This window comes from Acinetobacter sp. YH1901134 (assembly GCF_013416965.1).
Lineage (GTDB): Bacteria > Pseudomonadota > Gammaproteobacteria > Pseudomonadales > Moraxellaceae > Acinetobacter > Acinetobacter amyesii.
Genome location: NZ_VPEW01000009.1, coordinates 115344 through 173014, shown reverse-complemented (window position 1 = coordinate 173014; position 57671 = coordinate 115344). Strand labels below are relative to the sequence as shown.

55 protein-coding genes (1 of these 55 only partly in view) are annotated in these 57671 nt (G+C 41.3%); 22 read left to right on the top strand and 33 right to left on the bottom strand.

Translation table 11 applies throughout. The features are described from left to right. The first annotated feature begins 24 nt into the window (after nucleotides 1–24). Nucleotides 25–1113 carry a glycerate kinase gene (locus FTV50_RS11285; protein WP_180024455.1) on the top strand — a complete coding sequence of 363 codons (1089 nt, stop codon included), beginning with the start codon at nucleotides 25–27 and terminating at the stop codon, nucleotides 1111–1113. Between the two features lie 65 nt (nucleotides 1114–1178). Here FTV50_RS11285 and FTV50_RS11280 read toward each other — a convergent pair whose 3' ends face one another. Then, nucleotides 1179–1562, bottom strand: a complete 384-nt coding sequence (locus tag FTV50_RS11280) for a hypothetical protein (protein WP_111884070.1) — start codon at nucleotides 1560–1562, stop codon at nucleotides 1179–1181. A gap of 97 nt (nucleotides 1563–1659) precedes the next feature. Here FTV50_RS11280 and FTV50_RS11275 point away from each other — a divergent pair, with 97 nt between their 5' ends. From FTV50_RS11275 to FTV50_RS11255, 5 genes are all read left to right on the top strand, one after another. After that, nucleotides 1660–3648: an ATP-dependent helicase gene (locus tag FTV50_RS11275; protein WP_168377891.1), complete on the top strand. Its 1989-nt coding sequence runs from the start codon at nucleotides 1660–1662 to the stop codon at nucleotides 3646–3648. Between the two features lie 86 nt (nucleotides 3649–3734). Beyond that, nucleotides 3735–3986 (top strand): RNA-binding protein, encoded by a 252-nt coding sequence (locus FTV50_RS11270; protein ID WP_078189697.1) that lies wholly within the window; start codon nucleotides 3735–3737, stop codon nucleotides 3984–3986. Between the two features lie 42 nt (nucleotides 3987–4028). Continuing rightward, on the top strand, nucleotides 4029–4391 hold the full coding sequence (locus FTV50_RS11265) for an ASCH domain-containing protein (protein ID WP_180024454.1): 363 nt from the start codon (nucleotides 4029–4031) through the stop codon (nucleotides 4389–4391). Nucleotides 4392–4466: 75 nt separating this feature from the next. Further along, on the top strand, nucleotides 4467–4970 hold the full coding sequence (locus FTV50_RS11260; protein ID WP_180024453.1) for a DUF6586 family protein: 504 nt from the start codon (nucleotides 4467–4469) through the stop codon (nucleotides 4968–4970). Between the two features lie 105 nt (nucleotides 4971–5075). Then, entirely contained in the window at nucleotides 5076–5354 is a 279-nt protein-coding gene (locus FTV50_RS11255; RefSeq protein ID WP_078192732.1) for a hypothetical protein, read from the top strand. Nucleotides 5355–5432: 78 nt separating this feature from the next. Here the strand turns inward: FTV50_RS11255 and FTV50_RS11250 are convergent, their stop codons facing one another. The 5 genes from FTV50_RS11250 to FTV50_RS11230 form a co-directional block, all read right to left on the bottom strand. After that, nucleotides 5433–5675, bottom strand: coding sequence for a hypothetical protein (locus tag FTV50_RS11250; RefSeq protein WP_180024452.1), 243 nt, complete (start codon nucleotides 5673–5675; stop codon nucleotides 5433–5435). Nucleotides 5676–5853: 178 nt separating this feature from the next. Beyond that, nucleotides 5854–7572 carry a cation:proton antiporter gene (locus tag FTV50_RS11245; protein WP_180024451.1) on the bottom strand — a complete coding sequence of 573 codons (1719 nt, stop codon included), beginning with the start codon at nucleotides 7570–7572 and terminating at the stop codon, nucleotides 5854–5856. A 141-nt stretch (nucleotides 7573–7713) separates the two neighbouring features. Continuing rightward, nucleotides 7714–7869, bottom strand: a complete 156-nt coding sequence (rpmG, locus tag FTV50_RS11240) for a 50S ribosomal protein L33 (RefSeq protein ID WP_001205031.1) — start codon at nucleotides 7867–7869, stop codon at nucleotides 7714–7716. A 12-nt stretch (nucleotides 7870–7881) separates the two neighbouring features. Continuing rightward, nucleotides 7882–8118, bottom strand: a complete 237-nt coding sequence (rpmB, locus tag FTV50_RS11235; protein ID WP_000048256.1) for a 50S ribosomal protein L28 — start codon at nucleotides 8116–8118, stop codon at nucleotides 7882–7884. A 162-nt stretch (nucleotides 8119–8280) separates the two neighbouring features. Further along, nucleotides 8281–9729: a coniferyl aldehyde dehydrogenase gene (locus FTV50_RS11230; RefSeq protein ID WP_180024450.1), complete on the bottom strand. Its 1449-nt coding sequence runs from the start codon at nucleotides 9727–9729 to the stop codon at nucleotides 8281–8283. A gap of 117 nt (nucleotides 9730–9846) precedes the next feature. Here FTV50_RS11230 and FTV50_RS11225 point away from each other — a divergent pair, with 117 nt between their 5' ends. The 5 genes from FTV50_RS11225 to FTV50_RS11205 all read left to right on the top strand — a co-directional run bounded on the left by FTV50_RS11225 (nucleotide 9847) and on the right by FTV50_RS11205 (nucleotide 13527). Further along, complete coding sequence (locus FTV50_RS11225; protein WP_078192728.1) at nucleotides 9847–10548, top strand: TetR/AcrR family transcriptional regulator; 702 nt, start codon at nucleotides 9847–9849, stop codon at nucleotides 10546–10548. A gap of 79 nt (nucleotides 10549–10627) precedes the next feature. Then, nucleotides 10628–11494, top strand: coding sequence for a formyltetrahydrofolate deformylase (gene purU, locus FTV50_RS11220; RefSeq protein ID WP_078189689.1), 867 nt, complete (start codon nucleotides 10628–10630; stop codon nucleotides 11492–11494). A gap of 210 nt (nucleotides 11495–11704) precedes the next feature. Beyond that, nucleotides 11705–12469, top strand: a complete 765-nt coding sequence (locus FTV50_RS11215) for a TonB family protein (protein WP_111884065.1) — start codon at nucleotides 11705–11707, stop codon at nucleotides 12467–12469. Nucleotides 12470–12499: 30 nt separating this feature from the next. Further along, nucleotides 12500–13123 carry a MotA/TolQ/ExbB proton channel family protein gene (locus FTV50_RS11210; protein WP_078192725.1) on the top strand — a complete coding sequence of 208 codons (624 nt, stop codon included), beginning with the start codon at nucleotides 12500–12502 and terminating at the stop codon, nucleotides 13121–13123. Next, on the top strand, nucleotides 13123–13527 hold the full coding sequence (locus FTV50_RS11205) for a biopolymer transporter ExbD (protein WP_078192724.1): 405 nt from the start codon (nucleotides 13123–13125) through the stop codon (nucleotides 13525–13527). Before FTV50_RS11210 ends, FTV50_RS11205 begins: the two co-directional genes overlap by 1 nt. A gap of 86 nt (nucleotides 13528–13613) precedes the next feature. Here FTV50_RS11205 and msrA read toward each other — a convergent pair whose 3' ends face one another. From msrA to thyA, 5 genes are all read right to left on the bottom strand, one after another. Further along, nucleotides 13614–14138, bottom strand: a complete 525-nt coding sequence (gene msrA, locus FTV50_RS11200; RefSeq protein ID WP_180024449.1) for a peptide-methionine (S)-S-oxide reductase MsrA — start codon at nucleotides 14136–14138, stop codon at nucleotides 13614–13616. A gap of 159 nt (nucleotides 14139–14297) precedes the next feature. Beyond that, entirely contained in the window at nucleotides 14298–14756 is a 459-nt protein-coding gene (locus FTV50_RS11195) for an META domain-containing protein (protein WP_180024448.1), read from the bottom strand. 84 nt (nucleotides 14757–14840) lie between these two features. Beyond that, entirely contained in the window at nucleotides 14841–15911 is a 1071-nt protein-coding gene (locus tag FTV50_RS11190; protein WP_180024447.1) for a DUF4105 domain-containing protein, read from the bottom strand. 27 nt (nucleotides 15912–15938) lie between these two features. Beyond that, nucleotides 15939–16451 (bottom strand): dihydrofolate reductase, encoded by a 513-nt coding sequence (locus tag FTV50_RS11185; protein WP_168377882.1) that lies wholly within the window; start codon nucleotides 16449–16451, stop codon nucleotides 15939–15941. 100 nt (nucleotides 16452–16551) lie between these two features. Continuing rightward, nucleotides 16552–17394, bottom strand: a complete 843-nt coding sequence (gene thyA, locus FTV50_RS11180; protein WP_078189681.1) for a thymidylate synthase — start codon at nucleotides 17392–17394, stop codon at nucleotides 16552–16554. A gap of 561 nt (nucleotides 17395–17955) precedes the next feature. On the opposite strand from thyA, the gene FTV50_RS11175 reads away from it, so the two are divergent. Beyond that, complete coding sequence (locus FTV50_RS11175) at nucleotides 17956–18468, top strand: peptidoglycan amidohydrolase family protein (RefSeq protein ID WP_078189680.1); 513 nt, start codon at nucleotides 17956–17958, stop codon at nucleotides 18466–18468. Nucleotides 18469–18489: 21 nt separating this feature from the next. Here FTV50_RS11175 and FTV50_RS11170 read toward each other — a convergent pair whose 3' ends face one another. The 3 genes from FTV50_RS11170 to lgt all read right to left on the bottom strand — a co-directional run bounded on the left by FTV50_RS11170 (nucleotide 18490) and on the right by lgt (nucleotide 20220). Then, on the bottom strand, nucleotides 18490–18858 hold the full coding sequence (locus FTV50_RS11170) for a hypothetical protein (RefSeq protein WP_180024446.1): 369 nt from the start codon (nucleotides 18856–18858) through the stop codon (nucleotides 18490–18492). Further along, nucleotides 18859–19251: a hypothetical protein gene (locus tag FTV50_RS11165; protein WP_180024445.1), complete on the bottom strand. Its 393-nt coding sequence runs from the start codon at nucleotides 19249–19251 to the stop codon at nucleotides 18859–18861. It abuts the gene before it with no gap. A gap of 156 nt (nucleotides 19252–19407) precedes the next feature. Beyond that, on the bottom strand, nucleotides 19408–20220 hold the full coding sequence (lgt, locus tag FTV50_RS11160) for a prolipoprotein diacylglyceryl transferase (RefSeq protein WP_180007176.1): 813 nt from the start codon (nucleotides 20218–20220) through the stop codon (nucleotides 19408–19410). 93 nt (nucleotides 20221–20313) lie between these two features. Here lgt and FTV50_RS11155 point away from each other — a divergent pair, with 93 nt between their 5' ends. Beyond that, on the top strand, nucleotides 20314–21093 hold the full coding sequence (locus FTV50_RS11155) for an NRDE family protein (protein ID WP_180024444.1): 780 nt from the start codon (nucleotides 20314–20316) through the stop codon (nucleotides 21091–21093). 41 nt (nucleotides 21094–21134) lie between these two features. Here the strand turns inward: FTV50_RS11155 and FTV50_RS11150 are convergent, their stop codons facing one another. The 4 genes from FTV50_RS11150 to tatA form a co-directional block, all read right to left on the bottom strand. Next, the gene (locus FTV50_RS11150; protein WP_180024443.1) at nucleotides 21135–23351 is read right to left on the bottom strand and encodes a PhoX family phosphatase; all 2217 of its coding nucleotides are present in this window, start codon (nucleotides 23349–23351) and stop codon (nucleotides 21135–21137) included. Nucleotides 23352–23571: 220 nt separating this feature from the next. Then, a complete protein-coding gene (gene tatC / locus FTV50_RS11145) occupies nucleotides 23572–24342 on the bottom strand; it encodes a twin-arginine translocase subunit TatC (protein ID WP_180024442.1) in 771 nt (256 codons plus the stop codon). After that, nucleotides 24339–24815, bottom strand: a complete 477-nt coding sequence (tatB, locus tag FTV50_RS16810; protein WP_180024441.1) for a Sec-independent protein translocase protein TatB — start codon at nucleotides 24813–24815, stop codon at nucleotides 24339–24341. The genes tatC and tatB overlap by 4 nt, the downstream gene beginning before the upstream one ends. 12 nt (nucleotides 24816–24827) lie before the next feature. After that, the gene (gene tatA / locus FTV50_RS11135; protein ID WP_078189673.1) at nucleotides 24828–25049 is read right to left on the bottom strand and encodes a Sec-independent protein translocase subunit TatA; all 222 of its coding nucleotides are present in this window, start codon (nucleotides 25047–25049) and stop codon (nucleotides 24828–24830) included. Nucleotides 25050–25190: 141 nt separating this feature from the next. Between tatA and FTV50_RS11130 the strand changes: the two genes are divergently transcribed. Further along, complete coding sequence (locus FTV50_RS11130) at nucleotides 25191–26072, top strand: permease (RefSeq protein WP_180024466.1); 882 nt, start codon at nucleotides 25191–25193, stop codon at nucleotides 26070–26072. A gap of 395 nt (nucleotides 26073–26467) precedes the next feature. Here the strand turns inward: FTV50_RS11130 and rdgB are convergent, their stop codons facing one another. From rdgB to FTV50_RS11085, 9 genes are all read right to left on the bottom strand, one after another. Continuing rightward, nucleotides 26468–27091, bottom strand: coding sequence for an RdgB/HAM1 family non-canonical purine NTP pyrophosphatase (gene rdgB, locus FTV50_RS11125; RefSeq protein ID WP_078192870.1), 624 nt, complete (start codon nucleotides 27089–27091; stop codon nucleotides 26468–26470). A 103-nt stretch (nucleotides 27092–27194) separates the two neighbouring features. Beyond that, nucleotides 27195–27785, bottom strand: a complete 591-nt coding sequence (locus tag FTV50_RS11120; protein WP_078189669.1) for a tetratricopeptide repeat protein — start codon at nucleotides 27783–27785, stop codon at nucleotides 27195–27197. Then, a complete protein-coding gene (metW, locus tag FTV50_RS11115; protein WP_067763682.1) occupies nucleotides 27782–28375 on the bottom strand; it encodes a methionine biosynthesis protein MetW in 594 nt (197 codons plus the stop codon). The genes FTV50_RS11120 and metW overlap by 4 nt, the downstream gene beginning before the upstream one ends. Further along, nucleotides 28375–29535, bottom strand: coding sequence for a homoserine O-acetyltransferase (locus tag FTV50_RS11110; protein WP_078192713.1), 1161 nt, complete (start codon nucleotides 29533–29535; stop codon nucleotides 28375–28377). The genes metW and FTV50_RS11110 overlap by 1 nt, the downstream gene beginning before the upstream one ends. 104 nt (nucleotides 29536–29639) lie before the next feature. Then, on the bottom strand, nucleotides 29640–31337 hold the full coding sequence (gene leuA / locus FTV50_RS11105; RefSeq protein WP_078192712.1) for a 2-isopropylmalate synthase: 1698 nt from the start codon (nucleotides 31335–31337) through the stop codon (nucleotides 29640–29642). 263 nt (nucleotides 31338–31600) lie between these two features. Then, the gene (locus FTV50_RS11100) at nucleotides 31601–32707 is read right to left on the bottom strand and encodes an alpha-hydroxy acid oxidase (RefSeq protein WP_180024465.1); all 1107 of its coding nucleotides are present in this window, start codon (nucleotides 32705–32707) and stop codon (nucleotides 31601–31603) included. 33 nt (nucleotides 32708–32740) lie between these two features. Then, on the bottom strand, nucleotides 32741–33424 hold the full coding sequence (locus tag FTV50_RS11095) for a Fe2+-dependent dioxygenase (RefSeq protein WP_078192711.1): 684 nt from the start codon (nucleotides 33422–33424) through the stop codon (nucleotides 32741–32743). 111 nt (nucleotides 33425–33535) lie between these two features. Then, entirely contained in the window at nucleotides 33536–35860 is a 2325-nt protein-coding gene (locus FTV50_RS11090) for a TonB-dependent siderophore receptor (RefSeq protein WP_180024440.1), read from the bottom strand. A 313-nt stretch (nucleotides 35861–36173) separates the two neighbouring features. Further along, nucleotides 36174–38348: a TonB-dependent receptor domain-containing protein gene (locus tag FTV50_RS11085; RefSeq protein ID WP_180024439.1), complete on the bottom strand. Its 2175-nt coding sequence runs from the start codon at nucleotides 38346–38348 to the stop codon at nucleotides 36174–36176. 273 nt (nucleotides 38349–38621) lie between these two features. On the opposite strand from FTV50_RS11085, the gene tig reads away from it, so the two are divergent. From tig to FTV50_RS11065, 4 genes are all read left to right on the top strand, one after another. Further along, nucleotides 38622–39953, top strand: coding sequence for a trigger factor (gene tig / locus FTV50_RS11080; protein WP_078192708.1), 1332 nt, complete (start codon nucleotides 38622–38624; stop codon nucleotides 39951–39953). Nucleotides 39954–40147: 194 nt separating this feature from the next. After that, entirely contained in the window at nucleotides 40148–40753 is a 606-nt protein-coding gene (gene clpP, locus FTV50_RS11075) for an ATP-dependent Clp endopeptidase proteolytic subunit ClpP (RefSeq protein ID WP_078192707.1), read from the top strand. A gap of 29 nt (nucleotides 40754–40782) precedes the next feature. Continuing rightward, nucleotides 40783–42093 (top strand): ATP-dependent protease ATP-binding subunit ClpX, encoded by a 1311-nt coding sequence (gene clpX / locus FTV50_RS11070; RefSeq protein ID WP_180024438.1) that lies wholly within the window; start codon nucleotides 40783–40785, stop codon nucleotides 42091–42093. 163 nt (nucleotides 42094–42256) lie between these two features. Beyond that, nucleotides 42257–42970, top strand: coding sequence for a DUF2846 domain-containing protein (locus tag FTV50_RS11065; protein WP_180007185.1), 714 nt, complete (start codon nucleotides 42257–42259; stop codon nucleotides 42968–42970). Nucleotides 42971–43099: 129 nt separating this feature from the next. Here the strand turns inward: FTV50_RS11065 and FTV50_RS11060 are convergent, their stop codons facing one another. Beyond that, nucleotides 43100–44626, bottom strand: a complete 1527-nt coding sequence (locus FTV50_RS11060; RefSeq protein ID WP_078189659.1) for a fumarate hydratase — start codon at nucleotides 44624–44626, stop codon at nucleotides 43100–43102. Nucleotides 44627–45345: 719 nt separating this feature from the next. Between FTV50_RS11060 and FTV50_RS11055 the strand changes: the two genes are divergently transcribed. The 3 genes from FTV50_RS11055 (at nucleotide 45346) to FTV50_RS11045 (ending at nucleotide 48952) form a co-directional block, all read left to right on the top strand. After that, nucleotides 45346–45717 carry a GNAT family N-acetyltransferase gene (locus tag FTV50_RS11055; protein WP_257223909.1) on the top strand — a complete coding sequence of 124 codons (372 nt, stop codon included), beginning with the start codon at nucleotides 45346–45348 and terminating at the stop codon, nucleotides 45715–45717. 342 nt (nucleotides 45718–46059) lie between these two features. Then, on the top strand, nucleotides 46060–47280 hold the full coding sequence (locus FTV50_RS11050) for an OprD family outer membrane porin (protein ID WP_180024437.1): 1221 nt from the start codon (nucleotides 46060–46062) through the stop codon (nucleotides 47278–47280). A 49-nt stretch (nucleotides 47281–47329) separates the two neighbouring features. Next, nucleotides 47330–48952 (top strand): alkaline phosphatase, encoded by a 1623-nt coding sequence (locus FTV50_RS11045; protein WP_180024436.1) that lies wholly within the window; start codon nucleotides 47330–47332, stop codon nucleotides 48950–48952. A gap of 152 nt (nucleotides 48953–49104) precedes the next feature. Here the strand turns inward: FTV50_RS11045 and FTV50_RS11040 are convergent, their stop codons facing one another. The 4 genes from FTV50_RS11040 to FTV50_RS11025 all read right to left on the bottom strand — a co-directional run bounded on the left by FTV50_RS11040 (nucleotide 49105) and on the right by FTV50_RS11025 (nucleotide 55217). Continuing rightward, a complete protein-coding gene (locus tag FTV50_RS11040; RefSeq protein WP_180024435.1) occupies nucleotides 49105–49779 on the bottom strand; it encodes a phosphatase PAP2 family protein in 675 nt (224 codons plus the stop codon). A gap of 260 nt (nucleotides 49780–50039) precedes the next feature. Further along, entirely contained in the window at nucleotides 50040–52181 is a 2142-nt protein-coding gene (gene pta / locus FTV50_RS11035; RefSeq protein WP_180024434.1) for a phosphate acetyltransferase, read from the bottom strand. Between the two features lie 59 nt (nucleotides 52182–52240). Then, nucleotides 52241–53458 carry an acetate kinase gene (locus FTV50_RS11030; protein ID WP_180024433.1) on the bottom strand — a complete coding sequence of 406 codons (1218 nt, stop codon included), beginning with the start codon at nucleotides 53456–53458 and terminating at the stop codon, nucleotides 52241–52243. A gap of 493 nt (nucleotides 53459–53951) precedes the next feature. Further along, on the bottom strand, nucleotides 53952–55217 hold the full coding sequence (locus FTV50_RS11025) for a glutamate-5-semialdehyde dehydrogenase (protein ID WP_111884042.1): 1266 nt from the start codon (nucleotides 55215–55217) through the stop codon (nucleotides 53952–53954). A 303-nt stretch (nucleotides 55218–55520) separates the two neighbouring features. On the opposite strand from FTV50_RS11025, the gene FTV50_RS11020 reads away from it, so the two are divergent. After that, nucleotides 55521–56849 carry an alpha/beta fold hydrolase gene (locus tag FTV50_RS11020; RefSeq protein ID WP_180024432.1) on the top strand — a complete coding sequence of 443 codons (1329 nt, stop codon included), beginning with the start codon at nucleotides 55521–55523 and terminating at the stop codon, nucleotides 56847–56849. A gap of 28 nt (nucleotides 56850–56877) precedes the next feature. On the opposite strand, the gene FTV50_RS11015 is transcribed toward FTV50_RS11020, so the two are convergent. Continuing rightward, on the bottom strand, nucleotides 56878–57671 hold the 3' portion of the coding sequence (locus FTV50_RS11015) for a class I SAM-dependent methyltransferase (RefSeq protein WP_180024431.1). Its footprint extends 76 nt past the window's final position; only the last 794 of its 870 coding nucleotides appear in the window; its start codon lies beyond the right edge, outside the window; its stop codon occupies nucleotides 56878–56880.

Here is a 57671-nt window from a genome sequence, read left to right as displayed (position 1 = left end):
GAGTGCTCATCATTTAAAGAAAGTATGAGTGCTCAACAAGCCTGTGACGCGATGCAGCGTGCAATTTTAAAGCTCATACCAGATGCAAATGTCATCGCTGTGCCAATGGCAGATGGCGGTGAGGGAACTGTAGATGCGTTACTCAGTGCTTGCGACGGCCAAAAAGTGACGATAGCGCTTACAGGTCCTTTGCCCAATCAACGTGTGACGACGTATTTCGGTTTGATTGACGGTGGAAAAACTGCGGTGATTGAAATGGCAAAAGCCAATGGTATTCATCTTGTCGATATTGTTCAGCGAAATCCTTTATTGACGTCAACTTATGGTACGGGCGAAATGATCAAGGCTGCTCTAGACTTCGGAGTAAGTAAAATTATCATTGGCTTGGGTGGGAGTGTGACCAATGATGGCGGTGCAGGTATGGCGCAGGCCTTGGGGGCGCAATTTTTAGATGAAAATGGCTTCGAAATAGCAGTTTGTGGTGGTTATCTGGATCAAATTAACAGTCTTGATTTGACGCAGCTCGACTCACGTTTAACGTACACAGAGATCATCATTGCCAGCGATGTCATTAATCCACTATGTGGTGATAATGGCGCATCCCATATCTTTGGCCCGCAAAAAGGCGCAACGCAGGAGATGGTGCGTCAGTTAGATCAGAACCTCAGTCATTATGCTAATGTCGTTGAAGCGACACTGGGTTGTACTTTACGTGATGTAGTAGGTGCAGGCGCTGCTGGTGGATTAGGTTTTGGGTTGATGGCTTTTGCAGGTGCATCGATGCAATCAGGTGTGGAATTGGTCATTGAACAATGTCAGTTGAATGAAAAAATAGCACAGGCAGATTATGTGCTGACAGGTGAAGGGAAAATTGATCATCAAACTAAGTTCGGTAAAACGCCATTTGGTGTGGCGCAAGTTGCAAAAAAGTTTAATAAACCTGTGATCGCCTTTACTGGTCTAGTGGGTGAGGGGATAGCAGAACTCTATGATTTAGGTTTCACACAGATTGTTGGGATTAATCCACCAGATTGTAAGTTGGAAGATGCATTAAAAAATGCGGAACTAAATTTGGAACATTGCTGTCGAAATGTGATGAGATGTTTGAAATAAAAATCAAGGTAAAATTTATGAATGCATCTAGCGAGTTTTAGGATAATCATAGTTAGAAAATATGATTAATTTGGTTGAGAATCTTTGCAATATTTTTCCATTGGTTTTTGATTTTTTGGAATTATATTTTCAATGTTTTTTATATTTTCTATTGCATTTTCTTTTGCCCGTTTCGCTTTTAATAATTCAGAATTCTCTGAAGCAATTTCATATTGTGCTTTACTCATTTTATAAGTTGCACATAAATTATCGGATATAAGCTTATGATTGCCAGAAATTAGAGCTACAGCTAGATCATCATGGAGTTGAATTCCTTTCTGATTATTTTTACTTATCAAGTGATCAAATTCAGTTTGAGTCAATTTTTTTGCGTAAGATGGATGATTTGTAAATATTAAAAGTAATAAAACTGGCTGAAGGAAATGGCTAATTAGCTTAAAATTTTTCATAAACTTATCTTTTTCTAGTTGTAATTTTGATCCTACATTAACATGTATTTTTTTTCAATCTGCTAAACTATACCTATCCATGAAATGATGAGAAACCATGAGTTTAGCCAACCTGATTGATGAATTAAATCCTCAACAAAAACAAGCCGCAACAACAGAAGCACAGCATAGCTTGGTTTTGGCAGGAGCAGGTTGTGGTAAAACCAAAACCATCGTGGCGCGTGCTGCCTATTTAATTGATCAAGGCGTGCCTGCCAATCAAATTCAAATTTTGACTTTTACTCGCCGTGCTGCCAGTGAAATTGTCGCTCGTGTGGAGTTGGCTCTAGGTGAGCAAGCCAAAGGGTTACGTGCATCAACCTTTCATACCTTTTGTATGTACCTCTTGCGCCGTATTCCAAAAGCCTTTGGTCTAGAACAGTTTTCGATTATTGATCGTGATGATCAACTCATGATGTTCCGCCTGATTCGTGGCCGTGATGATAAGAAAAACCCCAATCACTTACCCAAGCCAAAAGAACTCTGTGACCTATATTCTTTTGCGCGGAATACGCGTCAAAAACTCAGCATTGCCATGGAAAAGCAAATGCCTGAGTACTTTGCGTTAAAAGATCAAATCGCGGATATCATGAAAGAATACGAAGCTCGTAAACGTGCGCGTAGTTTTTTAGATTATGACGATATCTTGGCGATTGTGGCGAAAGCCTTGGCGGAATCAGATGGACTGGTCGATTATGTCGCTTCAATTTGTCGCCACATGTTGGTTGATGAAATGCAGGATACCAATCCGCTGCAATGGGCGTTACTTGAGCCACTAAAAGAACGTGTCAGCTTGTTCTGTGTCGGCGATGATGCACAGTCCATTTACGGCTTCCGTGGTGCAGACTTTGAAAATATTCATCATTTCAAAGAGCGTGTACCCGACGCACAGATTTTCAAACTCGAAAAAAATTATCGTTCAACCCAAGAAATTTTAGATCTGTCGAATTGGTTGTTGGATGAAAGTGAAATTAAATATGACAAACGCCTAGATGCCTATCGTGGTGAAGGGATTAAGCCGAAAATGCATATTTTCCCGAATGAGTTTGATGAAGCCAAATGGATTGCCATTGATATTAAAGAGCGCCATTACCTCGAAGGCAGCAAATGGTCGGATCATATGGTGCTTGTGCGTTCAAGCTTTGCTGCTCGTCATATTGAAGCGGCCTGTATTGCCGCAAACGTGCCGTATCGCTTTATTGGCGGCATGAAATTACTTGAAACAGCCCATGTAAAAGACTTACTCAGTGTATTGCGTGTAGTGGCCAATCCTTTAGATGATATTGCATGGATGCGCTTTTTAACCTTGTGGAATGGTGTGGGTGATGTAGGTGCGAGTAAGTTATCGCAGCAGATTTTACTCGAGCCAGAAATGCAAGCCATTGCAACCAAGTTGGAAAAGTTTGGCAAAGTACCTGATCAAGCGATTCTGATGATGAAGCAAATGTCGGTGTTGAAAGATCAAGTCAAAGAATGTGTAAGCTTGGCTGTTCAAGCGATTTCTGAGCAGCTGGAAGAAAACTATAAAAAAGATTGGAACCGCCGTGTCGGGGATTTTGATTTGGTGAAACAACTGGCATCAAAGCATACACAGCTCAGTGAATTTCTTGAAGAGTATGTGCTCGATCCTGTGTCTATTTCTGAAATTGAACGGCAATCAGATAGTGATGTCGTGACTTTAATTACCATTCATTCGGCAAAAGGAACGGAGCAAAAAGTCTGTTATGTGGCGAATGTCACACCAGGGCAATATCCGCATGCACGTGCCCAAGGTAATTTCGATGAAGTGGAAGAAGAACGTCGGGTGTTATATGTGGCGCTGACACGTGCGCAAAATGAATTGATTTTGACTAAGCAAAACTTGAACCACTGGGCGCGTGAAACTGTCGATGAGCAAGGGCGTAAAGTAGAAAGTTACTTTATGAATGATTTAACTCGAAACCTATGTAGTTTGGAAACACATTATAAAACCCGTCAGCAAACCGTAAAAAGTGCGTTAATCGAAAGAAAATCGATTAATTTAGATTTTGGTATCGATCTCGATTAAAATAGATTTTTGACGTGATTTACACGCAAGTTAAAAAGCAAAATAGACAAATGCTTTTTGATGATGCTGTCTATTTGGAAGATTGAATGAAAATTTTAGTACGTAACTTAGAGCGTTCAGTTACTGAAGCAGAATTGGTTGAACTGTTTAAACCATTTGGCGCAGTAGAGTCTGCTGTTGTTGTTATGGATGCAAGCACAGGTAAATCGAAAGGGTTTGGTTTTGTCGAAATGCCAAATGGTCGTGAAGCTGTAAAAGCGATTAAAGGCCTGAATACTTTGAAAGTCAAAGGTGCGGGTATTCGCGTAAAAGCGGCTGAAGATAAGCCTAAAGCATAAATTTAAAAAGGAGCGTTACGCTCCTTTTTTTATCAGTGATCTATGAAAAAATGCTACTCGGCTTTGTCGATTGTTGCGCCATCTGGTTCGAACATTGCTTGTGGGCTTAAAACGCTTGAAGTCCGCTCATGGCAGCCCGAACATTTGCCTTTAAAAGATTTAGTGATCGTGGAAAATCAACGCTACTTACATGAAAGCGGAGATGAAGATATTGGACGTGCAGTGGCGATGGTCGATGTATATGACGTTCATGCATGGACTGAAACAGAGGTAGACCAAGCGCAGGCGACATATTGGGCAGCAGGGTACTGGGCTTGGCGTCTGGAAAATATCAGGATGATTGATTGGGATATGCCTGTTCCTGCCAAGCGTGACATTTATTTAATTGAAATCGATCATCCATAATATTTATTGTGAATTTCCTAAAAATCCGTTTAAGCTTATTCATGTAGAAAAACGCCAAAATTTAGGGAATTGTTCATGTCTCGTGTTGCTCGCTTTCATGCTGATCGTACCAATCAAAAGTTATATTTTACCCGTCTTGCATGTCAGCAAGCCGAGCAGACTGATCATGTTCAACAAGCTCAGGCTTATCGCGAAGCAGCAGTTTTTCATTTGCATGGTGCAGTACTTGCGTTTTTACAAGAGTTGGTGCGTTACTATCGTTTAAATGATCCTGCGCCCACGTTAAAGTCGATTGAAACGCTGATGGCTGAAAAAGGTCAGATATCACCTGAAGTGACTGTTATGCAGCAATTGGCAAAGCAGGGTTTTATTGCAGAGCTGAAACGTGCACATCGTATGTGTCAGTATGCACCTGAACCGTCTGCACCAGAGCCAGAAGATGAAACATCTTCAAATTTAATTATTAAAGTTACCCAAACACCGCAAGCATGGTTACCAGATACCGCTATTTTGCGTGAATGGCATCGTGATCTAACTCAATTAATTGATGGATTTCGTAACGAGATGGTGGAGTTCTAATCGGACTATTGCTACTTGAAATAAATTTATTTAACCCGATATAAGATTATCTAAGTAATACAAAGTGCAGATGCCTTTATCACCATGTTGCGCATGGAGGGATATATGTCTATAGAACAGTTGAAAGAACTCTTTGGGAACCAGGAAGCAATTTTAGAGCTGGTTCAATTGGAAGGTGGTGAGTTGGCATTGCGTAATGCAGGCTCAGAAAAAGAGCCTTTGGTGACTATCCAATTCAATGAAGAATTACGCAATATTTTGGGCGATCAAATGAGTGTGATCGCTCAGCAAATGATTCAGGCTGCATTGTTTGGTCTGTTAGAAAAACAAGTGGATGAATGGCATGCCGAAGTGGTTGATGAAAAGCCAAAATATATGAGCTAATCATATAGCTGCTGATTTTGTGGATCATGTTGATGAAAACGCACCTTTTGGTGCGTTTTTTTATACTCAAAATGGCACTTAGACTTTGCTCAGTTCAGCAGGTGAGATCAGCATCGAACCTAAAAATACAATGAAGACCCCGATGAGCTGTAAGAAAAATGGATTTTTGGCATCTTGCCAATACAAAATCAGAAAGACGATGGAAATGGGATAAAACAATAGACAGCCTAGACCCCATAAAATACTGGTTTTAAATGCAGCGATGAGAAAGCCCAGACCGCCAATTAAAATAATGGCAAAGCCTAAATAGAGAATGAACATGTTTATCTTGGTTTGAAGTTTTTAAAATGATACTTTGTTTGGTGCTCATTTTATCAATATGTTTTTTAAATTCAATTATTTGTGATTTTAATATTACTGAATTATATCAGTTTAAAAAAAGGCGATGCTTTAATGCATCGCCTTTTGGGTATTGCCCCTAAGCGTTTTATTTAGGCATTTAGTGTGTCGGTGTTTGGTGATGGGCAATTTGGATTTGATTTAAAATATGATTGCTCATATTTTTCGCCATTTCCTCTTTGGCATAATAAACCTCACCGATATTGTCACGACGAATGACTTCAGCTTCTTCTTTACTTTCAGCACAAACCAATACTTGGATAGACGGATTCAGCATTTTGGCAATATCGACAATTTTATGAATATCTAAAATATCCATAGGTGAAATGACCAAAAGGCGTGCGTGTTGAATATGGGCTTGAATTAAAACACCCGGTTCTGTTGCTACACCAGATACCGCAGCGATGCCTTTTTCCCGCAAGTTTTCCACGATTTCACGGTTTTCTTCAGCAATAACCACTTTAATGTTTTCATTCATTAATTCGCGAGTAATACGACGACCGACTTCACCATGACCAATCAGCACCACCTGATCACGCAGATAATCCTGTGAGACCTCATCCGGCAACATGGCCAATGGGTCACTACTACGTTCCAGTAAACGGGCCAAATTCGAGCGCTCACGGATGAGTCGCTGCATAGGCTCGATTGCAGAAAATATAAATGAATTCAGCGTAATCGAGATTAAAGCGCCTGCCAGTATCAGATTTTGACCTTCCATTGAAAGGAGATTTAGAGATACACCTAAGGTCGCCAAAATAAATGAGAACTCACCAATCTGCGCCAAACTCGCCCCAACGGTTAATGCGGTATTGATGGGGTAACGGAAGAACAACACCAACGCCATTGCAGCGATGGTCTTACCAATCATGATAATGCCGACTACTGCTAAGACGTGAAGCGGTTGTTCAATCAAGATCCGTGGATCAAACAGCATGCCGACGGAGACGAAAAACAAAATCGAAAAAATTTCACGAAGCGGAAGGGTTTCTTCTTCTGCACGGTGACTAAAGTCAGACTCTTTGACCACCATACCGGCAAAAAATGCGCCCAGTGCCATGGATACACCAAATACCTTGTAGGCACCAAAGGCAATAGACACAGCTGCTGCAACCACGGTAAGCGTGAATAATTCACGTGAGCCTAAGCGTGCAACCACTTGCATAATCATTGGCACTAAGCGTTTACCAATGATCAGCATGAAGGCAATAAAGCCTGCCACTTTGAGTAAGGTAATACCAAGGGTGAGCCAGATATTTTCATCTGCACTACTTTCTGTGAGTGGCTGTCCACCAAGCAATACTGCTGTGGCAGGGAGTAAGACCAGAACCAAGACCATGACCAGATCTTCAACCAAGAGCCAGCCTACAGCAATTTTACCATTCACGGAGTTAAGTAAGCCTCGGTCACCGAGAGCCTTGAGGAGAACCACCGTACTTGCACACGACAAACTTAAGCCAAACACTAAGGCTGAGCCCATGCTCCAGCCCCAAAGCATGGAAATTCCCATACCCAGTAAGGTCGCCACTGCAATTTGTAAAATGGCACCGGGCAAAGCAATACGACGGACTTGCATCAAATCATTGAGTGAAAAGTGCATACCCACGCCAAACATCAGGAACATGACACCGAGTTCGGCCAACTGGTTAGCGAGATGGATGTCACCAACTACTCCAGGCGTATTTGGGCTAATAATAATACCGGCAATCAGATAGCCGATGAGGGGAGGAAGTCGCAGGCGCGCAGCTATATAGCCAAAAATTAAGGCAAAACCAAAGCCAACAGCAAGTAATATTATAAGTTCTACATCATGAGGCACTAAAAACTCCTTAAGCCTAAGTTAAGGGTAAAAAAGACAAGCACAAAAAGTGCCAAAAGCATTTTGAAAGTTTAGCAATTCGAATAAAAAAAATGCAAAAAAAAACGACCTAAGCAGGTCGTTTTTTTCAAAAAACTAAAATTATTTGATTTTAGCTTCTTTGAAAATTACGTGTTGACGGATTTTTGGATCAAATTTTTTGATTTCCATTTTTTCCGGCATAGTACGTTTGTTCTTAGTGGTAGTGTAGAAATAACCTGTACCAGCAGAAGAAACTAGGCGAATTTTATCACGCATGTTCGTAGCTCCTTAGATCTTTTGACCTTGAGCACGTAGGTCAGCAACAACCTTTTCGATGCCCAATTTGTCGATAATACGCATACCTTTAGTAGTTAGACGAAGACGTACGAAACGTTTTTCGCTTTCTAACCAAAAACGGTGGTGATGCAGGTTCGGCTCGAACCGGCGTTTAGTTTTGTTGTTGGCGTGTGAGACGTTGTTACCAACGACTGGACGCTTGCCGGTAACTTGGCAAACCTTAGACATGGTGTAACTCCATTGATTTAGCCAACAGCAAATCTGTATGGCCAGTCAAAAAAAACATTGAATTCATTCAAGGGGCGTTTTATATCAAAAATGCGCTTAAAAGACAAGCGATTTTGCATAAAACGAACGATCACCTAGTGTGATCGTTCATGCCTTGATCGTTTATCGAAGAAGTGTCTTCGAAATCAGTTTGTGGATCGGCTTATTGAACGGTGGAAGAATGAATTTCAAACTATAGAGTTTTGGATTCGACATCACCGAGCGTTCATGCGACAAACTGAAGAAACCTTCTGGACCATGATATTTCCCCATACCCGAAGCCCCCACACCGCCAAACGGCAGGTCATCTTGAGCAACATGGGTTAATACCGTGTTTTGTCCGAAATGTCCTGAATGGGTACGTGTTGCGACATAGTCGGCACGTGCCTGATCAAAGTCGAAATAGTATAAAGCAAGTGGACGAGGACGGCTATTAATAAAAGCAATAACCTCGTCAATTTGATCATATTCCATGATCGGAAGGATCGGACCGAAGATTTCTTGCTGCATAATTTGCATGTCTGGAGTGACACCAGTTAAAACCGTAGGTGCAATTTTACGTACAGCATCCACATCTTCATTTTGTGGGTTAAAACTGATGATTTGTGCGCCTTGATCACGCGCATCTTCTAAATAACCTTGTAGGCGGTTGTACTGCTTGTCATTAATAATCGAGGTGTAGTCCTGATTATGGGCAATACTTGGGTACATGGCTTCAACGCACACTTTATAGTGATCTAAAAATTCAGCCGTTTTACCCCGAGGTAAGAACACATAGTCAGGTGCAACACAAGTTTGACCTGCATTCCAAAGTTTACCAACAGCAAGACGCTGTGCGACATCTGCTAGGTCAATAGACGGATGAACCAATACAGGTGACTTTCCGCCTAATTCTAAAATCACCGGAACTAAGTTTTCAGACGCTGCCGCCATGACGGATTTACCGACATTGGTCGAGCCAGTAAAAATCATTTTGTCGAAGGCAAGGTGACTAAACGCATCTGAAATTGGGCCACCACCGTTGACGACTGCGACCAATTCTTGAGGAAATGCTTCTGCGAGAGCTTTTTCTAGCACATCACCGAATGCCGCAGAGGCACTCGAAATTTTGATCATGGCATGGTTGCCCGCAGCTAAAGCACAAATCAGTGGGCCTATAGAAAGAAGCAGTGGGTAGTTCCATGGCGTAATAATGCCGACGACACCAAGTGGTTGATATTGCACCCATGCTTTTGCAGGTTGATGAATAATTCCGACATGGCGTTTGGATGGTTTCATCCAGTCTGTCAAATGCTTGCTATAATATTTGATGTGCTCAAGACAGGTAAGTAACTCACCAATCTTGGTTTCACCAATAGAACGGTTACCATAGTCTTGATTAATTGCATCAGCAAATTGATCTTGATACTTAACTAAGATACGCTTAAGCCGAGCCAAACGGTCTATACGTTCCTTCGCTGTAGGCAATGGGTAACGTAAATATGCTTGTTTCTGCTGTTCCAACATATTGTTGAGATGCTGGTGATCAAAAGAATGTGGTGTCATTGAAGTTGTTTTTGTTTGACTATTCATGTCGCACGACCATATCCAAATTAGCGATTAATTAATTTTTTAGAGCAAATACTCTAAATAGTCAAGTTACTTTATGTGTTAGTGTTCTAATGCTTTGAAATAAATGGTTGTTTTAGGATGTCTCACACCAAAACCTTAAAAACGAAAGAACGTATTTTGCAGCTGAGTTTGCAGTTGTTTAATGAGCGTGGCGAGCGTTCAGTGACAACCAATCATATTGCTGCTGAACTGGGAATGAGTCCTGGTAACTTGTATTACCATTTCCGAAATAAAAGTGAAATTATTAAGGAATTAATGGAGCAATATCAGCATGAAACGCTAGAAATGTTAGCGCTTCCTGATGATCGTCAGCTTGATGCCAATGATAAAATTCGCTATTTCCAAGTGTTAAGTAGCCAATTATGGGCTTATCGCTTTTTACATCGTGATGTTTATCACTTGGTCGAAAATAATGAAGATTTCCGCAAAATGTATCCACGTTTTGCCGGTCAAGTTATGCAACAAGGGCAGAAAATTTATCGTGCTTTTGTCGATGCAGGCTTAATGCAGATGACCGATTCTGAAATTGAGGCCTTAACCATTAACTTGTGGATCGTGCTGACCAACTGGACCAACTTCCTTTATATGTCGGGCCATATTACTGACTCCAACACTTTGGAAGAAAAGTGGGTGTGGCAAGCACTGCGACAAATGGTGTTCTTAGAAGGCGCATATCTACGTGGTGAAAGCCGTGAAACCTATGAGCGACTGCTCGAAACTTTAGGGCCGTCGGACTTATTTGCAAGTCTTTCAAACGTAAAGCATCAGGTTACTGAATAAGACTATTTAGTCTGGCTTTAAAAAGCGTTAGAATACTCGGCTCTTTTTTCAATTTAACTGATTAGTGATATAAACCAACATGAATATGTCGACCGCTAACACAGCACGCTTACTCATTACCTGTGAAGATAAACCAGGGATTGTGCAAGCTGTATCGAGCTTTTTGTATCATCAGGGAGCAAATATTACCGCACTTGATCAATACGCGACTGAAGCTCAAGGGGGGCGATACTTCATGCGTGTTGAGTTCGAATTGGACAATTTACAAAGCCGTAAAGAAAGTCTAACTCAAACATTTGCGAGCAATGTTGCTGAGCGTTACAACATGCACTGGCGTTTAGCTTTAGTCAGTGATGTGAAGAAAGTCGGTATCTTGGTGTCTAAAGTTGACCATGCATTGCTTGAACTGTTATGGCGTCATGCACGTGGTGGTTTGCCATGTGAAATCACCAAAGTCGTGTCTAATCACGAGGCTTTACGTGAATCTGTAGAAAATTTCGGTATTCCGTTTGAAGTTGTTCCTGTGAACAAAGAAAATAAACGCGAAGCTTATGAGCAAATTGATCAATTGATGCAAGGCAATGATTTATTGGTTCTTGCTCGTTATATGCAAATTTTAGACGAAGAATTTGTTCAAAAATGGGAAATGAAAGTGATCAATATTCACCATTCATTCCTCCCAGCCTTTGTTGGTGCGAACCCATATAAACAAGCGCATGAAAAAGGTGTGAAGTTGATTGGTGCGACAGCGCACTATGTGACTGCTGATCTTGACCAAGGGCCGATTATTGAGCAAGACGTAGAGCGTGTAAGTCACGACTTTACTGTTGAGCAATTGCGTGAGTTAGGTCAGGACGTAGAGCGTAATGTGCTCGCACGTGCAGTCAAATGGCATCTTGAAGATCGTATTATTGTCGATGGTAATAAAACTGTTGTATTTCAATAAAACGAGATGAATTTTTGAATAAAAGGGCATACTTTAGGTATGCCTTTTTTATATTATGATTAAAAAAAGTCATTAAAACTGACGAATTAATAGTTGCAAATGAAAACACTTCTCATTTATTATTACCGTACTTTAATTGTGCTAACCGATGAGCATGATTGTATTTTTGACAAAATAAATGCAATCGCTTCTTCAAGGTAACTGAGTTTAATGAGTCAATCTCCCGCTCCAATGATGCAATCACCTAACCCGATGAAAAAGAAAATCATTACTGCGCTTCTCGCTGTTGTGGTAGGGCATATGGGGGTATTGTGGGCGGTCAGCAATATGAAAGCACCAGAACTTAAACCGATCGAAAAAGATCCGATTAAAGTTCGCTTTGTGAAGATTGTTGAAGAGAAAAAACCAGAACCTCCGAAGCCAAAACCAGAACCGAAGAAAGAGCCACCAAAGCCAAAAGAAGTTAAAATTGTAGATAAGCCTTTACCACCTCCACCGAAGAAAGTGGAAAAAGTGGAACAGGTGAAAAAGAAAGATGCGCCGAAACCAACTGTTGAAGCGGTCAAAAACGTACCACCAACACCTGTTGTTTCAACTGTGGTTTCTGAAACGAAAGTCGTTCGTGTTGAACCAACACCTCCGGCACCTGTTGCACCACCACCTGCGCCTCCAGCACCACCTGCGCCACCGACACCTAAAACAGTCAGCATTGGTAATGGTGTCAGTTGGATTAAGAAACCGAATGTTCAATTTGAAGATGGTGAATTAAAAGCGTCGTGTACAGTTGAAGTTGCGATTGCAGCAAGTGCTGAAGGTAAAGTCGAATCAGCAACGATTAAAAACTCGACTTGTGGCGCTGCTGTAAACCGTAAAGTGACTGCTGCAGTGAAGCGTGCACGTTTATCCAAATATATTGATAATGGTGTGGCAACTCCGACGCGAGTTGATCAACCATTCAACTTTAAACTTAATTAAGATTCCGGCTAACCCATTAGGAGTTCGAATATGAACTTTTCAGTTTATTGGCAACATGCAGATGCAGTCAGCAAAACACTGTATTTCGTGTTACTTGCAATGTCGATTGCGACTTGGACGATCTTCGTTCTTCGTATTATGGGCACACGTCAGCTCAAGCAAGTGGCATATAACCACCTTGCAGATGCACTAAGCAAACTGAAAGCGAAATTTGCTCCTTTAGCTTTTGAACAACGTAAGGCTGTGGCAGAACAAGCATTACTACGTCAAATTTCGGTAGAAAAAGCTAATGCTGAAAAAGGCGTATCTGTATTGGGTACGATTGCTTCAATTGCACCGTTCGTAGGTTTGTTCGGTACTGTGTGGGGTATTTTTCATGCCCTTGTAGCAGTAGGAAAAAGCGGTCAAGCAGGTCTTGCACAAGTAGCAACACCAGTCGGTGAAGCCTTGATCATGACGGGTCTTGGTTTGGCTGTGGCGATTCCTGCGGTTTTGGCTTATAACATCTGTGTTCGTTTTAATCGTACACTTTCGAATGAATTGCAAGATCAAGCGCATGGTTTATTGATTGATACTATGTTGCAACAAGAATCTGCAGCGAAGAAAGAAGACGTGAAAACTGCACAGCAAAGTTTAGCTGGAGGTCAAGCTTAATGGCTTTTCAATTGGGTGAAGACAACGATGCTGGCATGAATGAGATGAACCTCATTCCGCTCATCGATATTATGTTGGTATTGATGATCATCTTCTTGGTGACTGCGACTGTTGCCAACCCATCAATTCCATTAACCTTGCCACAAACGACTGCAGAAGTGATTGATCTGCCAACTGAAAGCGTAACCATCAGCATTAACTCAGCGGGTGATATCGCTTGGAATGGTGATATTGTCACGCTCGAAGATTTAGAAAGTCGTCTAAATACAGCTGGTCAGCAAGAACGTAAGCCTGCATTGGTATTAAAAGCCGATAAAGAATCACGTTATGACACAGTTGCACAAGTGATGTCGCGTGCGAGTGGAGCCGGACTCAGCGATATCGCCTTTGCCAGTGATAACTAAGCACTGAGCAAAGATAACTAAAAAAAGCGACTGAAATGTCGCTTTTTTTATGTCTCTATTTTGAAAATAGATGCCGTTTAATTAGATCACTCAGATTTGAGTAGGTCTTGAAATTTGCTACGTAATTTCATGAGTTTAGGTGGTATTGAGAAATTACAATAACCTTGGTTTGGGTTACGTGCAAAGAAGTTTTGATGATATTCTTCGGCAGGGTAGAAGGTCGGCATTGGACTCAGTTCAGTCACGATATTGATGCCTTCAGCTTTTAATTCTTCAATACGTTGTTCAGCCAGCTGCTTTTGTGATTCGTCCTGATAGAAAATCACTGAGCGATACTGTGTACCGACATCATTGCCTTGACGGTTCAGCGTGGTTGGATCGTGAGTTGCGAAAAATACATCTAGCAATTGGCTAAAACTGATTTGGCTGTCATCAAAATTGATCTGAATGACTTCTGCATGTTGGGTGTTTCCCTCACAGATTTGCTCATAGCTCGGATGCTGAGTAACTCCCCCTGCATAACCACTGACGACTGTTTGCACGCCCTTTAGTTGTAGAAAAACTGCTTCTACACACCAAAAGCACCCACCACCAAATACCGCTTGTTGCATAGTGAAATCCTATCTTGTTCCCTGATGTTTAATATGGGGTTATAGCTAAAAACTGCAATGTACGTCTGTATACTAATCACAAGTTTATGTGCATTAAATGTCTCTGGCATGACTGAACAGTGAATAAAAAAGTCTGCCGAAGCAGACTTTTAAAATGATTTAACGCGGTTGAACAGCGCTTTCATATTGAATTAATAAATTGCCGTGACGGTCTAGCAATTTCAAGGTTTTTCCAAAAACTTGATAATGCGTTACCTTTTCGAGTGCTGCATGGTACTGTCGCTCTAGCCCATTGTTATTGAGACAAGCCATTTGTGTCGCAGCAATCGGGCCAAACGTTATGGTGTCTTTGCCAGCATTATAGCCACCCATTATACGATTACAGCCGTCTGCACCTGAGACACGTTTTGAAGCCGCATCGAATTGAATGCTTGGAATATTCTGCGCATTGGGTGCTGTTTTGATTGGAGTGTTGCCAATCTGAGTGGCAATCCAAGTACGATTGTGTAATAGGTTTAAATTTTCAGTTATGGTGTTGTCTTGTGCAGGCATGCTTTCACAGCCTGTCACCACTAAAGTTGAAACCAAAGTTGCAGCAACAAATATTTGTTTTAGCATCGGAATTTCCCCGTGGAAGCATTTCAACTATCTAAGCAAATATCGCACAGATAAGCTAGCCATATTTGTATCATTATTTAAGAATTACAATTGATTGGCGCTTGGATTTGAATGTGAATGCGGCAAACCTTGTCGAATTAATTTGGAATATTGTTCACTGCTCAGTTGCTTGATTTGAGAGACACGAGGGTTAACATGGGCTTTTTGATACCATGTTTTCATATCCCAATTTTGGTCTATGGCATGGAGGTCATACAAATAATTCGGCAAATAACCGGATGCAAATAAGCGGTAATCGGTTGGAAGTTGATGTTTGGAAACCGCTTGAATCATGTCAAACACCAGTGTTGTACAATTACTGGTGAGCGTGTTGTACCATTTAGGTTGAGTCCGCAGTTCATCAGCTTTATGGAGATATTCTACAAACAGCGCCTGCATTTCAGATTTTGGCATGTTTACGGGGAAGAAATAGACCTGTTCACCACGTGTATTGCTACGGGTATAGATGATATCTTTTTCATCAGATGCAATAAGGCTCAGTTCATATTTACGGAAAAAACCACCAATCGCAGAGAATTCTTCGTTTTTCTCTTTGCGAATTTCAATCGAAAACGTCAGCGGTGGTCGGTCAGCAAAATCAAAACTGACCAGTGTATGGGCAATTTGCGGCCCCATCCAATACGAGGTAATGATGTTGACGCCATTGATTTGACTCAGGTCATATTGGCGGGTTTCCCAGTGCGGAGTATAGCTGCCATCGGCATGCCAGTCGAAATTACGCACATTATGTAAGGTGACGAGATTGCCTTGCTTTTCATAATGTAGAATTTCAGCTACTTCAGGATTCCATTCACGATCTTGGCGTGCCTCCATGCCAAAATACCAAAATAGACCACAGATAAAGCCCGCAATATAAATCAAGACATCTTTACGACGGCTAAAAAAGTGTTGGGTAATATAGATGCCTAAAATGCTTAGAGCAAAAGCGATCCAGATTCCAATGATAATGCGGCTGCCTAACCAGCCTGCCGGTTGCTGTATCCACAGGGCGGCACAGAGCCAAATCGAAGAACAGAGGACAAACACACTAAATAGAGCATGAAGAATACTTCGCCCTATTTTTTTGAACATTGCTCGTTGGTCACTCTGTTGCATATTTTTCTTTTAGCTTAAGATTTTTCTTTATTTTCGGTAAGTTGCGAACTCAAAAGCAATCCCAGTTTTGTCGTCGATATGTTGTTCTGACGCCACTTTTTGAAAGTCCGCAGGAATTTCAGGATAATGCGCATCACCTTGAACATCGAGTTCAACATGCGTGAGTTCTAAACGGTCTGCGATGCCGATGGTTTGCTTAAAAATTTCACCACCACCAATAATAAACAAACTCGTTGGTTTTTCTGAACTCGCGACATCAGCAACAGCTTGCGTTAACGCCTCGTCGATACTATATGCGACTTTGGTGCCTTCAAATGACCAATTGCTATCTCGTGTAATGACCCAATTGACACGCTTCGGTAGGGTACGTCCCATAGACTCTAAGGTTTTGCGTCCCATAACCACCACACCACCTTGGGTGATGGCTTTAAAGTGTTGTAAATCTGCAGAAATATGCCACGGCAAATCATTCCCTTTACCAATGCAGCGCTGCTGATCCATAGCGACAACGTGCACGATTTCTAAATTTTGAAATGCCATAGTTTGAACTCAAATAGCCGAAATATTTGCCGTCTATTAGAATGCAAAATCCCGCTTGAGGTAAAGCGGGATTTTGCTTTTCACTTGGGATTTCTAAAAATTAAACAGCAACAGGGGCTTTAATCGCAGGATGTGATTCATAACCTACAATTTCAATATCTTCAAATTTAAAATCGAAAAGATCGGTGATTTCAGGATTGAGTTTTAATTGGCACAGACCCATTGGTTCACGTGTCAGTTGCAACTGCGCTTGTTCGAAATGGTTGGCATACAAATGTGTATCCCCACCGGTCCAAACGAAGTCGCCCACACCAAGACCACAAACTTGCGCAATCATGTGTGTTAACAGGGCATAGCTTGCAATGTTAAACGGCACACCCAAAAAAACGTCAGCACTACGTTGATATAATTGGCAGGATAATTTTCCGTTTTGAACAAAAAATTGAAACAAGGTATGGCATGGTGGCAATGCAACATTACCTGCCTCATTTGGGTTCCAACCCGACACGATTAGACGACGTGAGTTAGGATTGGTTTTGATTTCATTGACCAACCATTTAATTTGGTCAAAACCATCTTGTTCATATAGGCCATCGGCTTTTTTGGTTGCACCGAAATTACGCCATTGATGACCGTAAACAGGACCTAATTCGCCAGCAGGACGACCAAAACGCGCAGTTTGTTCTGCGGTAGACCATTCATCCCAAATGGAAACTTTATTGTCTTGCAAATATTGAACATTGGTATCGCCTTTAAGGAACCACAACAGTTCAATCACGATAGAGCGGAAATGAACTTTCTTGGTGGTGAGTAAAGGGAAACCTTGAGAAAGATCGAAGCGCATTTGATGACCAAATACAGAACGTGTTCCCGTACCCGTACGGTCGCCCTTGTCGCCGCCGTTGTCGAGAATGTGTTGTAAAAGGTCTAAATACTGGCGCATGTCTCTCTCATAATTTGCTAAATTTCTTGTGGCACATATTAGCTTGTTTTGCGTGTGGAAGGAACTGCGATGGGTACTTGAATATGATCGGGTTTAAAAAATCAAAAGCATACGGTGTTTATTGGGTGATGACCAAATTTTGCATTCAATAAGCGATGAGTTGTCTGAGCTGAAGAGGTCTATTAATAACAACTACATCAAGTGTTAACGAGACAATATGTCTGTTAAATTAAGCATGAGCTTAGAAGACTTAAGCTCTATTGTTTACATATTAAGCGATGTTACATTCGCAGCGTTGAAAAAAAATACAGATAAGTTTGATTAAAAAATAAACGTAATTTTTCTCATTATGAAGAGGTGATTTTGAATAACTATTTTTGATTAAGAGTTTGATATCAAAAATAAATCTATTTGAATTAAAAATAGACGGTCGTATTTAAATGTGAAGATTTGTTTAAGAAATCTTACATTTTTTACATGAAAAAACATGATTTACGCGGTACTATCACCCTCGTTAAAATTTTTGAATGCCTAAATATAGGCGGGAGTGTGGGTTAAAGAATGGCTTATGATCACAATGTAAACTTGAGTGAAGTGCATGCTCCAGTTCAGGCAAATATCATAATTCGTTCTCAGGCGAGTAAAAATACGGGCAAGTCCAATACCACTCAAAAAGCAGCGACTAAAAATGTGGTATCCCGCAATGGTCAGCGTATCGATATCGATCGTTTGACTGGATTTTTACAAGGCATTACCCGCCAAAGCAGTACTCAGAAATGTGCCCGCAGTGTTCGTTTAGCACTTGAGTCCGCAGGGGCACGTTTTAACGGTCACCCCGTTGCCGCAGCAGACTGGGGCAGCACATTACAAAAAATTGGTTATCAAAAAATTAATTTAGCGTTTGATCGTCCTAAGAAAGGCGATATTTATATTATCGACCGCAATCAAAGTAGTCGTTATGGTCATATCGCAGCATATTCAGGTAAGGATTGGGTGTCTGATTATCGTCAAGCGGGTTATGCGGTCTATCGAACTCCAAATGTGAAATATAGCTATTATCGCTTAGCGGATTGATAATCCTTCAGTGAAAAAAGGTTAGTCTTCAAACCTTTTTGCACGTTGACTGTAGATCGAGACGATAAATAATCCAATTGCAGCAAAGCCCACACATTGCAGCGCTAAAATCCAGCGTTGCTCATTGGGTAGAAAATAAATTAAGCACACTAAACATAAAATTGGCAAACTAGCCAAACCGCATTTTAATGACTGAGACAGTGTTTTTAGTTTGTCTTGTCTGAGCTTATAAAGCAGATCAATCATCAAACCAATCGCTAAACTTATGCACGCAAAGCGGGGATCTAGTTGTTTTTGTTCAGCGCATAGAAAAATAAGCACGCAGGTACTGATACAAATGATGAGCTTGATTTGTCGGTTACAGCGCTCAGAGTACCAAAACGTCAGCATTTAAACTTTACCTTGGGGTGAAGTTTTCTCGTTTTTATTCAGCAGTGAAATCGGGGAAAGCAGGCAGATAGCCAAAGCCATAAAGCCAATGCCTTGAGCACCTGGAATCAAAATTTCACCCTTATTCATGTTGATAAAAACCAATGCTAACAGCAGTGCAATCGGTATCCAGGTCAATAAACGATAGAGCAAACCTGTTGGGTTTTTTGCTGCAAAATGAATCTTGCAATAACGACAAATCAGGAAAATGACGCCTGTACCCATGAACATTAGAATGGTTTGAAGTGTTAGGGGTTCCATCCAATACAGAACACCGGTCAGTACGGCCATCGCAATAAAAAACAAGATTTTTTTAAGTACAGAAACGCTGGGGTTAAACCAAAATTCAAGCATGGATCGATAGTTTAAAAATAAGCTGAATAAACTTTAGCACAGATCAGTTGTCTAATTCAGTCACTTCATGTGGAGTAAATGCGTATGAAGGAATAAATTTCAGCGCATAAAAAAGCGAGGCTTGGACCTCGCTTGCTTAAAGATATTTAGAAAATATTAATGATTCTTTTGTGGACCCCAGTCATAGATTTTTTTCTGGTAGGCATACCACATCATCCATAGTCCAATCAGAATCATCGGAACTGTCAGGAACTGACCTTTACTCATCCATCCGATGAACAGTTGACCATTGTCCGGCTCACGGAAGAATTCAACGGTGAAGCGTGCGATACCATATCCGATGAGGAACAAGGCTGAAACGGCATAACGTGGACGAGGTTTTGAACTAAACCACCACAGCACAATAAACAGAATCAAACCTTCACAGAGTGCTTGATAAAGCTGCGACGGATGGCGCACCAACTGAAGTGGATCGGTTGGGAAGATCATACCGAAAGCAAAATTTGGGTCAGTCACTGCACGACCATATAGTTCGCCACCAATAAAGTTGCCAATACGACCAAACATTAAGCCTGTCGGAACGCAGGGTGCAATAAAGTCGAGGGTTTGAAACCAGGTCATTTTATATTTTTTGCACCACAGTAACATGGCAATCATGACCCCAAGGAAACCGCCATGGAAGCTCATGCCGCCTGTCCAAACTTGGAATAGCCACAATGGGTTGGCAAGGAACTGATCGAAACCATAAAAGAAGACATAGCCAAAGCGTCCACCAATCACGACACCTAATGCACCATAGAAAATCAGGTCAGAGACCATTTCTGCGTTCCAGCCGTCACGTTGTTTTGCGCGGTAGCTTGCCAAGCCCCATGCAAATAAAAAGGCCAATAAATACATCAGACCATACCAGTGAACTTGTAGTGGCCCCAGTGATATCGCCACAGGGTCGATATTTGGATATGTCAGCATTGCTGTTCCTTGTCATTATGTTTTGCACAGATTTTAGCTGAATGTGCTGAAAAATGTTGTACATTCAATGTGTAAAGATATTGAGAGTTGAATATGTGCATTGTGGCTTTTGCTTGGCAGGTCTTGGATGACATGCCACTCTGCCTGATTTCGAATCGTGATGAGTTTTATCATCGACCGACGGCAGGCCTAAAGCAATGGGTAGATAGTCCGATTATTGCAGGGCAGGACTTACAGTCTGGTGGAACATGGATGGGGATAACCGCTCAAGGGCGTTGGGCGATTGTGACCAATTTTCGTGATGGTCGTGATCAGACTGCATATCCCACTTCACGTGGCGCTTTGATTCAGCAATTTTTAGAATCTGAGCAAACGCCCATTCGGTTTGCGCAAGCACTGGAACAAATCCAATGTAATTATGCTGGCTTTAATTTATTCGTTGGCGATGCCACTCAAGCCGTTTATATGAGTAATCGCGGTGAAGCGCCACAAGTCTTAGCCAAAGGGGTGTATGTCACATCTAATGGTTTAATGACTGAACATTGGGAAAAGACCCGACATTTACGTAAACGTTTCACGCAAGAATTTTTGCCGATGCTACAAAGCCAGCAACCACAGGCGGATATAGACGCTGCTGCGTGGGATATTTTGGAAGATGAACGTAAAATCATTCCATCATTGTTACCCAATACTGGGATTCAGGCGGAAATGGAACATTTGCTGTCTTCAACCTTTATTCAAAGTCCGGTGTATGGCACCCGCTGTTCAAATTTATTGTGTATGCGGGATTCACAGTGGCATTGGCAGGAAAAACAGCAGCAGGGTGAGCAACAAGAACAGATCACCCAGATAGAAGTGCATTTAAAGCCATAAAAAAAAGCCGACGATTCGTCGGCTTATTTTTTAGAGGTGTCTTATGCGGTTTTTTGCGTTAGCTGAGCTTGTTCTACCGCTTCGCCAGCAATCACCCCACCATCTTTACGGGTGATGACTACGGTCGCTGAGCGAGGACGTGAAGTCGCTGCTGCATTGGTTTGTGATGCAGGCCAGTGGCTGGTCGGCTCAGCATAGGATGCTGAATCTTCACCGGGATGTTGCACATTGATAAAAATCGCTTTGTAGTCAGGTGTCATCGTCACACCTGTGATTTCACATTCTTTAGGTCCAGTCAGGAAGCGACGTAAGTTTTCATCATTCAGTTTTGCACCCACAATGGTTTCTTGACCCGATGATGTCGTGGCTTTTGTGCCATCACCGACTTGACCTGGAAGTGCAGCAAGCATCATACAGTTGGTGGTATCGGTATAAGCACCGTCATCGGTTTGAATCCATAACACACCACGTGGGTCGAACCACATCCCATCAGGTGATGACAAGTCATTATTGTCATTTAGACCAGATAAGTTAATGTTGCTCGCCATTTTTGCTTCAGCACCAAACAGGTAAATATCCCAAGTAAAGCTGAGCGCTGTGGTTGTATCACCGTCTTCACGGAAACGGATAATATGACCGTTGACGTTGCCTTTACCACCTTCAGGGTCGGTGTAGTTACGTGGGTTGGCAGCATCTAGTGCATGCGTCGTACCACGGTTCGAGTTATTGGTGAGGGTCACATAGACTTCACCATTGTCTGGATGCACAGCGACCCATTCAGGGCGGTCCATTTTGGTAGCACCGACAGCATCTGCGGCAAGACGTGCGAAGGTCAGAACATCTGCTTGTGAGCTAAACGGATACACGCTGTTGCTTTGGTTTAAACCATTGACGTTATAGCTCAATTCAATCCATTGACCTTTGCCGTCATTGTTAAATTTGGCGACGTATAACTTACCGTTGTTCATGTATTTGTCGCCCGCGGCATAGCCACCGTTGACATCTTTTTTATTCCATTTTTGGTCTGATACAAATTTATAGATGTATTCACCGCGCGAGTCATCGCCCATGTAAAACGCAAGGTTGTCATCTTCACGTAAGCGACTTGCACGGCAGTCTTCATGTGCAAAGCGACCCAGTGCTGTACGTTTTACGGGGTTTTCACGACGGTCAAATGGGTCGATTTCGACAATCCAACCAAAGGTGTTTGGACCATTACGATAATCTTCTGCTGCCTGAGTACCGGTAACATTCGCTGACCAACGGTCATATAAATCTTGTGACTCATTACTTCCAATCGCCGTTTCCCAACCATAGCGTGAGTTTGCACCCGCTTTTAGGCCATAACGGTTGAGTGCCACAATTTCAGCAGGACTACGTTTGGCATCATCTGCTTTCGCACGAGCGAAGTAACCAATGAAGTTTTCTTCTGTCGTCAGGTAAGTGCCCCAAGGGGTATAACCATTACCACAGTTGTTGTGTGTACCACGGGTTTGTTGACCATTGGCTGAAAACTTCGTACTGACTAAGCTTGAGCCTGCAACAGGGCCTTTAAAGTCCATTACGGTCGATGCGGTAATACGACGGTTAAATGGAGAGTTTTGTACCAGTTTAACGGCTTGAGTCTTGCTGTCTTTTTCAATTTGAATCACAGAAACACCGTGTGCATTGACTTCACGGATAACTTCATCTTCAGGGCGACGGCCATCTACTTTGGTTGGGCCTTGTGGGTGTAAGAAGGTTGGATTGATGTATTCATGGTTCATCACCAACAAACCTTGGTCAGACTGTTTGGCATCATAATGTCCAGAGGTGATATTTAAACCAAAGAAGCTCATACCGTCATGGCAGTCACCAGAGCGGAATTGGAAGCTCGGGCCAGAAGGAACATTGTTATCATCCCATGCTGGGTATGCAGGGTTAATCGAGTCACCCATCGCATATAGCACATGCGCTTGATAGCCTTCAGGAACGGTCACGATATCGTCTAAATTCTTTTTCACTGGTGTGAAATTGAATTTGGTCGGTTTTTGATTTGGATCGGTAACTGGTGGTTTGGTATTGCTATTTGAACCTGAGTCATTGTCATCATTACACCCCGTTAATGAAGATGCCAATGCAAGTGCGACTGCACCACTCGCAGTCTTGGTAATCAAGCTACGACGGCTGATGCGTTGTTCTAAAATGTCACGAAAATGAAGGTTATCCGAAGTGTTGTTATCAAGTTCTTGATCTTCGTTATATGGCATGTTTGTCATGAATTTAAATCCTGGCAAAGGTGTGCTGGGTAAAAGTTGATCACATAAAACTATCGATAAAATATGACAATGCTTTGAAGCTAATGTTGCAAACTGATGAAATAGGCGTTTAGATTTCGCTGCATGTAAATTGCAAAACATTAAATGGGCGCATAAAAAAAGAGGCTATCTCAGCCTCTTAGGTGTAAAACTCACCAAAATTGTCGAAACATCAGTTTGTTTAAGTTGCAGATGTACGTCGTTTTTCAATCAGCTTGCCAAAGAACAAACCCAGCTCAAAGAGCATCCACATGGGAATGGCCAGCATGATCATCGAAAGCGCATCGGGTGGCGTGGCAAACATGGCGACAAAAAAACAGCCGACGATAATAAAACGACGCTTCTCCACCAAGGTTTGAGTAGACACCGCCCCGATCAAAATCAAAATTAGCGTGATGATGGGAATTTCAAAGGTCAGCCCAAACACCAAAAAAAGCTTTAAGCAGAAACTTAAATAACTATTGATATCCGTCATCGGGGCGACTGTTTCAGGGGAAACACTCATAAAAAAATGTAGGATGGAGGGCAGAGCAACCCAATAGGCAAATGCAATTCCGACATAGAAGAGGACGATACTGCCGAATAATAAGGGCATCGCCAAATGCCGCTCTTTTTCATACAGTGCAGGTTTGATGAAGGCCCAAAGTTGATAAATCACGAAAGGCATCGCGAGCATAAGCGCGACAAAGAAATTCAACTTGAACGGCGCCATAAAGGTGGCGGTCACATCCGTTGCGATCATGGATGAGGTCATCGGCAACTGCGCACGCAGAGGCTCTGACATCAATTGATAGCTTTGATTGGCAAAGGGCAATAAACAAAAGAACAGAATCAAAATGAGCCCTGTAATTTTGATCAAATGCCGACGCAAAATCACCAAATGTTTGGTGATCGGCATTTCTTCCAAATCAGGCACAGTGTTCTGTGAATTATTCAGTGAAAGATCTGTCATACGGCCACCTGATATTCTGCTAATGCTTCGGTCGAGCTTAATGCAGCAGATTGATCTGTTTTAATTTCGTGCTTTATTTTCATTTGGGGTGTAACCATGGCAAAGATCGTGCTCTGACCACGTTCGATGTATTGATAACGTGGGGATAAATTTTTATTGTCAGGTAGGACTGCTTCTTGTTGTTTTTGCGCAGTCTGTTCTATGGGATGTTGCGTTTGTTGCAATTCATTCATCTGCGCCTGCATACGCGCTTCGAGCTGTTGAATACGTTGCATTTCTTTTTGCATTTCTTCACGAAGTTCGGACATGCGAAGTTCACGGTCAATATCTGTTTGCACGTTACTGATCAGTCGTTTAACTTTCCCGTACCATTTGCCTGCAAAGCGGATACCTTCAGGCAGTTTTTCCGGGCCGAGTACGATCAGCGCAATAATGCTGAACACCAGTAATTCGCTAATACCAATATTAAGCATTATGACAACTCCTTAGCTTTGAACTGAGGAATTGGTTTTATTTTGAGCTTCATGCTCTAGCGTGCGGGGCTCATTAAGCTGTGTATTTGCTGCGTCTTCATCACGCATCGATTTTTTGAAATCTTTGACCGCGCCGCCGACATCTTTGCCCAAGTTTTTTAGCTTAGAGGTACCAAAGAGTAAAATCACCACAATTGCAAAAATCAGTACATGCCAAATCGATAGTCCAGCCATCTTGTTATCCTCTTGTTGGTCTGCACAACATTTCAGCAGTTGTAGATGACAGTGAAGTGACCAAGATGTTGCAGTTTAAAGACAGCCGCGAAGCTTATGTTCAGTGTTACTATGCATGGATTGAGCAGTGAGGGTGGTGTAGTGGCGTTTCTTCTTCCGATATTGGGTTTTTTAAGTGGCCTCGGATTGGCATCATTATCAGGAACATCATCGCTCAAATCGATTTTCTCTAGCTTACTTGCACGCTGTTTTATTCCAGCCGTGATCATCTACAACATGGTGTTCTATCAAGCAGGAAGTTTAGCACTCATGCTTTTTAGCTTTAGTGTTGCCGTGCTGATGTTTTATTTATTTCGCTGGCTGTTAAAAGATAGTTTACGTGCCTTGTGTGTCAGTTATTTGAACTTAGCTTGGCTGGGTTTTCCTTTTGCATTAGCACTGTTTGGCCCTGAAATTAGTGCAGCGATGGTGGCTCTGTATGTCGGTGGCTCTATCTTTGGCAATATGTGGGCCGTGACAGCCGTCAGTTCGGCCCAACTCCCATGGTCGAGCGTGATTCAAAAAGTGGCGATGTCACCGCCTGTATTTGCCTTGATGATTGCAGGTGTCTGTCGAATAGTTGGATTACAGCATTTAGAAGAACATCAGCTCTTAGATTGGCTGTATCAGGCTGCAAAAATTGGAATGAGTTTCACAGGGATGTGCGTCTTAGGCATGTGGCTGCGCCAAACTAAGGTACAGTGGCGTGATCTGATGAACAGTAGTCGTATTTATGCGATGAAACTCACCGTTGGCGCGGTGATCTGTAGTTTGAGTTATGCCTTTCTTCCGATTCCCCAGATCGAGAAATATATTGGGGTGATGTTCATGCTGTTCTGCTTACCCCCTGCAGCCAATATTGTGGCTTTAGAAACGCATTATCAAGGAACAGGCACTTCGGCACGTTATATTGCTTCAGGCACGATTATGAGCTGCATCGTCGTCAGTTTTTATGGGTTAATTTTGCATCTTTTTTCGCTTTAAAATGAAAAGTGAATTATAGATGCCCGCAAAGGGTGACTACTTGAGCTGTTTGCGAATCTGCCAATCACGCACGAGGGCATATATCATCGCGATACCTATCAGGCCTGGAAATCCAACCTGACCTTGCGACAGATTAAGCATGATCGACAGTACGATCAACACTGCAAAAATAACGTAAGTGGTACGAAAGCCTGAGGTGAGCGGGTAGGTTAGTTGCGCATGGCAATGAGGGCAGCTTAGTTTTTGAAAACCAAGAAATGAGCGTGTTGGGATTTCAGTTGAAGTGTGATGGCAAGCGTTGCATATGATCTGTATCGGTTGAAGTGCCATAATTATTCTATTTTTATTCAGGGATTGGAGTTAATCTTTGGCATTAAGATTAACTCCAATTCAAATTATTTCAAACTTGCTTTAAATAATTTCATCGCCTGACCACGATGGCTGATTTTATTTTTTTCTTCTTTTGATAATTCAGCGCTAGAAACGTTTAGTTCAGGCAGCCAAAACAGTGGGTCATAGCCAAAGCCATTTTCACCACGTGCTGCTTCCATCACTTCACCGCGCCAAATCCCTTGGAAAATTTGTGGGAGTGGGTCTTCTGCATGTTGGACCAAAGCCAAGACACATACAAACATCCCTTCGATGGCTTCACCCTCTTTACGGAGTGGTTTGAGGTCAGCAAGCAACTTGGCATTGTTAGCGGCATCATTGCCATGTTCACCTGCATAGCGCGCAGAGTAAATCCCCGGTGCGCCACCGAGTACAGGAACGCAAATGCCAGAATCATCTGCAATGGCTGGCTTGCCTGAAATTTTCGATGCGTGACGCGCTTTGATAATGGCATTTTCAACAAAGCTTAGACCGTCTTCGATGGCATCTTCAATGTTCAACTGACCTTGTGGAATCACTTCAACAGGAAGATTAAGCTCGGCAAACATTTTTTCAAATTCTGCAATTTTGCCTTTGTTATTACTTGCAAGCACCAAAGTGCCTTGAGATAACCAATCAGTTGAAGCCATGTGAATATTCACCATAAAACAAGATTTGAGGCTATTTTAACAAGATGCTGTGGTTGACAGGCAATAAAAAAGCACCCGAAGGTGCTTTTTAAGATTCAAAAACTTATTGTGCTTGAATCCATTTGTCTGCACGGTCACGTGCTTGACGAATTTGGTCTTGGCTTAAGTTGGCTGCCAATGCCGTTTTCTTACCTTCAGACAAGCTAATCACTTTGTTGTCGAGCATGCCATCACGGGTAGAAAGCTCATACCATTGGTATGCACCCATGTAGTTTTTCTTTTGCTCTTCCATCATGGCTAAGTTAAAGCTTGCGCGGTTATCACCACGGCTGGCTGCTTTTTCGAAATATTGACGAGCAAGCGCTTCATCTTTTTTAGTCCCAATGCCATCAGCGAGCATACGACCTACATTAAGCTGTGCTGCAGATAAACCTTGATCAGCAGCAGCCTTATACCATGCAAAAGCTTGACGTTCATCTTTGGCAACGTCTTTACCTTGTTGATATTTAGTGCCTAAGTAAAACTGAGCACCGGGCTGACCTGCTTTAGCAGCTTTACTTAAGCTGTGAATATCCATAATTGAATATTGAGCAGCTTGGCTAGAAACTGAAGATGATGGAGCAACATAATCCGCATGGGCTTGTATGCTAAAAAGTCCAATCAGTAGCGTCGTGCTTAATAATAATTTTTTCATAGAGCGCTCACTCGATAAATTGCGACTTCACCAAATAGATTTGGGAGACGTTTACTGAGTAAACTGTCTTGTTGATCCCCATTCACGGCAAGTCGGTTAATAATCCGGATGTTATTTTCAGCACACAGCGCTTCAAAATCACGGAAAGTACATAAATGAATATTGGGCGTGTTATACCACATATAGGGTAACGCGTCTGAAACGGGCATCATTCCTTTTAATGCAAGGAAAGAACGAGTCTTCCAATGTGCAAAGTTTGGAAAGGTAATAATAGCCTGTTTCCCCACACGCACCATGTCTCTTAAGAGAACGTCTGGCGCATCTACAGCTTGCAAGGCTTGTGCCATAACCACATAGTCAAAAGACTGGTCGGCAAAGCGACTTAAACCTAAGTTCAAGTCCTGTTGGATGATATTTAACCCGCGACTGACTGCAATTGCAATCTTTTCTTGATCAATTTCTAAGCCATATGCACGAATATTGTGCTTTTTGCTCATATGTGCAAGCAGTTCACCGTCACCACACCCTAAATCGAGTACGCTTGAATCTGGTTTAATCCAACGTTCAGCCAGTTGATGATCAATACGCATTAGTTGGTCTCCTTCGGTGTTTCTTGCAGGTGTTTTACACCGCCTAGGAATGCACGTAAGCTTTTCACATATAACGGAATCGGGAACAAGAAAGAGTCATGGCCTTGTTCAGCATCAATATCCACATAGCTCACAGGCTTATGATTGCTAATTAATGCATCTACAATTTCTTGCGAACGAGCAGGGGCAAAACGCCAGTCCGTTGTAAACGAAACAACTAAAAATTGACACTTGGTTTTAGACATCGCGGTTTTTAATGATTGCTCATATTCACGTGATGGATCGAAATAATCTAAAGCCTTGGTCATGATCAAATAGGTATTGGCATCAAAGTTACGGCTAAATTGCTCACCTTGATAACGCAAATAACTTTCGACTTGGAATTCGACGTCAAAGCCATACATAAATTTACCTGACTTTAAGTCACGGCCAAATTTTTGTTTCATGGCTTCTTCAGAGAGGTAAGTGATATGACCCACCATACGGGCCAAGATCAAACCTCGCTTAGGATAACTATCATTTTCTAAATAGCGACCATCATGGAAATCAGGGTCAGACAAAATCGACTGACGCGCCACTTCGTTAAAGGCAATGTTTTGCGCAGACAGTTTTGGTGTACTGGCAATAATCACGCACTTTTGTAAACGATCTGGATAGTCCACAGACCATTGTAGAGCTTGCATACCGCCTAAAGAGCCGCCAATCACCGCATACCACTGCTGAATTTCTAAACGATCAGACAACATGGCTTGGGTTTTGACCCAGTCACGGACAGTCACTAATGGGAAATCAGGACCATAAGGGCGATTGTCATTTTCAGGATTTGGAGAGGTCGGTCCAGTAGAACCGCTACAGCCGCCAATATTATTTAATGCTACGACAAAGAATTTTGACGTATCAATGGCTTTGCCTGGTCCAATACATGCGTCCCACCAACCCGGTTTACGGTCATCTTCATGATGATAACCTGCTGCATGGTGATGGCCTGACAGAGCATGACAAATCAAAATTGCATTAGATTTGTCTGCATTCAGTTCGCCATAAGTTTCAACCATGAGCTCAAAACGTGGGAGTATGCGATCGCATTCGAGCTCTAACGGCTCTTCAAAAATAAACTTTTGTGGGGTAACTAAGCCCACTGAGTCAGCTGGAAAAGACACAGGAATAATTCGCCTTAAATCTTTAGTATGAATAATAAAAGGATACCACTTGAGGGTATCCTTCTAAAGTCATTTTATTGCTATTTGATATTTATAGCATTGAATTAGACTGCAGCAGCAATCACTTGTTCAGTACTTAAAACACCTTGTTCAATTAAACGGTTAGTGCTGGCAATAATCGCTTCGATGGATGCAGTCACGATGTTGTCATGTACACCTGCGCCGAATGCAGACTTACCTGTACCTTTCACTTGAAGTTCAATTAAAGCTAATGCTTTGGCATGCGCACCAGAACTGATACTACGTTCTTCATAGTTCAAGACATCAATCGGCAACTGCAATGCATTTAAGATAGCAGAAATTGGGCCGTTGCCTTCACCACGTAATTGCTGGATCTCACCGTTCACTTCGATATCGAGTTCAATGACTTGCTTGCCATTTTCATCATGTAAGCGGTAGTTTTTCGCCGCATAATGTGTATCTTTGGCCGCCACATACGTGTCTTTAAACAATGACCAGATCGCTTGTGCAGAAATCTCAGTACCGTCTTCATCTGTTTTTTGCTGTACGATTTGCGAGAACTCAATTTGAATACGACGAGGCAACACCACGTTGTAATTTGATTCTAACAAGTACGCAATACCGCCTTTACCAGACTGTGAGTTGACACGAATCACGGCATCATAGTCGCGGCCCAAGTCTTTCGGGTCGATTGGCAAATAAGGCATATCCCACATTTCTTCGTTCTTTTGGAACTCGAAACCTTTTTTAATGGCATCTTGGTGTGAGCCAGAGAACGCGGTGAAGACCAAATCACCAGCATACGGATGACGAGGGTGTACCGGCAAGCCTGTGCATTCTTCAATGATTGAAATGATTTCGTTGATGTTTGAGAAATCTAAGTTTGGCGCAACACCTTGGGTATACATGTTCAATGCAATCGCTGCAACGTCCACGTTACCTGTACGTTCACCGTTACCAAACACACAACCTTCGACGCGGTCAGCACCAGCCATAATCGCCAACTCTGAAGCGGCAATACCACAGCCACGGTCGTTATGACAGTGCACAGAAATAATCACACCGTCACGGCGTTGAATGTTACGGTGCATCCATTCCACTTGGTCGGCATAGACGTTCGGACCTGAAACTTCAACCGTTGCAGGCAAGTTTAAAATCACTTTGTTCTCTGGAGATGCTTCCCAAATTTCAGTGACCGCATCACAGACATCTTTAGCAACTTCTAATTCTGTTGCAGTAAAACACTCTGGACTGTATTGGAATACAAATTCAGTTTCAGGCTGTTTTGCAGCGTATTCTTTGACTTTCGTTGCGGCATTAATCGCTAATTGTTTTGCACCAGCAACATCAACATTCAACACTTTATTGCGGAATGTTGGCGAGTTTGAGTTGTAGATATGCACGATGGCACGTTTTGCACCTTGTAATGATTCAAATGTACGTTGAATCAAATGATCACGTGCTTGAACCAAAACTTCGATGTACACATCATCGGGAATATGACCGCCTTCGATCAACAAACGCGTGAAATCAAAGTCGATTTGTGATGCAGAAGGGAAGCCGATTTCAATGTGTTTGAAACCAATTTTCACAAGCATTTGGAACATTTTGAACTTTTGTTCAATGTTCATTGGCTCGAAGATCGCTTGGTTACCGTCACGAAGGTCGGTACTCATCCAGATCGGCGCTTTATTGATTTCGTTATTTGGCCATTGACGGTCTGGTAAGTCTACACGTTGGTACATGCGACGGTATTTTTTGCTTGGATCTGCCAACATCATGTGAAAACTCCTTATAGCACCGTGGATAAATGTCGTGGATAAACGGCAAGGTACTACTTATATAGATTGTGTCTATTCTAGCAATTTACAAGTTTAATTTCGGAGTCTTTAGTCGAAAGTCGAAATAAATCCGTAAAGATTCACATGACTTAGCTTTACCGTAAGCTCGTAAATGTATAACTAAATATTAGTCCATATATTCCGGGAATAATTTCCTATTTTTGCGTCAAGATGCCATTACTGGAAAATATTTTTCTATAAAATTAGCTTTTTTGAAAAATATAATCTTTATTAATCTCATCGACGGTGGCTGTTCCCATCAATGCCATCGTAATCTCAAATTCTTCTTTCAGTATTTTGAGTACATGGGCAACGCCTAAAGCGCCCGCAGTCGCTAAACCATAAATGCAGGGACGGCCGACTAATACGGCAGACGCACCCAAGGCTATCGCTTTAAACACATCTGAACCTCGACGAATACCACCATCATATAAAACTGGAAAATCCGTAGGCACAACTTTTTTAATCAGTTCTAAAGCGGTGAGAGGGGAAATGCAACTATCCAGTACGCGCCCTCCATGATTCGACACAATAATGCCTTGCACACCGTGTTGCAGGGCAAGTTCAGCATCATGTGGATTGACAATGCCTTTTAAAATAATCGGTAATGAGGTGTTTTGACTGAGCCAAAGGATATCCGCCCATGTTGGTGCGATTTTCATCAGACCGTTAAATACGGGATGGTCGCCATCGTTGAGCTCAGGCAATGGGATATGTGCAGGGGTATGCGGATGCTGCATGACTTCAGGCAAATGAAAAAACACTCGACGTTCACGGTCACGAATCCCTGTATGCGGGGAATCAACAGTCACCACAATCGCTTTATAGGCATGTTCTTCTGCCATCTTGACCAGTGATAATGACTTTTCGCGCTCACCTTGCCAATACAATTGGAACCATTTGTACGGATTGTTCTGCTTTAACTTACGCATATCTGTATTGGTAAACGTACTGAGGATCATATTGCTGCCAAGGACTTCGGCAGCGAGGGCTGTTGCAGCTTCAGCATCAGGATGAAATTGTTGTTGATGACCTATCGGGGCTACAAAAATAGGATGTGGGAAACGTTGCCCTAAGATTTCGATTTGGGTATGACCTTGGGTTAGATCTTTCAGCATACGTGGTAGCAGTTGTATCTGTTCAAACTGAGACAAATTGCCACGGACACTGTGTTCATCCATCGAGCCGCCTTGCAAGTACTGCCACACCATGTTGGAAAGGTGTTTTTCAGCCTCGACTTCATAATCTGCAATGGTTTGCAAATGAGCTGGAATCTGAGTGAGTGGCGCTAAAATGTTGTGATCAGTCATTGTCAGTTTGTCCATGTCTATTGACCTTAAGCTTTAAATTTCGGCCCATTTGCGGATAAGGTTGTGATACAGACTAGTCAACTTGACGACTTCACTATGTGCATCACCCAATTGCATACGCAAATTTTGAATGCTTTGATCGAGATTAAATAACATGTGACGCTCAGCATCTTCACGGATCATACTTTGCAACCAAAAAAATGATGCAATACGACAGCCTGCAGTCACAGGAGTAACTTCATGCACACTGGTAGATGGATACAAAATCAAATCTCCGGCAGGCAATTTCACTTCGTGGTAGCCATAGGTGTCTTCTACCACAAGTTCACCACCCTCATATTCTTCGGGTTCACTTAGAAAAATCGTGCAGGACAAATCGGTACGAATTTTTTGATTGCTGTCAGGCATCCAGCGAATGGCATTGTCGACATGGAAACCAAACGTTTCACCATTTTCATAGCGGTTAAAATAGGGCGGCAAAATATTGAGGGGGAGAGCCGCAGATGTAAAAAGCGCGTGTTGTGACAATTCATGCAGAATAATGTCACCTAAATGCTGTGTTAATGGATGGTCTATATCTAGCTGTTGGTTGTTTTTTACATTTTTAGACAGTGAGCCCGTAGTTTTTTGACCATTAATCCATTCTACTTTTTGCATTTCTGTGCGGAAGTAGTTGACCTGTTCTTTACTCAATACATTTGGGATATGGTGAATCACGGCCTAACCCTTTGGAACTGTAATATTAATGTTTTGATCATATACAAAAATAGCCTCGAAGCGAGGCTATTTGAGTCAATACCATAAATTATTTATGGTATTTATTTCTTCTTAGTATTTAAAGTTAACAGATAGAACTGCACTGCGGCCTTCTGCTTCAGTTGCATAGTGTGAGGCATACGCTTTAGTGAAGTAGCGTTTGTCAGAAAGGTTGTTTACATTCAACTGTAAATCCACATTTTTGTTAACGGTATAACGCGCCATAGCATCGTAGCGTACGTAGCTTGGAACCCATTTTGTATTGGTAGCATTACCAAATACTTTATCCATGTAGGTAGCGCCACCACCAATTGTGAACTGTGGAAGGACTTGGTAAGTTGTCCAAAGTGTTGCTGAGTTTTTCGCAACGTTTTGAACTTGGTTACCATTGCTTGGATTTACAACATAGTCGTCACCGACTTTGGTGAAACCACCGTCAACTAATTCGCTGTCTAAGTAGGTATAACCTGCCATTACAGCCCACTTATCAGTTACATTACCAGTAACACCAAGTTCGATACCATCAACACGTGTTTCACCAATGTTGCTTGTAGTACCCTCTGTTGTTGTTGCACGTGTATTGGTTTTTTCTGTACGGAAAATTGCAGCAGTTAAGTTTAAACGGTCGTTTAATACATCCCATTTCGTTCCTAACTCGTAAGTTTTAACCTCTTCGGGTTTAAGGTTTTCGATTGCTGCAGTAATACCTTCTGACCCATCACCACCATCAACACCGACTGGATTTGAGGATGTCGCATAGCTTGCATAGATACTGCTATTTTCAGTTGGTTTAAATGTTAAACCTGCTTGCCAGTTAATAAAGTCTTTTTCATTTTTGATTGATACTTTATCGCCAGCTTGAGCTTTAGCAGGATTTGAGGTCACATTGCTGTTGAGCGCACCATAAGTCATCGTTTGCTCTGTTGAGTAATCATCCCAACGTACACCCAAATCTAAGATCCATTGTGGGTGTAATTCAATGCTATCAAGGAAATATACTGAAGTATTTTTAGTTTCGATATTATAAAGATCTGCGCCAGCAGTACTTAAAGAGCCTGTCCAATTACCACGGTCAGGGTTTTGCACTGATGTACACCAACCATTTGCGATCGAATCTGCCGGACAAGATTGATGTGCAGAGCCTGTCGAGTTTTTGCCGTCAATAATATACTGGGTACGATCTGTTTCTTGAGCTGAATATTCTGCGCCCAAATTAAAACGATGTTTTAAAAAGCCTGTGTCAAATTTACCAGTTAAAGCCAGTTGATCAGTAAAGCCATCTGTATCCGCAACTCGTGAGTTTGCACGTGCCCATACATTGCCTGTTACTTGGCCTGTTGCTTTATCAAAAAAGTTACCTTTTGAGTCGTCTGGGTTTGTCCATAGATAGTCATTTTTTGATTTGCTATAAACAGCAGTATTAGTCAATGTCAAGTTGTCAGTTAAGTCATGTTCTAACTTAATTGTACCAATATGATTTTCTTGTTTTTGGAAATCACGATCTTTCCAACCGTAGTAAATGCCTTGTTTGACATCAATCGGTTTACCGTTACCGTTTAATGGGCGGTAGTCCATTTCACCAGTTTTAGGTGCGCCAAATGGATTGTTATATGGCACACCAGAATCAGGTGTATCATCCGATTTTAGATAGTAATAGCCAACAGTTGCACGAGTAGGTGTGTCTAAGCCGAAAGTAATACTAGGGGCAATACCAGCACGTTTGTATTCAGCACCATCAGCTTGACCAGCTTTCTCATTCATGTGGCCCATAACGGCAACACGTGCAGCAATCCCATTGCCAAAATCTTTGTTGCCATCAAGCGTCACACGTGCATAAGCATCTGTTCCACCAGCAACTGAACCTTCTAAAAAGTCACCTTTTTTCGCAACTTTCGAAATCATGTTGATACTGCCGCCAGAAGTACCTGCACCACCCATAGCAGAAGCTGAACCTTTGGTAACTTCTACTTGCTCTACAGCAAACATCTCACGGTTTTGAGAAGTTGAGTTACGTACACCGTCAACATACATTGAGCTTTCAGAGTTATAACCACGAATAAATGGACGGTCACCATTTGGGTTACCACCTTCACCAGCACCGAGGGTAATTCCAGGTACTGTACGTAAAGCATCACTTAAAGTTGTGACTTGCGTGTCTTCAATCAGTTGCTTAGAAATCACTGATACTGATTTTGGTGTATCAAGAAGTGGAGCAACAAATTTAGCATTCGCAGATTTATCAACTTTTAAGCTTGGTGCTTTTTCAGCAGCAACTTCTTGGTTAATCGTTGGAAGTTGAGTAACTTGCTCTTGTGCGATTGCATTAACGGCAATAACAGAAAGAGAAGAAGCAATTGCTGATGAAACAATTTTCTTACGTGTTTTAATGAAGGCCATTTCGAACCCGATTTGGAATAGTGAATTTGTATGCGAATAATAATGATTCTTATTTGTTCTTACATCTTTATGTAATTGTAAATCACGATAAATAATCATATTGTGATAGTAGTATTTAATGTAATGATATAACAAGTATTAATTAAGGCTATGTTTTTATTTAATATTGATAAAATATATTGTTTTTTTATATTTAATTGAGATTATAAATAAAGCTATGATTGTGAATTGAATAAGCATAAATCGTAATTGTTAATGCAAAAAAACCTGCCGAAGCAGGTTTTTTAGTTTTGTCTTTTATAAGTACTAAAAGTTAGAAATCATAAGAAATGGATAACCAGTAGTTACGACCAGCTAAGTAAGTTCCAGCCATTGAAGAACCTATAGTCATGTAGTCATAGTAAGATGTCTCTACACCTTGGCTATTGATATAAGTTCCATTGCTTGTGAAGTCTTTATCTAATAAGTTATTTACAGAACCATTAATACGAATATTGTCGTTAAGGCTATAACTTGTACCGAGGTTAAATAAATTATACCCCTTCAACTTATTGCCAGTTGCAGCATAAATGATGCCAGCATCACCAGCAGTTTGGACTGTACTATAACGTTTACGATCAGATTTATACTCATGCTGTAACCAAACATCGAGTGAAGGATTAATATGCCAAGTAGATGTCATATTAAAAGCATTTTTGGGTACGTTATTTAGGTACGAGCCTTTATTTTCACCTTTTGTGATCTCACTTTCCATATAGGTATATGCAGCTTTAATATCCCATTCAGGGATAATGCTGTATTTCAAGCTAACTTCAACGCCCTTAGTTTCTGCTTCATTGGCATTAATACTTTGTGAAAAACTATCTTGAGTAATATGGGAACCATAGCTGACACAACCTGCTTGGTTTGGATTTGTTTCAGAGTAACAGTTCCAAAGGTCAGCTCCATCAGTTATCAGATCTTCAATTTTATTAAAGAATGCCGTTGTGGTTAAGTCAAAGCTACCTTTGTTATAATTAAAGCCTAATTCATAGTTGGTGGATTCTTCAGGTTTAAGATTAGGAGAGCCGACACCAAAAGTTGCACCTTGACCACTAACACTAATCACGCCATTGTGTAATGCTTTTGCAGAAGGTGCTTTGTAACCCGTACTTACACCACCTTTCAGTGTTAGATTTTCATTAGTATTCCAAACTAAATATGCTCGTGGGCTGAAGTGACCACCAAAACCTGAATGATCTTCATAACGTCCACCTAAAGTTAAAGCAACTGAATCTAAAAGGCGCCATTCATCTTCAGCGTAGAAAGATAATGAGTCTTTTTTGAATTTTGAACCCACGCCCGCAATATCGTCAGCAATTTCTGCTTCTTTATATTCGGCACCTACTGTGATTTTATGATCTGCAATAGGCATGACGATATGTGTATCAGCAACAAAGTCAGTGTTTTCTAATGTACGATCTGTACCTGCAAATGCATTTAATGGGAATGTGTTTCGTGGAATAGTACGGCCTACGGTTTCAGTAGTTGTATGGCTTACGTAAGATGACCATTTACCAAAATCATAGTTACCCTCATGTCCAGCAGAAATTTGATCACGGTTAAATTCTAGTTCGTCTTTATAACCATTAGCACGGCTCGGTGTGTCTTGAGTGCCCAGTCGATTATCATCATTTTTATAGTTTTGACTTGAATGGAAGCCATCTAACCAGAAACTATTTTTATCATCTAAGTTAAAGGATAATTTACCACCAAAATCAAAATTATCTGCTTCACTTGGGCGTGGGTCACGGCCAGATGTACCTGGAATACGTTCAGATTTTTGACGGTCCAAATAAGAACCGCGTAGCTGCATCCCTAATCGTTCGCTTATAAGAGGGCCATTTAAAACAAAACTGGTTTTTGCTGAGTCGGCTTCCCCATTATGTTCCATGAGATTACCACTCACAGTAACATTACCAGTCCATGTATCAGACACTTTTTTAGTAATAATGTTGATTACACCACCCATTGCTTCTGAGCCATAGCGAGTAGCCATAGGACCACGAATGACCTCAATACGCTCAATTGCAGCAAGGGGTGGTAAGTAACCATTTGATGATTCACCGAAACCATTTGGAGTTACGTCAGAAGATGTTGTTTGGCGACGTCCATCAATTAAAACCAAACTATAGTCATTACCTAGACCACGCATTTTTACGTTTAAGCCGGATGTTTTACCAATACCGTCACGAATATCAATGCCCGGAATGTCAGCTAGTAAATCTGCAATGCTAGAAGCATTTTTCTTTTCTATGTCTGCTTTTGTAACAACACTGATTGAAGCAGGAGCATTCTTGATCTTTTGTTCAAAGCCCGCTGCAGAAACAACAATGGTTTCCATCTGTTGAGCTTGAGATTCAGTCGTTTCAGCATGTGCGAAACTCGTAGTAGTTACAATTGCCCCAAATAAAGCAGCGGAAAGAGGGTTGAGATTAAATTTACTCATAAAAGAATACCAAATATGGACAAGATAAATATATGAAAATAAATTAAAAAAAATATCATTAAGAATAATAGTGAGAAAGTTTCTCATTTTCAATGGTGAATTAAAAAATAATCAATATTTCTTCGAAAAAAGCTGAAAAATTCTAAAAATAAGAAGGGCATCCATGCCTGAATTTATAGTGTTATAATCCATTTTTGTATATCTTTAATTGTTGTCATATAATGTGGCACTTTTTTTTAAAACTGTTTTAACTAACAAATTATCGAGGAAGCCATGCAAGTAACTTCTGAAGCGGTTTCGGGCGTTGCCCGTCGTTTAAATGTATCTGTACCGACGAGCCGTATTAACGAGCAGTTTGAAGCTCGCTTGAAACGCACTGCCAAAACTGTGAAGATCAACGGCTTCCGTCCAGGTAAAGTACCTGTAAACGTTGTTCGTCGTGAATACGGTGCTGGTATCTATCAAGAAGTTGTAAACGACATCATTCGTGACACAGTATTCGAAGCGATCCAACAAGAAAAAATCAATGCTGTTGGTATGCCAAACATTGAAAAAACTGAAATGAAAGATGATGCTTTAGTTTATGAAGCAACTGTAGAAGTTTATCCAGAAGTTGAAGTTAAGTTCGAAGGTCTAGAAGTTGAACGTAAAACAACTTCAGTTGACGACAAAGACGTTGAGAAGATGATTGAAAATCTTCAAAAACAACGCGCTTCATGGGTTGAAACTAAAGGCATGGCTAAAAAAGACATGCAAGTAACTTTCGACTTTGAAGGTACTGTTGATGGCGAGAAGTTTGAAGGCGGCGCTGCTGAAGACTTTAAACTCGTTCTTGGTTCTGGTCGTATGATCCCTGGCTTCGAAGACGGTATCGTTGGTATGAAGAAAGGCGAAGAGAAAGTTATCGATGTAACGTTCCCTGAAGACTACCAAGCTGAAAACCTTGCTGGTAAAGCTGCTCAATTCAAAATCACTGTTAAGCTTGTTGAAAAACAAAAACTTCCAGAAGTTGATGCTGAATTCTTAAAAATCTTCGGTCTAACTGAAGAAGAAGGCGTTGAAAAACTGAAAGCTGACGTGCGTAAAAACATGGAACGTGAAGTGAAAAACGGTCTTCGTAACCAAGTGAAAGGTGCAACTTTTGATGCCCTTGTAGCTGCAAACGAAGTAGAACTTCCAGAAGCAATGGTTGCTCAAGAAATTGACCGTCAACGTCAACAAATGATCCAACAATTCACTCAACAGTTTGGTGCTCAAGGCGCTAAAGCGTTTGATTCAAGCATGCTTCCAGATGACCTATTCAAAGAGCAAGCTGAAAAATCAGTTAAACTTGGCGTATTAGTCAGCAAAGTATTAGCTGATGCTAAAATTGAAGTTGATGCTGCACGTGTTGATGCTTACATCGAAGACATGGCTTCTTCTTACGAAGATCCTAAAGAAGTAATTGAATACTTCAACAACGATAAACAGCAACGTGCTCAAATCGAAGCTGTTATTCTAGAAGACCAAGTTGTAGATCACATCTTAGCTTCTGCTAAAGTAACTGATACAACTGTGAGCTATGAAGACTTATTGAAAGAGCAACAAGCTCGTCAACAAGGCTAATTTCTAGCTTTCAAAAAAAGGCGCATTAAGCGCCTTTTTTTATCGAAATTTGCCCCCAAATAAGTTGTCCTGATTTCACAATGCTTATGAAAAAAATATCTGTTATTTAATTGGGAATCTTTTGCAATTTCGACAAATATCCCTCATATTGTGAATTATGGGTTGAGTCAGAAAAATTTAGGAATAAATAACGTATGTATGTTCCAACAATTGAAAACGCACTAGTGCCAATGGTGGTAGAACAGTCATCTCGTGGCGAGCGTTCTTTTGATATTTATTCACGCCTTTTGCGTGAACGTGTGATTTTTTTAACCGGTGAAGTTGAAGACAACATGGCAAATTTGATTGTTGCCCAAATGTTGTTCTTAGAAGCAGAAAACCCAGATAAAGATATTCATTTATATATCAACTCACCAGGCGGTTCGGTTACTGCAGGTATGGCGATTTACGATACCATGCAATTTATTAAACCTGATGTTGTGACTTACTGCATGGGGCAAGCAGCATCAATGGGTGCATTCCTGCTTAACGCCGGTGCTAAAGGCAAACGTTACTGTCTTGAAAATGCCCGTGTCATGATTCACCAACCACTCGGTGGTTTCCGAGGTCAGGCATCTGACATTGAAATTCATGCACGTGAAATTCTATTCATCAAAGAACGTTTAAATCGTTTAATGGCAGAGCATAGTGGTCAAGACTACGAAACTGTTGCTCGAGATACTGACCGTGACAACTTTATGACAGCGCAAGCTGCGAAAGAATACGGTCTTGTGGACGAAGTTTTATCTAAACGCCCATAAGTTTTAAAGAATTAATTATTGGAGTGAATATGTCCGAACATCCTCAAGGACAAAAGCATTGTTCATTTTGCGGTAAAACGCAGTCTGAAGTCGGGAAACTGATTGCAGGTGAGGACGCGTACATCTGTAATGAGTGTGTGGACGTATGTCTTGACCTAGTTCAGACCAGTCAGCAAGTTGAATCAAATGACTGGGCAACTCGTCCTTTACCAAAACCGCATGAAATCCGTGCTGCGCTTGACCAATATGTGATTGGGCAAGATGTTGCGAAAAAGACCCTCTCTGTTGCGGTATACAACCATTATAAACGCCTAAAAGTTGGCACTAGTGGTAAAAAACCAGAAGACGGTGTAGAGATTTCGAAAAGTAACATTATGTTGGTTGGACCAACAGGTTCAGGTAAAACGCTGCTTGCTCAGACACTTGCGCGTCTTTTAGATGTGCCATTTGCGATGGCAGATGCAACGACTTTAACTGAAGCAGGTTATGTGGGTGAAGACGTTGAGAACATTGTTCAAAAACTCCTTCAAAAATCCGATTACGATGTAGAAAAAGCGCAAAAGGGCATTATCTATATCGATGAAATCGACAAAATTACCCGTAAGTCTGAAAATCCATCAATCACTCGTGATGTATCGGGTGAGGGTGTTCAGCAAGCGTTATTGAAAATGATCGAAGGTACGGTTGCGTCGATTCCGCCTCAAGGTGGTCGTAAGCATCCGCAGCAAGAATTTATCCAAATTGATACTTCAAACATCCTGTTTATCTGTGGTGGCGCATTCTCTGGTTTAGAGAAAATCGTACAGCAGCGTCAGGAAAAAGGTGGTATTGGCTTTACGGCTGAAGTGCGTAAGAAAGATGAAACTAAAAAATTATCTGACTTATTCCGCCAAGTTGAAGCGACAGATTTGGTTAAATTCGGTCTGATTCCTGAATTTATTGGTCGTTTGCCAGTCATTGCAACCTTGGAAGAACTCGACGAAGAAGCATTGATGCAGATTCTGACAGAACCGAAAAATGCATTGACACGTCAGTACCAATATTTATTTGAAATGGAAAATGTTGACCTTGTATTTGAAGACTCAGCATTGCGTGCCGTGGCTAAAAAAGCCCTTGACCGTAATACGGGTGCGCGTGGTCTACGTTCGATTTTAGAAAATTCATTGCTTGAAACGATGTATGACCTACCAAGTCGTTCAGATGTGGGTACGGTTGTCGTCAATGAAGCGGTGATTAATGGTGAAGCGGAACCTGAATTTAAATCAGAACGTCAACCAAAGAAAACTGAAGAAGCTGCACCGAAGTCAGATTTAAAAGTTGTAAACTCTAAATCTGCTTAAGCGCTATTCGTCTGAAACGTGTGTAAATCCAAGATTTGCACACGTTTTTTATTTCCAAAAATAAAAGCAGAATGTTAATCTCAGCAGGATGGCGTGGATGCCTGAATGTAAAAAACTGAAAACAAAAGTGTAAAAATAAAAAAAGACGCAGTGAGGGATAATCATGCGTGGAGTTGCAATTCTACTTTTAAGCAGTGTAGCGCTGCTGGGTTGTCATGGAAAATCAGCCGTTGAGCAAACATCATTGGCTTCGACATTAAAGCCTGTGGATCCTGAAAGTACACCGGGCCATATTGAACAATATCGATTGGGTATGTTTACCATTGGTGGTTGGGTCAATCAGAAACAAGGCCGACATTTTCAAGAAGTGAAAGCTCAACATGATCAAGCAGCGATCGTGTATTTATATCGTCCAGACAGTAAATGGAACCGTCAAGAAATTGTGGCCAGCAGCTTATTTCTGAACAGTGAGCGTATTCCAAGTTTATTGAATAATCATTATTACTGGGTGGAGTTACCGGCGGGGAATTACCGCTTATCATCGAGTCGCCCTTTGGGGGTGAATCATTTTCAAAAACCTAAATATTTAGACTTTGATGTTGAAGCAGGTCAAACTTACTTCATTAAATATGATGAAGAGAATTTATCCAGTAAAAGAACGGTTTCAGGGCCATTGCTGCTCATGCCTGAAAAAATTGGTCGAAATGAAATCGCATTTACAGAGTTGAAATCCAACAGTTTTAACTTTGTGGCAGAAGATCAAAACACTGGAAAAGTGCGGAAAAGTGCGCAGAAGTTGAAAGCACCTCATTATGATCCTGCGGAAGATGTGCAGTTGACCAAGCCTTTTAAACTGTGGAATCCATTAACTTGGTAATGTAATTAGCTCATGTTTTTGAGTGTGTGAAAGCATTAAATAGCGAATGTCATTCGACAAACAGCCTAAATATTGACATTAAAAAAAGCACCCGATGGGGTGCTTTTTTAGATCTTGAATGTGGCGAAATTAGTTCGCAGCAGCATCAACTACTGGGATTTTACCAATTTTTGCTTGCCAGATTTTTGGTGCAGTCGCGTGTACAGAAGTACCATTTACGTCAACAGCTACAGATACTGGCATGTCTTTTACAACAAATTTGTAGATCGCTTCCATACCTAAGTCAGCGAAAGCAACCACTTCAGCTTCACGAATCGCTTTTGATACTAAGTAAGCAGCACCACCAACAGCCATGAGGTAAGTTGCTTTGTTGTCTTTGATTGCTTCAACAGCAGCAGGGCCACGATCCGCTTTACCAATCATACCGAACATGCCAGTTGCTTCAAGCACTTGACGTGTGAACTTATCCATACGTGTTGCAGTTGTTGGGCCAGCAGGACCAACGACTTCGTCACCGACTGGATCAACAGGGCCAACGTAGTAAATAAATTTACCTTTTAGGTCAACTGGAAGTTCTTCACCTTTGTTTAACATGTCAACCATACGTTTGTGCGCAGCGTCACGACCTGTATAGATTGTACCGTTAAGAAGTAGTGTGTCACCTGGTTGCCAAGAGTTCATTTCTTCTTGAGTGATGTTATCTAAGTCAACACGTTTAGACGTTGATGAATCCCAAGTCACTGCAGGGTAGTCTTCAAGGCTAGGCGCTTGAATATGCGCTACACCTGAACCGTCTAATTGGAAATGCGCATGACGAGTTGCAGCACAGTTTGGAATCATACCTACTGGTTTACCCGCAGCGTGACATGGGTAATCTTTGATTTTGATATCAAGAACAGTGGTTAAACCGCCAAGACCTTGAGCACCAATACCTAAAGCATTTACTTTTTCGAAGATTTCGATACGAAGTTCTTCGATTTGGTTTTGTGGGCCACGACGAAGTAATTCGTCCATGTTGATTTCTTCCATCAATGCTTCTTTTGCAAGCATCATGGCTTTTTCAGCAGTACCACCAATACCGATACCGAGCATACCAGGAGGACACCAACCTGCACCCATTGTTGGAACAGTTTTAAGTACCCAATCCACGATAGAGTCAGAAGGGTTAAGCATTGCAAGTTTAGATTTGTTTTCTGAACCACCACCTTTAGCAGCAACAGTAATATCAACTTTATTACCCGGAACGAGTTTGTAGTGAATTACAGCAGGGGTGTTGTCTTTGGTATTTTTACGACCAAAAGCAGGATCAGCTAATACTGATGCACGAAGAATGTTTGAGTTTTCAAGATAACCTTGACGTACACCTTCGTTGATTGCATCGTCTAGGCTCATGGTTAAATCAAATTTAACGTCTAAGCCCACTTCAAGAAATACGTTCACAATACCCGTATCTTGACAGATAGGACGATGGCCTTCTGCACACATACGAGAGTTAATTAAAATTTGTGCAATCGCGTCTTTTGCGGCTTTGTTTTCTTCACGGTCATACGCACGGCTCATCGCTTGGATGAAGTCCTGTGGGTGATAGTAAGAAATGAACTGAAGCGCATCTTTTACCGATGTGATCAAGTCATCTTGCTTGATAATAGTTGTCATACAAATATCTCTTGAGCGGGCTGATAGCTAGCGGGCTAAATTATAAGACAAAAACACAGTTGTGTGGGTATTTCGCTTAATCTTTGGCCGAAAGTTTAATAGGGTTTAACAGTGCCATGTCTCGCTGTCATAAATGGCCTGAAAATGACGTTTTCACTGTCATATTTCATGAAATATTTGTCACATAACTAGAGGAGAAGATTTGTTTTTGTTTCTAAGATTTTGAAATTAAATAATATTTATTATTTTTGAATATTTCATATTTGTCATATAACTGTCATAAAACTTTTACATAATGACGTCATCAAAGTTAGAGTGTGAAATATATGGTTACTCCAGTGTTGTCAGTTATTGGTTTTTCTCTGTTTATCGCAGCAACTTGGTTCTACGGTCAACAAGAAGATCAAGCCTAAAGCTTTATCTTCTTTTTTTTGCTTTAAATTTTATAAAAATAATATTCTTCTTCAAATCTTCAAATCTTCAAATCTTCAAATCTTCAAATCTTCAAATCTTCAAATCTTCAAATCTTCAAATCTTCAAATCTTCAAATCTTCAAATCTTCAAATCTTCAAATCTAATCATGAGTAATAGCTAATTTTTAGTCTTTGCGTCAGTGTGTGTGATAATCATCGATGATCTTTGTTGCTTTCAAATTTTTTACAAGACTTCAATTCTAAACGTTATGATTTGAAGCAAATAGATGACAGGTAAAATTAAAAATGGGCACTGTTACTGTTCGACCAACTGTTGAATCAGATTGGGAGATACTGAAAAATTTACGGCTAGAAGCATTACAAGACAGTACCGATGCATTTACAGCAACTTATGAAAAAACCAAAACTCATAGTGAGTTTGAATGGCGTGATAGAGCTGCGCAAAAAATACCATGTCAGTTTCTATTGGCATTTGACGGAATAAGAGCAGTCGGCATGGCTGGAGGTATTATTGATGAACAGCATGAATTTAATGTGGTTGCAATGTGGGTACATGAGAATTATCGAGGAAACAGTGTTGCTGATCTTTTAATATCTAGTCTACAAAATATGCAGCAAACCAAGGTTATACAAAAATTGTACTTCGTGTTGAATTAACTAATTTACGAGCTACTCAATTTTATTCTAAACAAGGTTTTATAAAAGTTCTTGAGCAATCTTCTTTAAAATCAGGCTTAGAGCTTAGCAGTCAAAAAATGGAGTGCTTGCAGTTCTTTTAATGGTCAACTTTTTTCGTATATAAGTGCTTAAAAAAATAACTCTAATTTTTATATTATCAAATATTTATATTAAACATTTGTTTTATTTTTCATGTAATTGTCATGGGATTGCAAGTGTATTGTCATACAGAGTCTTTAGGTTATTGCAGTATTTCTCAAGGACCAAAGAGGTTAGACGTTGAATTACAAGGCACTCATCTGCTGTATGGTTTTCACCCCCATGCTGACAATGCAGGCAGCACAAGCAGAATTTATTAAAGATAGTAAAGCAGAAATAGATTTTAAAAATTATTATTTTGATCAAGATCAAGAGCCTAACGATAAAGATTCGACAGTTTGGGGACAAGGTATTGAATTGAGTTATCAATCTGGCTTTACCGAAGGTCAAGTCGGTTTTGGTTTAGATGCTACTGCGGCAGCAGGTATACGTTTAGACGGCAGTAAAGATAAAGCCAAAAATTCGTTGATGTTTCCTTTAGAGGGTGATGGTAGTCCAACAAATTATTGGACACGTGCATATCCCACTTTAAAAGCGCGCTATCAGCAAACTGATGTAAAAGTCGGGGAGTTACGCCCTAATTTACCTATTTTAAGTCGAAGCTTTGCTCGCTTGCTCGAATCTGCCTATTTAGGTGGTCAAGTCACTTCTAAAGATGTAAAGGGATTGACTTTAACGGGTGGTTACGTCACTAAAGCAATTCCACGTGCATCACGAGATGCGTCAAAGCTTTCTATTAAAGGCGCGACCGAAACCAGTGATGGGTTTATGTTTGGCGGTGCGGACTGGAAGCCCAATAAAAATTTAACGCTACAGTACTATGCAGGTGAGCTAGATGATTTTTATGTACAGCAATTTATCGGCGTGAAACACAAATTTCCATTCAGTGAAAACCAGAGTTTTAATACGGACTTACGTTTATTTGATACTCAAGCGACTGGAGCTAATGAGCGTGGTGAAAAAGGCTATGGTGCCAAAGTAGATAATCAGACAGCCAGTGTAGACTTCAAATACAAATTTAAAAATCATCAGCTGCAATTTGGCGCGCAAAAAATTGGTGATGATGGCGATTTTCTGCATATGAATCAGGGCAGTTTAGATAATGGTGCGGATGGTACGTTCATTTATTTGCCAACAAATCGTTTGTTGCAGAACTTTACTAATGCAGGCGAAAAGTCCACATGGTATGGCTATCGATATGACTTCAATAATCAATACTTAAAAGGCTTAAATGTATCGTTCCTGAAAGTACAAGGACGTGACTTTGGTAAATGTGGTTGTGCAACTGAGTCCGAAATTGACTATACCTTGCGTTATAAAGTGCCGGAAGGCAAATTCAAAAATTTAGGTTTTACCGCTCAATACGGAAAATTCAAAAAAAGTACAGGAACCAAGCAGGAACAAAGCCGTATCTACTTGACCTATACCATGCCAATTTTCTAATCCAAAACTGATCAGATTAATTTATTAATAAGTTTATAGAGAAATAAAAATGAATCATATTAATTCGAATCGTCGTCAATTCTTAAAGGGTTTGATGGGAGTCGGGTCTTTAGCGTTATTTTCTGGACTGAGTCCAGTAAGCACTTGGGCAAATGCCAAATTTCCGATTAGCCCGTTTCAATTAGGCGTTGCTTCAGGTGAACCTTGGCCAGATGGTTTTGTGATTTGGACCCGAGTTGCACCATATCCACTTTCAGTGGATGGTGGGATGCCGAAAGAAGCAGTTGAAGTAGATTGGGATATTGCTACAGATACTGAATTTAAAAAAATTGTGCAAACTGGCAAAGCACAGGCACATCCTGACTTGCATCACACCGTGCATGTGGAAGTGGCCGGTTTAGCACCGATGACACGTTATTATTATCGATTCCGGCTATCTGGTTATGAAAGCCCAGTAGGCACGGCAAAATCAGCACCTGCCGCGCACCAAATGCCAGAACGAGTTCGAGTCGCTGTAGTGGGATGTCAGCATTATGAAACTGGCTATTACACCGCTTATGATTATTTGAGCCAAGAAAAAGATATCGATATTGTCTTTCACTATGGTGATTACATTTATGAAGGGCCTGAAGGCAAGGGTGGTGGACGTGCAATCGGTGACTTGCGTGTGTCTATTCCAGCGCGTCAGCATATTGGTCCGGAAATTCAAACTTTACTGCAATATCGAATTCGTTATGCACAGTACCGTGCAGATCCTGATTTACAAGCTGCACATGCATCTGCACCTTTTGCGATGACGTTTGATGATCATGAAGTGGATAACAACTGGGCTGCAGATATTGAAGAAAAAGGTGAGAAGAAAGACATATTTTTACTGCGTCGCGCAGCAGCGTTTCAAGCATGGTATGAATATATGCCTGTGCGTTTAAAACAGAAGCCGAACGGCCCAGATATCCTTGCTTACCGCACTTTAGATTATGGCAAAATGCTACGGATGAATATTTTGGATACACGCCAGTACCGTTCTCCAATTTTATGCACCAAAGCTCAGTTAGAAGATGGGTTTGATAAAATAGATTACTGCCGTACTGAGAATAGCCGAAATGAGCAGGTTCTTGGTAAAGCACAAGAGCAATGGTTGGCGAAGCAAATGCGCCATGATAAGCGTTGGAATGTCTTGGCACAGCAAATTCAGGTTATGCCTTGGGTACGTTATAACAAATCAGGCAAAGCTTATTTTGGGAAAGATACGTGGAATGGCTATCCATACGCACGCGAGCGCTTGATTGAATCTATCAAAAAAAATGCACCTCATGGTAATACAGTAATTTTATCAGGAGATTTGCATCAATATTTTGCAGCGAATATTCCAAGTGATTTGAATGATTTTAAGAGCCCATCGATTGCAACTGAATTTTTAACTACATCAATAACCTCTACCGGCAATGGTCAACCAATCCGTCCAGGGCAGGAAGATGTGCTGAAGTTAAATCCACACATCAAATTTATCAATGATCAACGCGGTTATCAGACTTTAGATTTTTTTAAAGACTATATGCGTACAGACTTAAAGGTTCTAGACTTTGTTGAAAAACCAGGTGGAAAAATGACGACCGTTGCAAGTTTTGAAGTGGCTTACGGCAAGCCAGAACTGAAGCAGATTGAATCTTAATAAAACGGTATCAAAATACATCTGCCAAATTAAATAAAGCGCTTAGATGGTTCTAAGCGCTTTATTTTTATATTGGACATGCACATCTATTAAAAACCACTGCCCATGCATGTGATCTACTATCTATGCAATGGGACAAGATGCTGATTTTTTTAATCAGATTTTTTATGTGTGGCAGAAATAAGATGGTTAATTTCAGTTTTGGCTTTGATCATATCGGCTTGGAACTGTGGATCTGCCTGCAAGCGTGAAAATTGTGCTGCACCCATAATACGGCCAGCATCGACATCACTTTGCCAATGCATATTGCACACGACTCGGCTTTGACCAAATTCAATGCCACGTTTGAAAATTTCATTTTGGCGTTCTGGGCGAAGCTGCGCCAGAACCAATGCATAAGTCCAACCAATTGTGGTGTGGCCAGATGGATATGAAACATATTGATTTTTTTCATTTTCTTCTTCAGGAGTACAAGTGCTGACATTAAAATAGCCATATGGACGTTCACGGCTATATTTCTTTTTTGCAGTTTGAGTAGAGTATCTACTATCAAGTTTAATCTTTCTTAAAATTTCAAATAAAATAGGTGTATTTTTCTCATTAATTTCTACGCCAAATGCATGTGAAAAAGGTCGCCCTAAGTGTGCATTTGAAACATCAGCATCAATTTGTGCTTGCTGCCAGCGAGCCGTATTTTTCAAATATTGAGATTGTTTAAAAATACTTTGATCACGAATAAAATCTGCACTATAGGCTTGTGGAGGAGTAGATAATATTTCAAGACTATTTGGAGCTGAGTCAGGTGTTAGATATGAATCTGCGGCCATGGAGTGTGCGCTTAAGCAAACCCATATTAATGTAGAGATGGCACATGGAGTATAAAATTTTAAGTTTGTCATGATATAGCTAAGTTTTGAATAATTAAAAAAGCGCTCATACCATAAGCAATAATATTGACTCTAATATGACAAGAATTAATAAGATGAAAATTATCGCAATATAAATAAGATTGAAATGCGGGAAAATCGGAATGAATAAAAAAACCACCCAATCTTTCGAAAGGGTGGTTTAGAACTCGAAACAAAAATTAAGCTTCTTGCTGTTCGGATTGGATTGCCGTTAAAGCAATGGTAAACACGATGTCATCGACCAATGCGCCACGAGACAAGTCATTTACAGGCTTGTTTAAACCTTGCAGCATTGGGCCAACACTGACTACATTTGCAGAACGTTGAACTGCTTTATAGGTTGTATTACCTGTATTTAAGTCTGGGAAAATAAATACATTGGCACGACCAGCCACTTTCGAGTCAGGTGCTTTAGAGCGTCCCACACTTTCCACCGATGCAGCATCGTATTGAAGCGGGCCATCAATGAGTAAATCTGGACGACGTTCTTTGGCAATACGTGTTGCTTCAGCCACTTTCTCGACATCTGCGCCTGCACCAGAAGTACCTGTTGAATATGAAATCATCGCAATACGTGGGTCAATACCAAAAGCTTTCGCTGAATCTGCAGATTGAATCGCAATCTCTGCAAGCTGTTCTGCATTTGGATCTGGATTAATGGCACAGTCACCGTACACATAGACTTCATCTGGTAGCAGCATAAAGAACACAGAAGAAACCAATGAATAATCAGGAGCAGTCTTAATCAATTGGAATGCAGGACGTACGGTATTCGCTGTAGTATGTACTGCGCCTGAGACTAAGCCATCCACCTGATCGAGTGCAAGCATCATGGTGCCTAAAACAACAGTATCTTGTAGCTGTTCGCGTGCTTGTAGATCATTGAGTTTGCCTTTACGCAGCTCAACCATTTTAGGCACATAGTTTTCACGAATCAGATCTGGATCAATAATTTCCAAATCGTGTGGAAGTTCGATATTACGTGCTTTTGCAACTTCAATCACGGCTTCAGGTTTTGCCAATAAAATACAGTGTGCAATGCCACGTGATTGACAAATGGCAGCCGCCTGAATGGTGCGTGGTTCATCACCTTCAGGTAGAACAATTCGTTTTTTCGCAGCAATAGATTTTTGTACCAATTCATGACGGAATGCAGAAGGGGACAAACGGGGTTGATACGAACCATTCAATACTTCAGTAATCCATTCAGTATTGATGTGGCTTGAAACAAAGCGGGTCACTTGTTCTGCACGTTCTACGTCATCGACAGGAATTTCATTGCCTAAATTTGAAAGTTGTTGTGCCGTTTCAAAAGTGCTTAAAGGCGTATGTAAAATCGGTAAGCCTTGCTTAATCGCAGTTTGGCAGAAATCCAAAACTTGTGGGTTCGGTTGATGGTGTTCAGTCAAAACCAAACCGGCAAGTGGAATACCATTGCTACTTGCAAGGCTAGAAGCCAACAACACATCAATACGGTCAGAGGCGCTGATAATCAGTTCACCTGCCACAAATTTGTGAAGTTCATGTTCAATATTAGAGGCAACTAAGCTGCTATGTAGTACGCGTCGATGAGCAGCATCGCCTTGGTTGATCCATTCTGATTGAATATGCGTTGCCAAGTCAGACATGCGCGGTACGCTGAGCGTATTGCTAAATGGAACGAGACCAATAACAGGTAGCTGTGTAGAACCAATTTGCGGATTACTTTGTTGTAATTCGAGTACAAATTTATTGGTATCACTGATTAAACGCAGATTTGGATCAAGCGTGACAGGAATTTGCGCAGATTCTTCTGGCAAACCACGTGTGCGCATAAACAAAACGCCCGCAGTGCGTTCAGATGCTGCACCACCGAATTGGCGTAGAGAACTGTCAATTTTCTCAGCCGTTTTCGTGGCATTTTGAATATCTGCTGTGCTGACAATAATTACTTTAGCATCAAGAGCTTTTGCTAATGTCGCGTTCAGTTCTGAGGCAAAGTTATCTCGGCTGTTTGGAACCAAGCCTTCAACAATAATCAGATCATGCTTTTTTGCAATTTCACGGTGCAAACGAACTGCTTCTTCGAGCAATTCATCACTTTCATCATGACTCAGTTGTTTCACGATGGTGGCATGATGAATGGGTTCTACCGTTTCATTATTAAATAAATGACGATAAAGAGCCGTTGTACGGTCTACAGTATCTGCGACATTTTCCTGTGAAAATGGTTTCAGAAAACCTGCTTTGACCCCTTGGCATTCCAAAGCATAAATTAAACCTAAGCATGCAGATGTTAAACCTACACCTTCCCCAGTTGGCACGAGTAAAATTGTTTTCATACGGTGTCTAAATTAAAGCTAAAAATTAATATTTAAGGCGAAGGGGCTGATGCGATTGCTTATGCAATCGCAGCTTCAGCATCAGACTTTTTTGTAGCAGACGCTGTCACCTCGTCTACAACATGCTCAGTTTCTTTGGCAATACGGCCTTCTTCATCGGTTGGAACAACCCAAATTTGTGGGCCAGTACCGTGGTCAATACGACCTTCAGTACCACGTTTTAAGTTGTCATTTAATTCTTTACTCAGGTTGAAACCAAAGTGCGGTAAGTATGAAACTGTTTTTTCACGAATGTAGGCAGAATTTTCACCAATACCACCGGTAAAGAATAAACCGTCAATACGTGGTAGACCACAGCTGAGGCCTGCTAAAGATTTTGCTAAACGGTAACAGAATACTTCAATGGCAAGCGCGGCATCTTCATTGCCTTGTTCTGATGCTTCGATCAATGTACGCATGTCGTTTGAAAGATCAGACAAACCGAGTAGGCCTGATTGGCTGTTCAGCATCTTGTCGATTTTGTAGATATCCCAACCTAAGTTGCTTGCAAGGAAGCTGTGAATACTTGGGTCTACATCACCACTACGTGTACCCATGACCACACCTTCAAGTGGTGTTAGACCCATTGACGTATCTACAGATTGACCATTCCAAATCGCACAAGTCGAGCTACCATTGCCTAAGTGAGCAGTTAACCAGCCACCTTGTTTAAAGCTGCCTGCCAACATTGAGCCACGCTCAGATACGTAGGCATGGCTAGTACCGTGGAAGCCATAACGACGCACGTTATGCTGTGTGTACAAGAATTTTGGTAATGCATAACGGTATGCATGAGATGGCATTGTTTGGTGGAATGCTGTATCAAATACGGCTACTTGCGGAAGTTCAGGGAACAAACGCATCGTTGCTTCGATACCCACCAAGTGAGCCGGGTTATGTAATGGAGCAAGTGGAGTTGCTTCACGAATACGTTCAATAATTTCTGGTGTTAATAGCTCAGCTTTGGTTAATGTACCGCCGTGAACAACGCGGTGACCAATCGCTTGAGGATTATGGTGAGCCAAACGCTCTAAAATAGTTTCAAGGGCTTTTTCATGGTCAGCATATGGAATAGACAGCTCAAGCGCATCACCACCTGTAGTGACCCCTTTAATACGTGCATCAGCAGAACCTAGGTTCTCGGCTAGACCAAAAATACGATCTTCACGGCGCTCAGAAACTAACGCATATTTGATAGAAGAAGATCCGCAGTTAATTACTAATACTGATGTAGACACGTTTAAATACCCGAATTCTAATTGAAATACTTATCCATAATATTGATCTGATTGCAGTTGTATTGATTGATGCAATTTAGATCTGTGATGATGTTTTATCATGGGTTTTTTTATCGTCCTAGATAGACTTTAGGAGATTAGACTTAAGCACTATCGACCCTGAGCACAATAATAATTAAAATTTATCAGTTCATAGTTTTCATTTATTAATAAAATAGTCCTCAAAATTTATACGATTTAAGAGATATACATAGAACATAACATGCGGTTGCTGCGCTGTAATCCTCGAATTGTTGCAAAAAAGCAGGTAAATTTAACTTTTCTCATTCTTCTTAAGCATTTAATTGTCAAAAAATCTGTGTTTCAATTCTAGATCCTGTGTGTTTGCAGGCTTATATTTCAATATGTGAACCTTGGGTCTAATTTTTTAAATCGCCATAAAAAAGCTGCACCTTTACTTAGAAAAGCACAGCTTTCATTGTCTTATTGGGTGTTATTGGCGAATTTGACCATCACCAAACACAATCCATTTTTGAGAAGTCAGACCTTCAAGACCGACTGGACCACGTGCATGGATTTTATCGGTTGAAATACCGATCTCAGCACCAAGACCATATTCAAACCCATCTGCAAAGCGCGTTGAGGCATTAATCATCACTGAACTTGAATCTACACGCGCCAAGAACTGACGCGCCAAACTGAAGTTTTCGGTAATGATTGAGTCGGTATGGTGTGAGCCATATTTGTTGATGTGCTCAATTGCTTCATCTAAGCCTGTAACGACTTTCACTGCCAAAATTGGGCCTAAGTATTCGGTGTACCAATCTTCCTCAGTTGCAGGAACAATCGACTCACCCAAAATGCGCTGCGTTTCAGCACAGCCACGCAGTTCAACTTTTTTCTCAGCATAAAGTTCAGCAATGCGTGGTAAAAACTCTTCAGCGACATTTTCATCGACAAGTAAGGTTTCCATGGCATTACATACGCCATAACGGTGTGTTTTGGCATTAAGCGCAATAGGTAATGCTTTTTGCAAATCAGCCTGAGCTTCCACAAAAACATGGCAGTTACCATCAAGATGTTTGATAACAGGCACACGTGCTTCATTGGTAATACGTTCAATTAAGCTTTTGCCACCACGAGGTACGATCACATCGACATATTCAGGCATAGTAATTAATTGGCCAACCGCAGCACGGTCTGGGGTATTTATCACTTGAACGGCATGCTCAGGTACACCTGCGGCAGTTAAGCCATGTTGAATCGCTGCCGCAATTGCTTGGTTAGATTCCAAAGCTTCAGAACCACCACGTAAAATAATCGCGTTACCTGATTTAAGCGCTAAAGATGCGGCTTCAAGGGTGACATTTGGGCGAGATTCGTAAATCATGCCGACAACACCTAGCGGTACGCGCATTTTGCCCAGCTGAATACCTGTCGGACGAAAGGCCATATCGGTGATTTCGCCAATCGGGTCAGTGAGTGCGATTACATCTTTTAGACCTTGGAGCATGCCTTTAAAGCGTGTGGGGGTAAGTTCTAAGCGATCAAGCAGAGCACTATCCAAGTTGTTGTTATGCGCTTTGGTCATATCCACTTGGTTAGCTGCCAAAATTGCAGTTTCACTGTTTTGTAAAGCAGTATAAATTGCTGATAAGGCATTATTTTTAGTCTGGGTAGAAGCCCCTGCGAGCACACGTGATGCTGTGCGTGCTTGCTGTCCTACCGTTTGCATGTATTGTTCAATAGACTCTTGCATAGCGGTTTGATCACTTAGAAATTTCAACTCGATATTAACAGCCTGTGACTGAACAATGAAGCACTTAAGTGCATATTCGACTGTACTTGCTGACCAGAATTAACATTTTGAAATTGTTTTTAGAGCAAAAGTAGATAAGCGGCGGGGATATCAGTTGCTTGTAAAATGAACCTCTGTATAGAATGAAACAATAGCGACATTGAAGTCGTACAAATAACGATTAAAGAGCAGGACGCTAAGTCGAGCAGAGTCTCTAAACGAATTCCTGACAATAAAAATAAGGCAGGAATGGAGGAAAGGAATATGAATTCCATTATCCAAATGGATCCGACCGTACAGGAAAGTACGCATTACAGTTTTTTCGATCTGTATGACAAGCAAAGCTTTAAACAGCCTGCCAGAACGACATGGATTGATGGCTGGAAGGTCGAATATATGGCCATTGCACAACCTGAAACGATTCATCGCACCCCGATTGTTATTATTGGTGGGGCATTTCAAAACTTTAATTCCTACAAATATTGTGTCGAACAATTATTTGCGGCAGGCCCAATTATTTTAATTGATTTACCCTCCATGGGCTCAAACCAGCAAATTACCAATGTCGATACTTCGGTGTCGGCAGGGACTTTAGAGTTGGGTGATCTGGCGCAGATGTTGGGCGTTTGGCTGGATATCGTCGGGCTAGAAAAAGTATCCGTGATGGGGATGTCACTAGGTTCAGTGGTGGCAGCAGGTCTGGCAGATCAACGTCCTGAATTGATTGACCGCATGATTTTAATGGGCGTGATGCAAAAAACGCGCAAGAGTTGGCGCATGTTGCTTGAAGAATCCTTGCACTTGATGAAAGAACAGCGCATGGATGAATTTGGTCAAGCGGTGATTTTGTATTTGGTCAATCATGCCAAACTGGATGTGACGCGGATGTCACCGACAGCGAAGCGTTTGTTCTTTAGACAAATGGCTGAATTCACCAATACCGAACAAGAGCGTTATGACATTAACTGTAATCGTTTGCTGCGTTTGCAAGACGTGCCGATTCCACAGTGTGATGTATTGGTGTCATGCGGGCAGTACGACAGTTTTACTTTGCCACATGAAAATGCAGGTTTTGCCTTGCAATGTCCGAATATGCAATTTGCCATGATTGCCAATGCGGATCATTTACCTCAGTTGCAGCGTCGTAAGGAAACTATGAATTTGTTTGCAACTTATCTACGCGGTGAGTCTATTCAGCAGTTGGAAGGGATCATTCCAATGAGCCGAGAGCAAATGCAAAATATCGAACGCCGTGGCGAAGCGCGGGTGAGTGTACAACAGCCATTCACGCATTTATCTCATCGCCATTCAGACCTTGTGGTTGACACTCAAATTATAGATTTAAATTATTTTGGCGTGTTGTTGAATGTGCCGGCTGAAATGTTGGACTTCATGCATGCATATCCACGGGATTTGGCATTACATCTAGAAGATGAAGAAGGTGAGTTTAAAATTGAATGTCTCATCTTTGACGTTGTGGATACACAGGTTCGCGCTTTGTTTAAGCATGGTAGTTTTGAGTTGGCAGAACGCTTATTGCGCTTTGTACAACGCCAAAAAGAAGATGTGTTGTTATTAGAAGCCGTCAGTTAAAACATGAACAAGTAAAAAAAACAGCGCTTTAGCGCTGTTTTTTTGTTTTGGCATGGACCATCCAAACCAAATCTCCACAGTGCTGCTCTGCATCGTGAAAAGGAATCACTTGTTCTTGCTGCTGTTGCGGAAAGTATAAGGCTGGCTGAACGACGTCTACTTCTTCAAATCCTGTATGGGTGAAAAACTGCTGTAATTCAGCAGGGGATTGAAAATGAAAAGTAAAAGCGCTGCGTGACATAACTTTGAGTAATTTACTACTGGCCCAAATAAAGCGTGCTAAACGGTTCTTGACGGGTTCTGGATAGATGTCGGTCAGATAATGCAATTCCTGAAACGAGGCGCCATATTCGGTGATCCCTTGCAATAACTTATTCAGTAGGGTTTGATCAAAATAATTAATCAGACCTTCGCTAATCACCACCAAAGGACGTTCAGGGGCAAAACTCTGAAAAATACGTTCAAAATCTTGAGTGAAAATGTCCCCAGTTAAGACCTCCGGGGCATGCGGGTCAATCTGTTTGAGTGCCTGTGTTTTAATTTTTGCCATATCTGGCAAGTCGAGTTCACGATAATCAATTTCAGGATGCTTGGTGCGAAAATTCCAACCGCGCGGGGAGAGGCCACAGGCAATTTCAAGGACTTGTAGCTGTGGATATTGGGTAATGAGTTGATCTAAATGTTGATCGATCATGGCATGGCGCTGTTTAAGCGTCGAACGCATGCTACCGCCCACATTCTTTTCTGCCCAGCTTTCTAAAGGATGGACTAAACGTGCTAAAAATTTGCCTTTACGTGTGGCAAAAACGGGATGCGAAATCC

Coding starts and splice junctions, on each gene's coding strand:
- FTV50_RS11265 (WP_180024454.1), top strand. CDS start 4,029: ATGAAAAAATGCTACTCGGCTTTGTCGATTGTTGCGCCATCTGGTTCG.
- FTV50_RS11150 (WP_180024443.1), bottom strand. CDS start 23,351: ATGACAAACATGCCATATAACGAAGATCAAGAACTTGATAACAACACT.
- FTV50_RS11230 (WP_180024450.1), bottom strand. CDS start 9,729: ATGAATAGTCAAACAAAAACAACTTCAATGACACCACATTCTTTTGAT.
- FTV50_RS11195 (WP_180024448.1), bottom strand. CDS start 14,756: ATGCTAAAACAAATATTTGTTGCTGCAACTTTGGTTTCAACTTTAGTG.
- FTV50_RS11205 (WP_078192724.1), top strand. CDS start 13,123: ATGGCTTTTCAATTGGGTGAAGACAACGATGCTGGCATGAATGAGATG.
- msrA (WP_180024449.1), bottom strand. CDS start 14,138: ATGCAACAAGCGGTATTTGGTGGTGGGTGCTTTTGGTGTGTAGAAGCA.
- tig (WP_078192708.1), top strand. CDS start 38,622: ATGCAAGTAACTTCTGAAGCGGTTTCGGGCGTTGCCCGTCGTTTAAAT.
- FTV50_RS11285 (WP_180024455.1), top strand. CDS start 25: ATGAGTGCTCAACAAGCCTGTGACGCGATGCAGCGTGCAATTTTAAAG.
- FTV50_RS11275 (WP_168377891.1), top strand. CDS start 1,660: ATGAGTTTAGCCAACCTGATTGATGAATTAAATCCTCAACAAAAACAA.
- FTV50_RS11225 (WP_078192728.1), top strand. CDS start 9,847: ATGTCTCACACCAAAACCTTAAAAACGAAAGAACGTATTTTGCAGCTG.
- FTV50_RS11085 (WP_180024439.1), bottom strand. CDS start 38,348: ATGAGTAAATTTAATCTCAACCCTCTTTCCGCTGCTTTATTTGGGGCA.
- FTV50_RS11270 (WP_078189697.1), top strand. CDS start 3,735: ATGAAAATTTTAGTACGTAACTTAGAGCGTTCAGTTACTGAAGCAGAA.
- FTV50_RS11165 (WP_180024445.1), bottom strand. CDS start 19,251: ATGCTTGAATTTTGGTTTAACCCCAGCGTTTCTGTACTTAAAAAAATC.
- clpX (WP_180024438.1), top strand. CDS start 40,783: ATGTCCGAACATCCTCAAGGACAAAAGCATTGTTCATTTTGCGGTAAA.
- FTV50_RS11190 (WP_180024447.1), bottom strand. CDS start 15,911: ATGCAACAGAGTGACCAACGAGCAATGTTCAAAAAAATAGGGCGAAGT.
- FTV50_RS11170 (WP_180024446.1), bottom strand. CDS start 18,858: ATGCTGACGTTTTGGTACTCTGAGCGCTGTAACCGACAAATCAAGCTC.
- FTV50_RS11210 (WP_078192725.1), top strand. CDS start 12,500: ATGAACTTTTCAGTTTATTGGCAACATGCAGATGCAGTCAGCAAAACA.
- thyA (WP_078189681.1), bottom strand. CDS start 17,394: ATGCGCCAGTATTTAGACCTTTTACAACACATTCTCGACAACGGCGGC.
- FTV50_RS11155 (WP_180024444.1), top strand. CDS start 20,314: ATGTGCATTGTGGCTTTTGCTTGGCAGGTCTTGGATGACATGCCACTC.
- leuA (WP_078192712.1), bottom strand. CDS start 31,337: ATGATGTTGGCAGATCCAAGCAAAAAATACCGTCGCATGTACCAACGT.
- FTV50_RS11050 (WP_180024437.1), top strand. CDS start 46,060: ATGCTGACAATGCAGGCAGCACAAGCAGAATTTATTAAAGATAGTAAA.
- tatC (WP_180024442.1), bottom strand. CDS start 24,342: ATGACAGATCTTTCACTGAATAATTCACAGAACACTGTGCCTGATTTG.
- purU (WP_078189689.1), top strand. CDS start 10,628: ATGAATATGTCGACCGCTAACACAGCACGCTTACTCATTACCTGTGAA.
- FTV50_RS11175 (WP_078189680.1), top strand. CDS start 17,956: ATGGCTTATGATCACAATGTAAACTTGAGTGAAGTGCATGCTCCAGTT.
- FTV50_RS11250 (WP_180024452.1), bottom strand. CDS start 5,675: ATGTTCATTCTCTATTTAGGCTTTGCCATTATTTTAATTGGCGGTCTG.
- FTV50_RS11090 (WP_180024440.1), bottom strand. CDS start 35,860: ATGGCCTTCATTAAAACACGTAAGAAAATTGTTTCATCAGCAATTGCT.
- FTV50_RS11215 (WP_111884065.1), top strand. CDS start 11,705: ATGAGTCAATCTCCCGCTCCAATGATGCAATCACCTAACCCGATGAAA.
- clpP (WP_078192707.1), top strand. CDS start 40,148: ATGTATGTTCCAACAATTGAAAACGCACTAGTGCCAATGGTGGTAGAA.
- FTV50_RS11100 (WP_180024465.1), bottom strand. CDS start 32,707: ATGACTGATCACAACATTTTAGCGCCACTCACTCAGATTCCAGCTCAT.
- FTV50_RS11045 (WP_180024436.1), top strand. CDS start 47,330: ATGAATCATATTAATTCGAATCGTCGTCAATTCTTAAAGGGTTTGATG.
- FTV50_RS11280 (WP_111884070.1), bottom strand. CDS start 1,562: ATGAAAAATTTTAAGCTAATTAGCCATTTCCTTCAGCCAGTTTTATTA.
- tatB (WP_180024441.1), bottom strand. CDS start 24,815: ATGCTTAATATTGGTATTAGCGAATTACTGGTGTTCAGCATTATTGCG.
- FTV50_RS11060 (WP_078189659.1), bottom strand. CDS start 44,626: ATGACAACTATTATCAAGCAAGATGACTTGATCACATCGGTAAAAGAT.
- rpmG (WP_001205031.1), bottom strand. CDS start 7,869: ATGCGTGATAAAATTCGCCTAGTTTCTTCTGCTGGTACAGGTTATTTC.
- lgt (WP_180007176.1), bottom strand. CDS start 20,220: ATGCTGACATATCCAAATATCGACCCTGTGGCGATATCACTGGGGCCA.
- pta (WP_180024434.1), bottom strand. CDS start 52,181: ATGAAAACAATTTTACTCGTGCCAACTGGGGAAGGTGTAGGTTTAACA.
- rpmB (WP_000048256.1), bottom strand. CDS start 8,118: ATGTCTAAGGTTTGCCAAGTTACCGGCAAGCGTCCAGTCGTTGGTAAC.
- FTV50_RS11185 (WP_168377882.1), bottom strand. CDS start 16,451: ATGGCATTTCAAAATTTAGAAATCGTGCACGTTGTCGCTATGGATCAG.
- FTV50_RS11255 (WP_078192732.1), top strand. CDS start 5,076: ATGTCTATAGAACAGTTGAAAGAACTCTTTGGGAACCAGGAAGCAATT.
- rdgB (WP_078192870.1), bottom strand. CDS start 27,091: ATGGCTTCAACTGATTGGTTATCTCAAGGCACTTTGGTGCTTGCAAGT.
- metW (WP_067763682.1), bottom strand. CDS start 28,375: ATGCGTATTGATCATCAACTGGCTGAACGTTGGATTAAACCAGATTCA.
- FTV50_RS11260 (WP_180024453.1), top strand. CDS start 4,467: ATGTCTCGTGTTGCTCGCTTTCATGCTGATCGTACCAATCAAAAGTTA.
- FTV50_RS11040 (WP_180024435.1), bottom strand. CDS start 49,779: ATGGCCGCAGATTCATATCTAACACCTGACTCAGCTCCAAATAGTCTT.
- FTV50_RS11025 (WP_111884042.1), bottom strand. CDS start 55,217: ATGCAAGAGTCTATTGAACAATACATGCAAACGGTAGGACAGCAAGCA.
- FTV50_RS11055 (WP_257223909.1), top strand. CDS start 45,346: ATGGGCACTGTTACTGTTCGACCAACTGTTGAATCAGATTGGGAGATA.
- FTV50_RS11120 (WP_078189669.1), bottom strand. CDS start 27,785: ATGAAAAAATTATTATTAAGCACGACGCTACTGATTGGACTTTTTAGC.
- tatA (WP_078189673.1), bottom strand. CDS start 25,049: ATGGCTGGACTATCGATTTGGCATGTACTGATTTTTGCAATTGTGGTG.
- FTV50_RS11020 (WP_180024432.1), top strand. CDS start 55,521: ATGAATTCCATTATCCAAATGGATCCGACCGTACAGGAAAGTACGCAT.
- FTV50_RS11065 (WP_180007185.1), top strand. CDS start 42,257: ATGCGTGGAGTTGCAATTCTACTTTTAAGCAGTGTAGCGCTGCTGGGT.